The organism is Streptomyces sp. NPDC044984, assembly GCF_040646935.1.
Classification (GTDB): domain Bacteria; phylum Actinomycetota; class Actinomycetes; order Streptomycetales; family Streptomycetaceae; genus Streptomyces.
In genome coordinates this window covers 114,874-171,049 of the sequence record NZ_JBEZBE010000009.1, presented here as the reverse complement: position 1 = coordinate 171,049, position 56,176 = coordinate 114,874, and the positions used below count along the sequence as shown (strand labels likewise).

Here is a 56,176-nt window from a genome sequence, read left to right as displayed (position 1 = left end):
CCCGCGTCGACCGGCCCATCAGCGGCGCCGAGCGCGCCCTGCACCGGGCGCTGCCCGTCACCACCAAGCTGCGCCGCGGACTGCTCTGGGGCATCAGGGAGCTGCAGGTCCAGGCGTTCACCAAGCACCCCGGCGAGCTCGGCTTCGTCGAGCAGCTGGCCAAGCGCAACATGAGCCGTGCCATCAAGGACCCGGCCCTGCGCGCCAGGCTCACCCCCGACTACCGCATCGGCTGCAAGCGGATCCTGCTGTCGAGCACGTACTATCCGGCGCTCGCGCAGCCCAACGTCGACGTCGTCGCGAGCGGGCTGAGCGAGGTGCGCGGGTCGACCGTCGTCGGTGCCGACGGGAGCGAGGCCGAGGTCGACGCGATCGTGTTCGGGACCGGGTTCCACGTCACCGACATGCCCATCGCCGAGCGGGTCGTCGGGGCGGAGGGGAAGACCCTCGCCGAGAGCTGGGCCGGCGGGATGCAGTCCCTGCGCGGCGCGGCCGCCGCCGGGTTCCCCAACTGGATGACGATCATCGGGCCCAACACCGGCCTCGGGAACTCCTCCATGATCCTCATGATCGAGTCACAGCTGAACTACCTGGCCGACTACCTGCGCCAGCTGGACGTCCTCGGTGGCCGGGTCGCCCTCGACGCCCGTCCCAGCGCCGTACGGGCCTGGAACCACCGGGTGCAGGAGCGGATGAAGCGCACGGTGTGGAACACCGGCGGCTGCACCAGCTGGTACCTCGACGAGAGCGGGCGCAACACCACCATCTGGCCCGGTACGACGAGTGAGTTCCGGCGGGAGACCCGGCGGGTCGACCTCGCCGAGTACGCCGTGCTCCGCAGCGTCCCGGCCGCGGCGGCGGACACCCGGGAGAACACCGAGGTGACCGCGTGAGCCGCATCGCCCACGTCGTCTCCGGGCCGTACGCCCCGCCCGCCGCCGCCCGTGAGCTGACCGCCCGCTCCGCCGACGGCGCCCGGCTGCACGTCGAGGTGCACGGCCCCGAACGGGCGCCCGCGGTCGTCCTCGCCCACGGCTGGACCTGCTCCACCGCCTTCTGGGCGGCGCAGATCCGCCGACTGGCCGCCGACCACCGGGTCATCGCCTACGACCAGCGCGGCCACGGACGCACCCCCGCGAGCCCGGTGTGCAGCACCGACGCGCTCGCCGACGACCTCGAGGCCGTCCTCGCCGCCACCCTCGCGCCGGGGGAACGGGCCGTGGTCGCCGGGCACTCCATGGGCGGGATGACGGTGATGGCCGCAGCCGGCAGGCCCGCGTTCCGCGCGCACGTGGCCGCCGTCCTGCTGTGCAGCACGGGCAGTTCGCGGCTGGTCGCCGAGTCGACGGTGCTGCCGCTGCGGCCGGGGCGGGTGCGGGCCCGGCTGACCGGGCGCGTCCTCGGCTCCCGGGCCCCGCTCGGACCGGTCACGCCGCTCGCCCGCCGGATCCTCAAGTACGCGACGATGGGCCCCGCTTCCGCCCCGGACATGGTGGAGGCGTGCGCCCGCATCGTGCACGCCTGCCCGCGCGCGGCGCGCCACGCCTGGTCGCGCGTGCTCGACGGGCTCGATCTCGACCACTCCCTCGCGGAGTTGCGCGTACCGGTCGAGATCGTCGCCGGCGGCGCGGACCGGCTCACCCCGCCCGTGCACGCCCGGTCGATCGCCGCCGCGCTGCCCGACTGCCGCGGCGTCACCGAACTCCCCGGGATCGGCCACATGACACCGGTCGAGGCGCCCGATCTGGTCACCGGGAAGATCCGGGCCCTGGCCGCCGCCCACATACCCGCCGTACCCGCCGTACCCGCGGCACCCGCCGTACCCGCCGTCGAGGAGAGCGCATGAGCAGGGTCAGTCTCGAAGGAAAGGTCGCCGTCGTCACCGGAGCGGCGCGCGGGGTGGGGGAGTTGCTGGCGCGCAAGCTCTCCGCGCGCGGGGTGCGGGTGGCGCTGGTCGGGCTGGAGCCGGACGCGCTGAAGGACGTCTCCGCGCGGCTGCACGGCGACAGCGACCACTGGTGCGCGGACGTCACCGACCACGAGGCGATGGCCCGGGTCGCCGGGGAGGTCCGGGAGCGGTTCGGCCGGGTCGACATCGTGGTCGCCAACGCCGGTGTGGCGACGGGCGGTCCGTTCGCCGACTCCGATCCGGAGTCCTGGCGGCGGGTGATAGAGGTGAACCTGATCGGATCGGCGGTCACCGCGCGGGCGTTCCTGCCGCTGCTCGTCGAGAGCCGGGGCTACCTGCTCCAGATCGCCTCCCTCGCGGCGATCACCCCGGCGCCGATGATGACGGCGTACTGCGCCTCCAAGTCCGGTGTGGAGGCGTACGCGCACGCGCTGCGGGCGGAAGTCGGGTACCGGGGCGTGAAGGTGGGCGTCGGGTACCTGTCGTGGACCGACACCGACATGGTGCGCGGGGCCGATCAGGACGACGTGATGCGGGAGTTGCGGCAGCGGCTGCCGTGGCCGGCCGACAAGACCTATCCGCTGGGGCCCGCGGTGGACCGGCTGGTGGCCGGCATCGAGCGGCGGGCGAGCCATGTGTACGGGCAGTGGTGGCTGCGTGGGATGCAGGGCGTGCGCGGGTGTCTGCCCGCGGTGATCGGGACCGTGGGGCAACGGGAGATGCGGCGGTTCGGAGACCGGCTCGCGGGTGTCCGCACGGGGTTGGTCGGGGCGGGCGGCAACGCCGACGAACAGCACCGGAACACGGTCCGTGACTGATCGACATGCGGGGGGTGACGGGCCGTGTGAATCTGGTCGGGCAAGTTCCCCCACCCCACAACGGGAGTGAACCCACATGGGTATGAAGGACCAGTTCCAGGAGAAGTCCGAGCAGTTCCAGCAGCAGGCCAGGCAGCGTGCCCAGCAGGGCAAGGAGCAACTGCAGAACCGCGGCCGCCGTCGGGACGAGGACATGGACGAGCAGCGGCGTCGACGGGAGTCCGAGGAGCGCTTCGACCAGGACTACGACGTCTGACGTCGAGCACTGAGGACGTCTGAACGCGTCTGAACGCGTCGTGCGCCGCAGTGGAAGGGGTGCCCTATGGCGAAGGGGCACCCCTTCTCACGTCCGGGGCGGCAGCTTCGGCCGGGAGCGGTCGGGCACGTCGCGGTAAGTCGGAGGCGTCGCCGGGGGGTTGGACTCCAGCAGGTCCAGGGCGAGCCGTACCGCGTCGTCGAGCACCGCGTAGCGGCCCTCGGCCCAGTCCAGCGGGGTGCGCAGCGCCTCCAGGTCGGGTTCGACGCCCTTGTTCTCCACGGACCAGCCGTACGCGTCGAACCAGGCCGCGTTCATCGGCACCGTGATCACCGTGCCGTCGCCGAGCCGGTGCCGGCCGGTCATGCCGACCACCCCGCCCCAGGTGCGCTGGCCCACCACCGGGCCGAGACCGAGCAGTTTGAACGCGGCGGTGATCATGTCGCCGTCGGAGCTGGTCGCCTCGTCCGCGAGGGCCACGACCGGTCCGCGCGGGGCGTTGGAGGCGTACGAGACGGGCTGGGCGTCGCGGGTGAGGTCCCAGCCGATGATGGTGCGGGTCAGCTTCTCGACGACGAGTTCGCTGATGTGGCCGCCGGCGTTGCCGCGCACGTCCACGATCAGCGCGGGACGTGACATCTCCCTGCGCACGTCGCGGTTGAACTGGGCCCAGCCGGAGCCGCCCATGTCGGGGATGTGCAGATAGCCGCACCGGCCGTCGCTCAACTCCCGTACCACCGCGCGGCGTTTGGTGACCCAGTCCTGGTAGCGCAGCGGTGTCTCGTCGATGAGCGGGACGATGGCGACCCGTCGGGGCGGGCCGTCGCCCCCGGCGGGGGCGAACGTCAGCTCCACCGTCGTACCGCCCGCGCCGGCGAGCAGCGGATATGGGCCCGTGACCGGGTCCACCGGGCGGCCGTCGACGTGGGTGAGGACCGCGCCCTCGCGGATGCCGGCGCCGGCCAGCGGGGAGCGGGCGCGGGAGTCGGAGGAGTCGCCGGGCAGGATCCGCCTGATGGTCCAGCCCTCCTCGCGGGGTACGAGGTTGGCGCCGAGCAGGCCCTGGCGGCGCTGGTAGTGCGGGGGGCCCTCGTTGCGGCGGGCGGCGGTGACGTAGGCGTGGGAGGTGCCGAGTTCGCCGAGCACCTCGCGCAGCAGGTCCGCGAACTCGTCGGGGGTGGCGACCCGTTCGACCAGTGGGCGGTACTGCTCCAGGACCGCGTCCCAGTCGATGCCGCACATGCCCGGATCCCAGAAGTAGGCGCGGATCAGCCGCCCGGCCTCCGCGTACGCCTGGCGCCACTCGGCGGCCGGGTCGGCCACGTGCAGGATGCGGCGGGCGTCGATCCACACCGTGGAGTCGCTGTCGCCGGGCTCGGTGGCGGGCACCGCGCGCAGCTCGCCCTCGTCGACCACGACCAGCCGGGTGCCGTCGCCGCTGACCGCGAAGAAGTCCAGGTCCGCGACGAGTTCGGACTTCTTCGCCTTGCCGATGCCGAAGTGCTCCAGGGTCGGGCGGCCGCTGACGTCGTTCGGGTTGGCGAAGGTCTCGCCGAGCGCGCCGGAGATCGGCCAGCGCAGCCACACCAGGCCGCAGCCCGCGACCGGGTACAGCCCCGAGTACTTGGAGGCGGCCACCGGGAAGGGGGTGACCCTGTTCTCCAGGCCCTCCGCCTCGACGGTCACCGTGCCGCCCTCGCCGCCCTCCTCGGCGTCCTCGCGCTCGACCGGGTCCAGCCCTCCGGCGGCGGGGCGGCCCTCGGGGTTCAGCGCGAACGGGGAGGGGGTCGCCGAGGACAGCGGCACCAGGTACGGGCGGCAGCCCAGCGGGAAGGACAGGTCGCCGGTGTGCACGTCGTACACCGGGTCGAAGCCGCGCCAGGACAGGAAGGCGAGGTAGCGGCCGTCGCGGGTGAAGACCGGGTTCTCGTCCTCGAAGCGGCCGTTGGTGACGTCGAGGACCAGCCGGTCCTTGATCCGGGCGAGCTTGATCTGCCGCAGCGACCGCCCGATCACCGGATGGGACCAGGCCAGCCAAGCCCCGTCGGGGGAGAAGGCCAGGTCGCGCACCGGCCCGTTGCCGGAGTGGATCAGCTCGGTGACCTCCCCCCGGCCCTCTTCGCCGGTGTCGACCAGCAGCAGCCGTCCGTCGTGCGCGGCGACGGCCAGCCGCTGCCCGTCGGGGTCGGCCGCCGTCTCCAGCACCCGGCCCAGCTTCCCGGCGGCCAGCCGCCGGGGGGCGCGCTGGCCGGTCGCCCGGGGCAGGGAGGCGATCTCGATCGCGTCCTCGCCCTCGGCGTCCGTCACGTACGCCACCTGGTCGCCCGCGCCGAGCATCTCCGGCAGCCGGACCCGTACGCCCGGGGTGTCGGTGAGGGTGCGCGCGGGACCGTCGCGGTGGGTGAGCCAGTACAGGCTGCCGCGTACGACGACGGCGCTCGCGCGGCCGGTCTCGTCGACCGAGATGCCGTCGAGGTGGCGGGCGGCGGGCACCTGGTAGGGGCGCCGCCCGGGGCGCGGCCCGCTCAGCGTCACGTCGAGCCGGCGCGGGGCGGCGCCGGGGGACAGGTCCTCCACGAGCCACAGGTCGCCGGCGCACTGGTAGACGACCCGGGTGCCGTCGCTGGCGGCGTGCCGGGCGTAGAAGGAGTCGTGGTCGGTGTGGCGGCGCAGGTCGGAGCCGTCGTACGCGCACGAGTAGAGGTTGCCGACGCCCTCGTGGTCGGAGAGGAAGGCGATCCGGCCGGCGACGAACATGGGGGAGTGCAGATGCCCGTCGAGGCCGTCGAGGAGCCGGTGCCCGTGCAGCCAGAGCCTGCCCGTGGCGCCGCCCCGGTAGCGCTTCCAGGAGGCCGGTTCGTGCGGCGGGGTGCCGGTGAGCAGCAGCGACCTGCGTTCCCCGGCGATGTCGGCGACCTGGATGTCGGAGACCGGGCCCCAGGGCAGTTTGCGGCCCGGACTGCCGTCGCAGGCGAGCTTGTAGGCCCAGGTGAAGTACGAGAAGGGCTCGCCGTGCGAGGCGACGGCGAGGATCTCGGCGTGGCCGCCCTCGTCGGGGGGCGCCCAGCCGCAGACCCGGGTGTCGGAGCTGCCCCAGTAGGTGAGGCGCCGGCCCGGTCCGCCGTCCACCGGGACGAGGTGCACCTCGGGGTCGAGGCTGCGCCAGCTCGTGTACGCGATGTGGCGGCCGTCGGGGGAGAAGCGGGGGTGGCCGAGCTTGGTGCGGTCGACGGTGAGCCGCCAGGCGCGGCCGGGGCCGTCGAGCGGGGCGAGCCAGAGGTCGTCCTCGGCCACGAAGCACAGCAGGTCGTCCTTGAGGTGGGGCAGACGCAGATAGCTCACCCTTCCCATGCTTTGCCGGGGTCCGGACCCCGGCAACTTATGAGTAACCGACAACCGTGACGCAGACCACGAACGAAACCGTTTCGTTTCGTTAGCGGGGTGGGGTACCTTCGTCCTGTACGAAACCGTGTCGTTCTCTTTGACGCGGAGGACACCGGAGCGGAAAGGTGGACGGTATGAGCGAAGTAGCGACGACGCGTCGAAGCCGGATCACCCCCGAGCGCGAGGCCGAGCTGTACGGGGCCGTGCTCGACCTGCTCCGCGAGGTCGGCTACGACGCCCTCACCATGGACGCCGTGGCCGCCCGCACCCGGTCCAGCAAGGCCACCCTCTACCGCCAGTGGGGCGGCAAGGCCGAGCTGGTGGTGAGAGCGATGCGCAGCCAGAAGCCCGGCGGCATCGCCGACATCGACACCGGGACCCTGCGCGGCGACCTGCACACCATCGTCGGCCGTGAGGACGACTGCGCCATGGAACGGAACGCCGCCCTGATGCGCGCGCTCGCCATGGCCGTCCACATGAACGACGATCTCCGCCAGGCGTTCAAGGAACTCCTGGTCGAACCGGAGATGGAGGAGTTCCGGCGGATGATCCGGCGCGCGGTCGACCGGGGCGAGATCAGCCCCGGCAACCCGGCGCTGGACTACATGGTGCACATGCTCGTCGGCGCGTTCGCCACGCGGACGCTGATCGACGACCTGCCGCCCACGCGGGAGTTCCTCACCTCGTACATCGACGCCGTGGTGCTCCCCGCCCTCGGCGTGCCCCTTCACTGACCGTCCCCTCAGTCAGCCACCACCTGACGTCACCGCTCACGTCGTCGGGCTGATCACCCCTGCCCCGAAGCAACCACGACCTGACCGGGAGTACGCCCTCGTGGCCACTTTCCTCTATCGACTCGGCCGGTTCGCCTTCAGGCGACGGCACCTCGTAGCCCTGTTCTGGGTGGCGCTGCTGGCGCTCGCGGGCGCCGGAGCGGCCGGCGCCCCCGCGGCCGGCAACTCGTCCTTCTCCATCCCCGGCACCGAGGCCCAGAAGGCCTTCGACCTGCTGGAGGAACGCTTCCCCGGCTCCAGCGCCGACGGGGCGACCGCACGCGTCGTCTTCAAGGCGCCGGCCGGCGAGAAGATGACCGACGCCGACCACAAGAAGACCGTCCAGGCCACCGTCGACACCCTCGGCGACGGCTCCGAGGTCGCCGGCGTCACCGACCCGTACCAGGGAGGCGGCGTCAGCCAGGACGGCACCGTCGCCTACGCCTCGGTGACCTACAAGGTCTCCGGCATGGAGCTGGAGGACGCCTCCCGCGACGCCCTGGAGGGCGCCGCCGAGGACGCCCGCGACGCCGGGCTGACCGTGGAGATCGGCGGTGACGCCCTCCAGGCCGTCCCGCACACCGGAACCGCCGAGATCATCGGCATCGGCGTCGCCGCGGTCGTCCTCGTCATCACCTTCGGCTCGCTGCTCGCGGCCGGACTGCCGCTGCTCACCGCCGTCATCGGCGTGGGCATCGGGGTCTCCAGCATCACCGCGCTGGCCGGCACGCTGGACCTCGGCTCCACCACCTCCATCCTGGCCAGCATGATCGGCCTCGCGGTGGGCATCGACTACGCGCTGTTCGTCGTCTCCCGCTACCGGGCCGAACTGGCCGAGGGCCGCGAACGCGAGGAGGCGGCCGGCCGGGCCGTCGGCACGGCGGGCTCCGCGGTGGTCTTCGCCGGCCTGACCGTCGTGATCGCCCTGGTGGGCCTGTCGGTCGTCAACATCCCGATGCTGACCAAGATGGGCGTCGCCGCCGCCGGCACGGTCGCCCTCGCGGTCCTGATCGCCCTCACCCTGATCCCCGCCCTGCTCGGCTACGCGGGCCGCCGGATCCGTCCGGCCGGCGAGAAGGGCAGGCTGTTCGGCGGCGGCCGCGCCGCGAAGAAGCCGCAGCGCCCCAACATGGGCACCCGCTGGGCGAGCTTCGTCGTCCGCCGCCCGGTGGCCGTCCTGCTGCTCGGCGTCGTCGGTCTGGGCGCCGCGGCCGTCCCGGCGGCCTCGCTGGAACTGGGCCTGCCCGACGACGGCTCGCAGCCGACGTCCACGACCCAGCGCCGCGCCTACGACCTGCTCTCCGAGGGCTTCGGCCCCGGCTTCAACGGGCCGCTGGTGGTCGTGGTCGACGCGAAGGGCGCCGGTGACCCGCAGGCGGTGTTCAAGGGGGTCGGCGACGACATCAAGGACCTCGACAACGTCGTGAACGTCAGCCCGGCGCAGCCCAACAAGGCCGGCGACACGGCGACGATCACCGTCGTCCCCGACGCCAAGCCCTCCTCGGTGACCACCGAGGACCTGGTGCACGACATCCGTGGTGCCGCCGGCACCGACTTCGTCTCGGACGGTGAGGCCGACGTCCTGGTCACCGGCGCCACGGCGATGAACATCGACGTCTCGCAGAAGCTCAACGACGCCCTGGTGCCCTACCTGATCCTGGTGGTCGGGCTGGCGTTCCTGCTGCTGATCGTGGTGTTCCGCTCGATCCTGGTCCCGCTGAAGGCGGCCCTCGGCTTCCTGCTGTCCGTCATGGCGGCCCTCGGCGCGGTCGTCGCGGTCTTCCAGTGGGGTTGGCTGTCCGGCCTGATGGGCGTCGAGGAGACCGGCCCGATCATGTCGATGATGCCGATCTTCATGGTCGGCGTGGTCTTCGGACTGGCCATGGACTACGAGGTGTTCCTCGTGACCCGGATGCGGGAGGCCTACGTCCACGGCGAGAAGCCCGCCCAGGCCGTGGTGACCGGCTTCAAGTACAGCGCACGGGTGGTGACCGCAGCGGCGGTCATCATGATGGCGGTCTTCTCCGGCTTCATCGGCTCCAGCGACTCGATGGTCAAGATGATCGGCTTCGGCCTCGCGGTCGCCGTCCTCTTCGACGCGTTCGTCGTCCGCATGGCGATCGTCCCGGCGGTACTGGCCCTGCTCGGCGAGAAGGCCTGGTGGCTGCCGAAGTGGCTGGACCGCGTCCTGCCCAACGTGGACGTCGAGGGCGAGGGCCTGCGCACGGAGGACGACCGGAAGGACGAGGACCGGGAACTCGTCCGGGCCTGACGGCCTGGACGAACGCAGAACCAGCCGGTGAGGGCTCCGTGGGGACGGGGCGCCCTCACCGGCTTCCCTCTGCTCCCGGAATGCGGTCGCGTGTCCTCTGCACCGACCGCTAGCGTGCTCCGCATGACGACAGCCGCCACTGACGCCGAGGGCTCCGGGGCCCACCCACGATTCGCCGAGGCCCTGCGGGACCTGGGGCTCGGGGACGTGATTTCGCAGGTCCGCCGCTTCCCCGAAGCGACCCGCACCGCCGTCGAGGCCGCCGCCGCGATCGGCTGCGAGCTCAGTCAGATCTGCAAGTCCCTGATCTTCACCGCCGACGGCGTGCCGGTGCTGGTGCTCATGGACGGGGCGTCCCGTGTCGACCTCGACCGGGTCCGGGAGGAACTCGGCGCCGCCAAGGTCACTCGCGCCAAGGCCGACGTCGTACGCGAGACCACCGGGTACGCCATCGGCGGCGTGCCGCCCTTCGGCCACCGCACGAGGACCAGGGTCCTCGCCGACCGCTCCCTCCTCGATCACACCCTCGTGTGGGCGGCGGCCGGCACTCCGTACACCGTCTTCCCGATGGAACCCAAGACGCTGATCGCCCACGCCGGCGGCAACCTGGTGGACGTGCGCGAGCGCACCCCGTGACCCCCCTGGTGACCGCGGCCGTCCTGCTCGCCGCGGTCACCCACGCCGGTTGGAACGCCATCGCGCACCGGATCACCGACAAGCTCGTCGGGGTCACGCTGATCTCCGGCGGCGGGCTGCTGATCGGGCTGGCGCTGGTGCCGTTCGTGCCGTTCCCGGCGGCCGGGGCGTGGCCGTACCTGCTCTGCTCGGCCGCGATCCACATGGCGTACTACGCGCTGCTGATGACGTCCTTCCGGCTGGGCGACTTCGGCCAGGCGTACCCCATCGCCCGCGGGAGCGCGCCCCTGGTGGTCACGGTCCTCGCCGCCGTGTTCGCCCACGAGGTGCCCGACGGCTGGGCCGCCGCCGGGATCGCCCTGTCCTGCGCGGGCCTGACCGGCGTCGCCCTGTGGGGACTGCGCGGGCGCCGGCCCGACTGGGCGGCGGTCGGGGCGGCCCTGGCGACCGGCCTGACCATCGCCGTGTACACCGTCGTCGACGGACTCGGCGTGCGGGCCTCCGGTTCGCCGTTCGGCTACATCGCCTGGCTGATGGCGATCCAGGGTGCGGCGATACCGGCGTACGCCCTCTGGCGCTGGCGGCGGGAGACGGGCGCCCGGCTCCGGCCGCACGCGGGTCTCGGCCTGCTCGGCGCCGCGCTGTCCGTCGCCGCGTACGCACTCGTCCTGTGGGCCCAGACCCGCGCGGCCCTCGCTCCCGTCGCGGCACTGCGGGAATCGTCGATCATCGTGGGCGCGGCCATCGGGGCGCTGTTCTTCAAGGAGCGGTTCGGTGCCCCGCGGATCGCCGCGGCCGGGCTGCTGGTCGTCGGGATCGGGCTGATGCTGCGCGCGGGGTAGAAGTGGATTCCCGGTGCACGGAAGGGTGCGCGGGCGCGGTGTGAGGCGCACTCTGGAATGAGAGATTCCGGAGGTGATCCTCATGATGCACACCGCAGTGGGATGGCACGTGGACCTGGAATTCGAGGAGGACGACCGGCAGACGCGCGCCGCCGCGCTGGTCCGGCTGCCCGACGGGACCGAGGTACGGGCCAGCGGCCACGCGAACCGGCACCACACCGACGCGAATCAGCCACGCGTCGGGGAGGAGATCGCCGGCGCACGCGCGCTGAACGAACTCGCCATGCAGATGCTGACCAAGGCGCACGGCGAGATCGACGACGCGTCGGGCCGCATCTCGCACCCGATCCACGTCTAGGCGGAAAGGGCCTGCCGTACCGCCCGTATCAGCGCCTGGGCCCTGGGGTCCGCCGTCACCGTCCTGCGGAAGCCGTTGGTGACATAACCGAAGGCGATGCCCGACTCCGGGTCGGCGAAGCCGAGGGAGCCGCCGCGGCCGGGGTGACCGAAGGAGCCCGGGGCCAGGAAGGGGGAGGCGCCGCCGTGCAGCATGTAGCCGAGCCCGAAACGGGTGCTGACGACCAGCACCCGGTCGGGGCCCGCCGACTCCTCGGCGCGGGCGAGTTCGACGGTGGCCGGTGCGAGGAGGCGTACGCCGTCGACCGGGCCGATCAGTGAGGCGTAGAAGCGTGCCAGTCCGTCCGCCGTCGCGATCCCGTTCGCGGCGGGCAGGGCCGCCGCGTGGAACACCGGGTCGTTCTGGTCCGGGAAGGGCGTGATCGCCGCGAAGGCGCGGCGGGTGAGGGAGGACGGGTCGGCGTAGGCGTCGGTGACCGAGCGCTTGGGGCGGGCGCGGAGCGTCCCGGACGGCGTGGGCGCCTCGATCCCGCCGACCGTGCCGACGCGGTGGGCCTGCGCGTCCGGCAGCCCCACCCACAGGTCCAGGCCCAGCGGCCCGGCGATCTCCGACGCGATCCACTCGCCGGAACCCCGGCCGGTCACCCGGCGCACCAGCTCGTCGACCAGCCAGCCGTAGGTCAGCGCGTGGTAGCCGTGGTCGGTGCCCGGCTCCCAGACGGGGGCCTGCGCGGCGACCGCCTTGGCGGCCCGCACGGGGTCGGCCGCCTCGGCCAAGGTGAGCGGACGGTCGAGGACCGGGAGCCCGGCGCGGTGGTTCAGCACGTGCCGGACCAGCAGCCGCTCCTTGCCGTGCGCCTTGAACTCCGGCCAGTACTGGCCGACCGGCGCGTCCAGGTCCAGCTCGCCGCGCTGGTGCAGCAGCAGGAGCACGGCGGCGGCGACGCCCTTGGTCGCCGAGCGCACGACCTGCGCGGTGTTCCGCCGCCAGGGTTCGGTGCCGTCGACGTCCTTCACCCCGGCCCACAGGTCGACGACCTTGCGCCCGTCCCGGTACACGGCGACGGCCGCGCCCCGGTCCCCGAGCGCCTCGAAGTTCCGCGCGAACGCCTCCCCGACCGGCTCGAAGCCCTCGGCCACTGTGCCGTGCACGTCGACGTCCACGTCCCTGTCGGTCCTTCCGCTCGCCTGTGACACTCGTCTGCAACACTCACCTGTGACAGTGCGTGCAACAGCGCCGCTCCGCCTGCGATTCCTGGGCGGCGGCGACTGAACGCGATCGTTACGAACGGCCCGGCGCGGCCGGTACCGAGCGCGGGTCGAAACCGTACGGCAGCTCCAGACGGTGCGCGCGCATCAGGGCGTCGTCGGCGAGCAGCTCCGCCGTGGCACCGTCCGCCGCGATCACGCCGTCGCTGAGGACCAGCGAGCGCGGGCACAGTTCGAGGGCGTAGGGCAGGTCGTGCGTGACCATCAGGACGGTGACGTCCAGGGAGCGCAGGATGTCGGCGAGTTCGCGGCGGGAGGCGGGGTCCAGGTTGGAGGACGGCTCGTCCAGGACCAGGATCTCCGGCTCCATGGCGAGGACGGTCGCCACGGCCACCCGGCGCCGCTGGCCGAAGGAGAGGTGGTGCGGCGGGCGGTCCTTGAACTCCGCCATGCCGACCCGGTCCAGCGCCCGGTCCACCCGCTCCTCCAGCTCGGGCCCCCTGAGCCCGGCCGCCGCCGGACCGAACGCCACGTCCTCGCGCACCGTCGGCATGAAGAGCTGGTCGTCCGGATCCTGGAAGACGATGCCGACCCGGCGCCGGATCTCCGCCATGTGCTTCCTGCCCACGGGCAGCCCGGCCACCCTCACCGTGCCGGTGCCGCCGGTCAGGATGCCGTTGAGGTGGAGGACGAGGGTGGTCTTGCCGGCGCCGTTCGGGCCGAGCAGCGCGACCCGCTCGCCGCGCGCGATGGAGAAGTCGACGCCGAACAGGGCCTGGTGGCCGTCGGGGTAGGCGAAGGCGAGGCCGGAGACCTCAAGGGAAGCAGTGCTCACAGGGTCCATCCCAGCAGACAGACGACGAGGGCGGCCGAGGGGAGGGCGAGGGCGTACGACCACTGCGCCCGGTTCGCGGTCACCTCGTCGATCACCGGCATGGAACCGGCGTACCCGCGGCTCACCATGGCCAGGTGCACCCGCTCGCCGCGTTCGTAGGAGCGGATGAACAACGCGCCCGCCGACTTGGCGAGGACGCCCCAGTGCTTCACCCCGCGTGCCTCGAAGCCGCGGGACTCGCGGGCGATCCGCATGCGCCGCATCTCGTCGGTGATGACGTCGCCGTAGCGGACCATGAAGGAGGCGATCTGCACCAGCAGCGGCGGGAGCCTCAGCCGCTGGAGGCCGAGCAGGAGTGCGCGCAGCTCGGTGGTGGAGGCGAGGAGGACCGAGGCGGCCACGCCCAGGGTGCCCTTGGCCAGCACGTTCCAGGCGCCCCACAGTCCGTTCACGCTCAGCGACAGCCCGAGGACGTCGGTCCGTTCGCCCTCCGCGACGAACGGCAGCAGGACGGCGAAGGCGACGAACGGGACCTCGATCAGCAGCCGCTTGAGCAGGAAGCCGGCCGGGACGCGGGCGGCGTACGCGACGAGGGCGAGCAGCCCGGCGTACACCGCGAACGCCCACATCGCCTCGCGCGGGGTGGAGACCACGACCAGGACGAAGGCGAAGACCGCGGCGAGCTTGGTGTGCGGCGGCAGGGCGTGCACGGGGGAGTGGCCGTGCCGGTAGAGCTTGTGCGCGTGGCCCGCTCCCATGTCAGACGCTCGTGCCGGTGGGGGACGCGGCGTCGGCGGCCGGCTCGTCCGTACGGCGCCTGCGGACCGCCCAGAACACGCCGGTGCCCGCGACGACCGTCACGCCCACGCCGATCACGCCGGCCAGACCGCCGGAGAGACGGGCGTCGTCGACGTCCTCGACGCCGTAGTCGGCCAGCGGGGAGCCGGCGACCGCGTGCTCCTCGGCCTTCTCGGCGATGCCGTGGTCGCCGGCGACCTTCTCCAGGCCGTCGGGGTCCGCGGAGGCGTAGAAGCTGACGAACCCGGCGAGGACCAGCGAGGTGACCAGACCGGTGATCCAGACCTTGCGCGGGGAGCGGGCGGCGACGGGCTCCGGCTCCGCCGCCGGGGTGTCCGGGGCGTCGACCAGCTCGCCGTTCACCCGCAGCTTGAGCTTCCGCCGCAGCCCGCGCGCCCCGTGCACCAGGTCCGGGCGGACGGCGATGACCGCGCCGACGGTGAGGGCGGTGATCACGGCCTCGCCGATGCCGATGAGGACGTGCACGCCCACCATGGCGGTGACGACCTTGCCGAGGGAGACGTCGGCGGTGCCGCCGGCGGCGTAGAGCAGCGTGAAGACGATCGCGGAGGCCGGGACGGAGACCAGGGCGGCGACGAAGGACGCGGCGGTCGCCGAGCGGCGGGTGCGCGGCAGCACCTTCACCAGACCGCGGAAGAGCGCGTAGGCGACGATCGTCGTGGTGATCGCCATGGTGGTGATGTTCACGCCGAGCGCGGTCAACCCGCCGTCGGCGAAGAGGACGGCTTGCATCAGCAGGACGACGGAGACACAGAGGACCCCGGTGAAGGGGCCGACGAGGATCGCGGCGAGGGCGCCGCCGAGCAGATGGCCGCTGGTCCCCGCCGCGACGGGGAAGTTCAGCATCTGCACGGCGAAGATGAACGCCGCCACCAGCCCGGCCAGGGGCGCGGTCCGCTCGTCGAGCTCGCGTCGCGCGCCGCGCAGGCTCACGGCGATCGCGCCGGCGGCGACGATTCCGGCCGCGGCGGACACGGGGGCGTTGATGAATCCGTCAGGTGCGTGCACGGACTCGATGATGTGGCCTGTTGCAAACACTGCGCAAGAGCGAGCGGCTTGTTCTACCTCACGCACACCTCATCTGTGATATACGCCGCTCGGACGCGCGAATTCCGGAAACGGTGCACGATGGAACGGAGCACGGGTATACGGCTTACACGCCTTTCATGCACATTGACGCAGCGTAAGGGGCCCACCGATGTCCGTAGTCGAGCAGTACGCGCGAGCCCACATCGTCACCGACCTCCTGGACGAGGACCGCGGAGCGGTACCCGTGGTCCTGCGCTACGACCCCGGACAGGACCCCCGCTGCGTCCGCATGGCGCTGCCGGGCACCGTGCCCCGCGAGTGGACCGTCGACCGGGAACTGCTGGAGCGGGGTCTGCGCGCCCCCGCGGGCCGGGACGAGATACGGGTGTGGCCGTGCGGGAGGGTCCAGGCCGTGGTCGAGTTCCACACCGCGCAGGGCGTGTCGGTGGTGCAGTTCGAGACCAAGACCCTGGCCCGGTTCCTGCGGCGGACCTACGCGGCCGCCGCCGAACCCGTCCCGCACTGACCCCCGGCCCCCGGGCCGTTCGGCCGGCGCCCTCTCAGCCGGCGCTCTTCAGGAGCGCCGCCACGATCGGCCCGGCCGTCGAACCGCCGTGGCCGGCCTTCTGGACCACGCCCGCCGCCGCCAGGTCCCCGCGGTACGCGGTGAACCAGCCGTTGGGCTTCTTCTGTCCGTCGACCTCCGCCGACCCGGTCTTGGCGCCGGTCTGCCCGCTCACCCCGGCCATCGCCTCCGCCGCCGTGCCGTAGGCCGCGGTGTACGACATCAGCTCCCGCAGCTGCGCCAGCGTGCCGGCCGACAGGGTGCGCGAGGCCGTTGCGAGCTTCCGCCCGTCGACGTCGGGGGAGACCAGGTACGGCTGGCGGAAGACGCCCGACTGGACCGTCGCCGACACCGACGCCATGTTCAGCGGGTTCATCCGCACCCCGCCCTGGCCGATCAGGGAGGCCCCCATCGGGGCCGCCGACTGCACCGGCACCGAGCCGTCGAAGGTCGGCACGCCGATCTGCCAGTCGTTCCTCCCCAGCCCGAACACCTGCTGGGCCTGCTCGGTCAGGTCGTCGTCCTCCAGCTCGGGCGCCTGGCTGATGAAGGCCGTGTTGCAGGAGCGGGCGAAGCTCGCCTTGAACGTGCCGTCCTTGATCTCGAACTTGTCGTCGTTCTGGAACTTCCAGCCGCCGTAGGTGAAGTACTTCGGGCACGGGTGCTGCTCGTCCATCGAGGCGAGGCCCTTCTCGATCAGCATCGAGGCGGTGATCACCTTCATGGTGGAGCCCGGCGCGAGCGAACCCTGGAACGCGGTGTTGAAACCGTGCGAGGAGTTCGCCACCGCCAGGATCTCGCCGGTCGACGGGCGCAGCACCACCACCGACGCCCGCTCCTTCTTCGCGACCTGCGCCTCGGCGGCGGCCTGCAGGGAGGGGTCCAGCGTGGTCTTCACCGTGCCGGGCGTGCCCTCGCTCAGCTCCAGCAGCGTCTTGTCGGACAGCTCCGCCTTCTTCGACGCCTTGCCGCGGACGATCCGCAGCTCGACGCCGGCCTCGCCGCCCGCCTTCTCGCCGTACTTCTCGCGCAGCCCGTCCAGCACCGTCCCCAGGGACGGGTAGGCGGCGGTGGTCAGCTCGTCGCCGTCCCGGTCCAGCGCCTTGACCGGCGGGGTGCCCGCCTCGCCGGTGACCAGCTTGTCGCCGTCCTTGAGGTCGGGATGGACGACGGCCGGCTGCCAGGCCACCCGCGGCTCACCGTCCCCGGCCCCGCGCACGACGGTCAGCGCGCTGTCGTACGCCAGCGGCTTGCCGGTCTCCTCGTACGACACCGTGCCCTTGACGGCGAAGGGGACCTTGTCGCCGGCGGGGGTGCCGGCGGTGAGGGCGACGTCCTCGATCCGGGCGTCCTCGGCGTAGGCGGTGAGCAGGGCGGCCGCGGCCTTCGGGTCGTCGGTGGCGGCGGCCGCCTCGCTCACCTTCCCGGCCTGCCAGGCGGTGAGGAAGCGCTCGGCCGCCGCGGTGACCTCGTCGGTGGACAGCGGGCCGGTCCTCACCTCCCGCGCGGAGGACGTCCGCGTGCCGTCCTCGGCGGCGGCGCCGCCGCCGAGCAGCGCGTAGGCGCCGAACCCGGCACCGCCGACGACCGCGGCGATCACTCCGCCGAGCACGACGGGCCTCGTCCTCCGCCCCTCGGCGGCGTTCCTTCTGTTCTTCCCCACTGCTTCCCGTTCCTCCGCTGTCCGCCGGACTCCCCGTGGCCCTCGTGGCGCTCACGTGTGCCAACGACGGCCACCACCCTAGAGTCCCGCCCCGTGCGCGGCGCGATCAGCCGCCGGCTCGTAGCACGGCTGCGACAATCGGCCCGGCCGCGTCGCCGCCGTGGCCGCCCTGCTGGGCCATGGCCGCCGCCGCGACGTCGTCGCGGAAGCCGGTGAACCAGCTGTCGGCGGTGGCGTTGCCGTCGACCTCGGCGGAACCGGTCTTCGCGCCGATGTCACCGCGGAGCCCGGACATGGCCTCCTGGGCGGTGCCCTGGGTGGCGGTGAGCCGCATCATCTGCTTGAGCTGGTCGGCGGTGCCCGCCGGGAGCCCCTTGGCCCGCGCCAGCTGCCGGCCGTCGAGGTCGGGGGAGACCAGGTACGGCTGGCGGAAGGTGCCGGTGATGGCGGTGGCCGTCACGGAGGCCATGTTCAGCGGGTTCATCTGCACCTGGCCCTGGCCGATGGCGTTCGCCGCGCGGTCCGGTCCGGCGACGGCCGGGACGCTGCCGTCGAAGGAGGCGATGCCGGTCTTCCAGTCGTCCCGGCCGAGCCCGAACCGCTCCTGTGCCTCCTGGGTGAGCGAGGCGTCACCGAGCGGCTTCTCGTCGACGAGCTTGATGAAGGCCGTGTTGCAGGAGCGCAGGAAGCTGTTGGCGAGGCTGGCGCCCTCGTTCGGCTCCATGCCGGTGAGGTTCTTGAAGGTCTGGCTCTGCCAGGTCGCGGTGGGCGGGCAGGGCGCCGGGCCGTTCATCGAGGTCACGCCGTTGTCGATGAGCATGGCGGCGGTGATGATCTTCATGGTGGAGCCGGGGGCGACCCGGCCCTGGAAGGCCGCGTTGAACCCGTCGTCGCGGTGGTTGGCCACCGCCAGCACCTCACCGGTGCTCGGCTTCACCGCCACCACCGACGACTCGGCGTACTGCCGCACCGCCTTCTCGGCCGCGGCCTGCACCCCGGCGCTGAGGGTGGTGCGCAGCTTGCCCGGCTCGCCCTCGGCGAGGGTCAGCAACGGGGTGTCGGCGGCCGACTCGCCCATGGCGTTCTCGGCGTGCCTGATCACCAGCTCGACGCCCGGGGTGCCGCCCGCCTTCTCGCCGTACTTCTGGCGCAGGGTGTCCAGGATCGGCCCGAGGGAGGGGTACTTCTCCTTCGTCAGCACCGTCCCGTCGCGGTCCACCGCGTCGATGGGCGGCTGCGCGGCCTCCCCGGTGACGAGGGTGTCGCCCTCCTTCAGGTCCGGGTGGACGACGGAGGGCTTCCAGTCGACCAGCGCCCGCCCGGTGGTCTGCCCGCGCACGACGGTCAGCTCGCTCTCGTAGCTCAGCGCCTCGGACTTCCCGTCGAAGGTGACGGTCGCCTTCACCGTGAAGGGCACGGTGGTGCCGGTGGCCTTGCCGGGTGTGATGCCGACCTTGCCTATGTGCGCTTCGTCGCCGTACGCCGTCAGCAGCGCGCCGGCCTCCTGCGCGTTGTTCGTGTACGACGCCGCCTGCGACGCGTCCCCCTTCTCCCAGGCCGCGAAGAAACTCCTGGTGGTCTCCTCGACCTCCCCCTCGTCCGGCGGCCCGGTCTCCTTCGTCCCCGCGGCGCTCGAGCCGCTGCCGCCGCCGCTCACGGCCGACACGATGTTGTAGACGCCGTACCCGGCCCCGCCCACCATCACCGCGAACACACCGCCGATGACGGCGGTCTTGACCCCCTTGCCCATCGGGCGTTCCCCCTCCGCCGGACCTCCCACGCCTTGTGAACGTGTTCAAAAAGCCCGGTGAGTGAGCACTCTATGCGCAGACAGTGACGACCGGGGCGGCTGTTTCCGTTTGTTGTCCGAACAGAGATCCGCCCGGCCGCCGGAACGGCTCACACCCAGGTGTCCAGCCACATCCGCGCCCGCCAGTCGTCGATCGGGATCGTCTGGCCGGTGTAGATGGGCCAGAAGTAGATGAAGTTCCAGGCGATCAGCAGGGTCAGTACGCCCGCCGCCGTCGCGCCCGCGACACGGCGGGTGTCGGTGGAGCGGGGCGGACCGACGAGGGCGCCCAGGAGCATCGCCACGGCCAGGCAGAGGAAGGGGAGGAAGACGACGGCGTAGAAGAAGAAGATCGTGCGCTCCTGGTACAGGAACCAGGGGGCGTAACCGGCCGCGATGCCGCAGGCGATCGCGCCGGCCCGCCAGTCGCGGCGGAACAGCCAGCGCCACAGGACGTAGAGGATCGCGAAGCAGGCCGTCCACCACAGCATCGGGGTGCCGAGGGCCAGCACCTCCTGGGCGCACTTCTCGCCCGCGTCCACCGGGCAGCCGTCCGTGCCGGGGGCCGGGGACTCGTAGAAGTAGGAGACCGGACGGCCGGTGACGATCCAGCTCCACGGGTTGGACTCGTAGGTGTGCGGCGAGGACAGGCCGACGTGGAAGTCGTAGACCTGGTTCTCGTAGTGCCACAGGCTGCGCCACCAGTCCGGCAGCAGCCACGACCAGCTGCTGTCCTTGCCGTCCTTGGCCGCCCAGTCGCGGTAGTAGCCGCCGGTGCCGTCGGCCGGGGAGAGGATCCAGCCGATCCAGGAGGCGAAGTAGGTGACCACCGCCACCGGCACGGTCGACAGGAACGCCCACCCCAGGTCGCGCCGCAGGACCGCGAGGCGGGGCCGGTGCGCGCCGGCGACCCTGCGCGCGCCGACGTCCCACAGCACCGCCATCACGCAGAACGCGGCCATGATGTAGAGGCCGTTCCACTTCGTGCCGATCGCCAGCCCCAGCATCAGGCCCGCCGCCAGGCGCCAGGGGCGGAAGCCGATCCGGGTGTTCTCGGCGACGTACGCGTCCGGGCGGACCCGGCCGTCGGCGTCCACGGGCAGCGCGGCGGCGAGCTTCTCGCGCGCCCGGTCCCGGTCGACCACCAGGCAGCCGAACGCCGCCAGCACGAAGAACATCAGCACGCCGTCGAGCAGCGAGGTCCGGCTCATCACGAAGTGCAGCCCGTCCACCGCCATCAGCGCGCCCGCGAGACAGCCGAGGAACGTGGAGCGGAACAGGCGCCGGCCGATCCGGCACAGCATCAGCACGGAGACCGTGCCGAGCAGCGCCGTCATGAACCGCCAGCCGAACGGGTCGAAGCCGAACATCAGCTCGCCCAGCCCGATCACGTACTTGCCGACCGGCGGATGCACGACGTACGCCGCGTCCGTCGGGACGGGGACGGGACCGCCCGAGAGGATCAGGTCGTTGACGTTCTTGTCCCAGTTGACCTCGAACCCGCGGTGGACCAGCGCCCACGCGTCCTTGGCGTAGTACGTCTCGTCGAATATCACCGCCTTCGGGCTGCCCAGGTTCCAGAACCGGAGCACGCCCGCCAGCAGCGTGACCAGGAGCGGGCCGCCCCACCCCGACCAGCGGGTGACGTGCCCCGCGAGGACCGGCGGCACCCCGAGCGTGTCCCACAGCCGCTTCGACGGCTCCGTGTACGGCGGCACCAGACGGTCGCGGACGTCGCCCCCGCGGACATCGGCCTTACGGACGTCACCTCTGGCCGGGCCCGGCGCCGGGTAGCCGAAACGGCGCAGCCGCTGCCGCCACGACGGCCGCTCCTCGTGCGGTGCCTGGTCCTGCAGGGTGTCCGTGGAGGACGCGGTACTGGTCACCGCGCCATCGTAGGGAACAGGGCTGTGTGAGTCCCGCGCATGGCCGGTATGCCCTGGCTCCGTCCGGTCCTGGGAGGATGGGGGAGTGACCGGAATCCTCGTACTCGCAGGCACCCCCATCGGCGACATCTCCGACGCCCCGCCCCGGCTCGCGGAGGAACTGGCGGGCGCCGACGTCGTCGCCGCCGAGGACACGCGGCGGCTGCGGCGCCTCACCCAGGCGCTCGGCGTCACCCCCAAGGGACGGGTCGTGTCGTACTTCGAGGGCAACGAGTCCGCCCGCACGCCCGAGCTGGTCGAGGAGCTGGCGGGCGGCGCGCGCGTGCTGCTGGTGACGGACGCCGGGATGCCGTCCGTGTCCGACCCCGGCTACCGGCTGGTCGCCGCGGCCGTCGAGCGGGACGTCAAGGTCACCGCGGTGCCGGGCCCGTCCGCGGTGCTCACCGCGCTCGCCCTGTCCGGGCTGCCCGTGGACCGGTTCTGCTTCGAGGGGTTCCTGCCCCGGAAGGCCGGCGAGCGGCTGGGACGGCTGCGGGAGGTCGCCGACGAGCGGCGCACCCTCGTCTACTTCGAGGCCCCGCACCGCCTCGACGACACCCTCGCCGCGATGGCCGAGGTGTTCGGCGGGGAGCGGCGGGCCGCCGTGTGCCGGGAGCTGACCAAGACGTACGAGGAGGTCAGGCGCGGTCCGCTGGCGGAGCTGGCCGCGTGGGCGGCGGAGGGCGTGCGCGGGGAGATCACGGTGGTGGTCGAGGGGGCGCCGGAGAAGGGGGCCGAGGAGATCGACGACGCCGAGCTGGTGCGGAGGGTGCGGGTGCGGGAGGACGCCGGGGAGCGGCGCAAGGAGGCGATCGCGGCGGTGGCCGTGGAGGCGGGGCTTCCCAAGCGGCAGGTGTTCGACGCGGTGGTGGCCGCGAAGAACGCGGGGGCGTGAACGGCCTCGGGGGCGTGAACGGCTCCGGGGGCGCGAAACGGTCTCTGAGCAGGTCGCTCCTCCGGTGAGCGGGCGCCCCACGGGCGGGTAAAGCGGTTCGGCGGAAGGCAAAGCTCCGGCACCGTCCGTGAGGCGGTCGGGCAAGGGGACACCAAATCGTCGCCAATACTCGGTCGGCCCTCCTGCGCTCGCGGCAGTGGAGTAGTCCACTTAGATTCGGGGGCGGATCCGCTCCCTCCAGCGGACCGACAGGAGCCGGGATGACCGAGATAACCGGGCAGGCCGCGCTGCGCGCGGGCGCCACCGCCGTCGTCGACGAGTCGTATTCCTTCGCCTGCATGCGCTGCGGATACGGCTGGGAACAGTCGTACGAGATAGAGCACCACACCGACGCCGACGGCCACGAGTTCGTGATGTACGTGGCGGACGGCCAGATCGTTCCCTCCCCACTGAACCGGCCGACGTGCCGGAACTGCGACGGTCACCTGGTGCGCATCCTGGGGGCGGGCCGGGTCGCCTGCGCGCACGACGCCGAGCTGACGTCCGCGCCGCTTCCGTAGGATCGGGGGCATGCCTTCGAACGCCCCCGACAAGAACGCCGCCCCGCCGCTCCCGGAGCCCCTGCGGGTGCCGGTCGCGGACTCGCACACCCACCTCGACATGCAGTCCGGCACGGTGGAGGAAGGACTCGCCAAGGCCGCGTCGGTGGGGGTGACGACCGTGGTGCAGGTCGGCTGCGACCTCAAGGGGTCCCGGTGGGCGGCCGAGACGGCGGCGGCGTACGACGCCGTCCACGCGACGGTCGCGCTGCACCCCAACGAGGCGCCGCGCATCGTCCACGGGGACCCTGGGGGCACCTCCCAGCCCTCTGGGGCTGGGGGAGGCTGGTCCCGGCAGGGCGCCCGCGAGCCCGGCGGGGACGCCGGCCTGGACGAGGCGCTCGCCGAGATCGACCGGCTGGCCGCGCTGCCCCAGGTCAAGGGCGTCGGCGAGACCGGCCTCGACTACTTCCGCACCGGACCGGAGGGCAAGGAGGCGCAGGAGAGGTCCTTCCGCGCCCACATCGAGATCGCCAAGCGGCACGGCAAGGCCCTCGTCATCCACGACCGCGACGCCCACGCCGACGTCCTGCGCGTGCTGAAGGAGGAGGGCGCCCCCGAGCGCACCGTCTTCCACTGCTACTCCGGGGACGCCGAGATGGCGGAGATCTGCGCGAGTGCCGGGTACTACATGTCGTTCGCCGGCAACGTCACCTTCAAGAACGCGCAGAACCTGCGGGACGCGCTCGCCGTGGCCCCGCTGGAGCTGGTCCTGGTGGAGACCGACGCGCCGTTCCTGACCCCGGCGCCGTACCGCGGCCGGCCCAACGCCCCCTACCTGGTGCCCGTGACCGTGCGCGCCATGGCGGCCGTGCGGGGCGTCGACGAGGACACCCTCGCCACCGCCCTCGGGGCGAACACGGCCCGCGCCTTCGGCTATCCACAGGCGTGACCTGCGCGGTCCGCGTGCCCCGTACCCTTGTCCCGTGACCAGCCCCACCCCCGACGCCCTCCTGGGCCCCGCCGACGTCCGTGAACTGGCGGCCGCCCTCGGCGTACGGCCCACCAAGCAGCGCGGCCAGAACTTCGTCATCGACGCCAACACGGTCCGCCGTATCGTGCGCACCGCCGAGGTCCGCCCCGACGACGTGGTCCTCGAGGTCGGCCCGGGGCTCGGCTCGCTCACCCTGGCGCTCCTCGAGGCCGCCGACCGGGTCACCGCCGTCGAGATCGACGACGTCCTGGCCGCCGCGCTGCCCGCCACCGTCGCCGCCCGCATGCCCGGGCGGGCCGAGCGGTTCGCGCTGGTCCACTCCGACGCGATGCACGTCACCGAGCTGCCCGGACCCGCCCCGACCGCGCTGGTCGCGAACCTGCCCTACAACGTGGCCGTCCCGGTGCTGCTGCACATGCTCGAGACGTTCCCGAGCATCGAGCGCACCCTCGTCATGGTCCAGTCGGAGGTCGCCGACCGGCTCGCCGCCGCGCCCGGCTCGAAGGTGTACGGCGTGCCGTCGGTCAAGGCCAACTGGTACGCGGAGGTCAAGCGGGCCGGTGCCATCGGGCGGAACGTCTTCTGGCCCGCGCCCAACGTCGACAGCGGGCTGGTCTCGCTGGTCCGCCGCGCGGAGCCGCTGAAGACCGGCGCCTCCCGGCGCGAGGTGTTCGCCGTCGTCGACGCGGCCTTCGCCCAGCGCCGCAAGACGCTGCGGGCCGCGCTCGCCGGGTGGGCGGGCTCGGCGGCCGCGGCGGAGGCCGCCCTGGTCGCGGCGGGGGTGTCGCCGCAGGCGCGGGGTGAGTCGTTGACCGTCGAGGAGTTCGCGCGCATCGCCGAGAACAAGGAGCTGGTTCAGCAGTGAGCGTCACCGTCCGCGTCCCCGCCAAGGTCAACGTCCAGCTCGCGGTCGGCGCGGCCCGCCCCGACGGCTTCCACGACCTGGCCAACGTCTTCCTCGCGGTGGGCCTGTACGACGAGGTCACCGTCACGGCGGCCGACGAACTGCGGGTGACCTGCGCCGGCCCCGACGCCGGCCAGGTCCCGCTCGACCGTACGAACCTCGCCGCCCGCGCCGCCCTGGCGCTCGCCGAGCGGTACGGCCGGGACGCGGACGTCCACCTCCACATCGCCAAGGACATCCCCGTCGCCGGGGGCATGGCGGGCGGCAGCGCGGACGGCGCGGGTGCCCTGCTGGCGTGCGACGCGCTGTGGGGGACGGGCGCCTCGCGCGAGGAACTCCTCGACATCTGCGCCGAGCTGGGCAGCGACGTGCCGTTCAGCCTGGTGGGAGGCGCGGCGCTCGGTACCGGGCGGGGCGAGAGGCTGACGGAGCTGGAGGTGGGGGGCACCTTCCACTGGGTGTTCGCGATGGCCTCGCGGGGGCTGTCCACACCGGCGGTGTTCCGGGAGTTCGACCGGCTGGGGGAGGGGCGGGAGATCCCCGAGCCCGTGGCCTCGCAGGAACTGCTCGACGCCCTGGCCAAGGGTGACGTCGACGCGCTCGCCGCCGCCGTCTCCGACTCCAACGGCCTTCAGCCGGCCGCGCTGTCGCTGTTCCCGGAGCTGGCGGACACGCTGGCGGCGGGGCGAGCGGCGGGGGCACTGGCCTCACTGGTGTCGGGATCGGGGCCGACCACGGCGTTCCTCGCCCGGGACGCGGAGGCGGCGGAGGGGATCGCGGATGCGCTGCGGGCCTCCGGCACCTGTCGCACGGTGCGTACGGCGGCAGGTCCCGTGCCGGGTGCGACGGTCGTCTGAGAGAGCCGGTCAGAGCTCGTCGACGGCCGTGAGATCGATGTCGATGCTGTAGGGCTTGTCGACCTTGATCCGGTCGCGGTGCATGCCCATGTGCACGTACGAGCGAGTGAGCGGATCCAGTTCATACACGTGGATGAGCGGCTTGCGGTCGGTCCCGTCACGCTCGACCCGCCAGAAATGGGGGATGCCGGCATTGCCGTACTTGTACGGCTTGGTCGTACGGTCGCGGGACTCCGAGTCCGGGGACACGACCTCGATGGCCAGCGCCACGTCCTGAGCCTGGTAGCTCGTCTGGTCCGGGCCGCGGACCGCATCGGCGTGGACCACACTCACATCGGGCTCCGGCCCGTTGCGCCGATCCAGAACGATGGTCATCTCTCGTTTGACCCTGTACTTCTTCGGCACGCCGCGCCGCAGTCCGCTGACCAACAGGTCGATCACATCTGCGTGAAAATTGCGCTGTGGACTCACGGTGATCAGGCTCCCGTCGATCAGCTCGGTGTGCGGCGGGAGATCAGGCAGCGTGAACAGGTCGTCCACGGTGTAGCCGTCCAGCGGCGGCACCGGCCACTGGACGCGGTGCTCTACGGACTCGGCGGTCATGGTTCCTCCCATGGACGGGATCCTGCTGCCTGCCCTCCACGGTAGCCGCCCGTTTCCGATCACGTCATCACGAAGAGTGACTGTCTCCTCGCGTTCCGGCCTTGTTCCGCCAGGGCCTACGCTTGAAAGCTGATCGATCCACCGGGCAGGAGAGAAATGGCCGTCAATCTGGTCAATGTCGAGAACGTCAGCAAGGTGTACGGGACGCGTGCGCTGCTCGACGGGATCTCCCTCGGTGTCTCCGAGGGGGACCGGATCGGGGTCGTGGGGCGCAACGGGGACGGCAAGACCACCCTCATCCGGATGCTGGCCAAGCTGGAGGAGGCCGACACCGGGCGGGTGACGCACTCCGGCGGGCTGCGGCTCGGGGTGCTGACGCAGCACGACTCCCTCGACCCCGAGGCGACCGTGCGGCACGAGGTCATCGGGGACATGGCCGACCACGAGTGGGCCGGGAACGCCAAGGTCAGGGACGTACTGACCGGGCTGTTCGGCGGGCTGGACCTGCCCGGGTTCCCCAAGGGCCTGGACACGGTCATCGGGCCGCTGTCCGGCGGTGAGCGGCGGCGGATCGCGCTCGCCAAGCTGCTCATCGAGGAGCAGGACCTGATCGTCCTCGACGAGCCGACCAACCACCTCGACGTCGAGGGCATCGCCTGGCTCGCCGAGCACCTGCGGAACCGCCGGTCCGCGCTCGTCTGCGTCACCCACGACCGCTGGTTCCTCGACCAGGTCTGCACCCGCATGTGGGACGTGCAGCGCGGTGACGTGTACGAGTACGAGGGCGGCTACTCCGACTACGTCTTCGCCCGCGCGGAGCGCGAACGGATCGCCGCCACCGAGGAGGTCAAGCGGCAGAACCTGGTCCGCAAGGAGCTGGCCTGGCTGCGGCGCGGCGCTCCCGCGCGGACGTCCAAGCCGAGGTTCCGGGTCGAGGCCGCGAACGAGCTGATCAAGGACGTCCCCCCGCCGCGTGACAGCAGCGAGCTGATGAAGTTCGCGTCGTCCCGGCTCGGCAAGACGGTGTTCGACCTGGAGGACATCACCGTCCAGGCCGGGCCCAAGGTGCTGCTCAAGCACGTGACCTGGCAGCTCGGGCCCGGGGACCGCATCGGTCTGGTGGGGGTCAACGGGGCGGGCAAGACGTCCCTGCTGCGGGCGCTGGCGGAAGCCGCCCGCAGCGAGGGGGAGGTGCAGCCCGCGGGGGGCAGCGTCCGCGTGGGCAAGACGGTCAAGCTCGCCTACCTCTCCCAGGAGGTCGCCGAGCTCGACCCCACCTGGCGGGTGCTGCAGGCCGTGCAGCAGGTGCGCGAGCGCGTCGACCTCGGCAAGGGGCGCGAGATGACCGCCGGGCAGCTGTGCGAGACGTTCGGGTTCAACAAGGAGAAGCAGTGGACGCCGGTGGGGGACCTGTCGGGTGGTGAGCGGCGGCGGTTGCAGCTGCTGCGGCTGCTGATGGACGAGCCCAACGTCCTCTTCCTCGACGAGCCCACCAACGACCTCGACATCGAGACCCTCACCCAGCTCGAGGACGTCCTCGACGGCTGGCCCGGCTCGATGATCGTCATCTCCCACGACCGGTTCTTCGTCGAGCGCACCACCGACCGGGTGTTCGCCCTCCTCGGCGACGGCGCCCTGCGGATGCTGCCGCGCGGGATCGACGAGTACCTGGAGCGCCGCAAGCGGATGGAGGAGGCCGCCGCCGCCTCGGTGGCCGCCGTCCCGGCCGCGGCGACCCAGGGTTCCGCCCCGGAGAGGAGCGCCGCCGACCAGCGCGCCGCCAAGAAGGAGCTCCAGAAGATCGAGCGCCAGCTCGACAAGATCTCCGAGAAGGAGACCAGGCTGCACGCCGCCATCGCCGAGCAGGCCACCGACTTCGCGAAGGTCGCCGAACTCGACGCCGAGCTGCGGGAACTGGCCGGACAGCGGGACGAATTGGAGCTGCGCTGGCTGGAACTGGCGGACGACGCCTGAGCCGCCGGCCCTGTCCGTGTACGGGGCGCGGGTGGCGTGAAGGGGGCGTGAAGGCGCGTAACGGGGGCATCACGGGCCGGTCCTCCCTTGGGAACAGGGGCGGATACGACCCGGTGGCGTGTCGGTGCCGGGTGATACAAAGGGGCCAGTCTGAGAAACGTCTGAATACGACTCTGGGTTCACTGCGTACCTCAGGGCGTGGCTAAAAATCAGTGAGTGAGGGGGGACGCGCTGATGACGCAGCCGCCGAACCAGCCGCCGCAGGGTGGCTTCGGAGCACCGCAGGATCCGCCGCCAGGGGGTGGCTTCGGGGCTCCGCAGCCGCCTCCGCAGGGTCCGCCGCAGCCCGGGTACGGGTATCCGCAGCAGCCTCCGCAGCAGCCGGGGCCGTACAACTCCGGGCCGTACGCCTCCGGGCCCTACGGCCCGCCGCAGCAGCCGGGTCCCTACGGGCAGCCCGGGTACGGATACCCGTCGCAGCCGCAGTTCCCCGGGACGCCCGGCACGCCGCCGCCCGGCGGGTCCGGCTCCCGCAACCCCTTCAAGGGCAAGCCCGCCATGATCATCGGTGCCGCGGTCGCCGCGCTGCTGGTGGCCGGCGGCACCGTGTGGGCCGTCTCCGGTGACGACGGCAAGAAGGACAAGAAGCCCGTCGCCAAGCAGACCGACGACCCCGAGCCGGGCGGCTCGTCCGGCGCCCCGGTGAACCCGGGCGACGGCAGCGGCGACGGCGGCGAGGACCCGGAGAACCTCAACGAGGGCCGTCAGGCCGGTGAGTCCAGGGTGCTCTGGTACAAGGAGGCACCCGACGCGCCCGGTTCCGGCGCCGACGCCCCCGGCATGTGGATCACCGGGAAGACGGCCGTGAAGGCCGCCTACAAGGAGCTCTCCGCCTACAACGTCGGTGACGGCGATCCCGCTTGGGACACCATCACCTTCCCGCAGGAGATCTGCGCGGTCACCCAGGAGAAGACGGCCGACGACAAGGTCGTCATCGCCTACAAGAGCGGCAAGAGCGACAGCGCCGAGTGCAACCAGCTGCAGCTCGTCGACCTCAACACCGGCGAGAAGGGCTGGAAGCAGGAGGTCGCGGACGGCGCGCTGTTCGACTCCGTGCTCTCCATCGAGATGACCCTTACCGGCGACACACTGATGGTGGGCCGCTCGCAGTCCGGCACGGCGTACGACGTGACCAGCGGCAAGAAGCTGTTCGACGCGAAGAAGTACGGCGACGCCCCCTGCTTCCCCGCCGCCTTCGCGGGTGGTGAGCGGCTGCTCCAGGTCGCGTCCTGCGGCGTCGGCGGCACCGACGAGCACGACGAGCTCCAGGAGCTCGACCCGAAGACCGGCAAGGTGAGGTGGACCCAGAAGTTCGACAAGGGGTGGCGCATCGAGCGCGCCTACTCCGTCGACCCGGTGGTCGTCTACAGCACCAACGAGGACAAGAAGGCGTGGAACATATCCGCCTTCACCGGCGGCAGCGGCAAGTTCCGCTCCGAGGTCACCGTCGACGAGGACTTCGCCCCCGGCTGCGGCTGGGCCATCCTCGCGCGCGACCTCCAGGGCTGCGAGGGCGCCGTCGTCGACGGGGACACCCTCTACCTGCCCACCGAGGCGACCACCGGGGCCAACGAGATCGTCGCCCTCAGCCTCGACAACGGCAAGGAGCGCTGGCGGGTCAAGTCCCCGGCCGACGAGTCCATGCAGCCCATCAAGGTCGAGGGCGGCAAGCTCATCGCCTACGTCGGGCCGTCGTACGACGCGGGCGGGCAGGTCGTGGCGATCCCCGTCAGCGGCAGCGACCACAAGCCGGCCGAGCTGATGCGGAACCCGCAGGGTGTCGCGGACATCGAGAACAGCTTCTTCAGCAAGTCGATCGACTGGGTCGACGGACGCTTCTACCTCTCGACCACACGGCTGACCGGCAATGACGAGTCGAAGGGGAAGTTGATGCTCGCCTACGGCAAGTGAGGTCGCGGCTCGTCTTCTTCCCGCAGTCCGTCACCCGTCGTCCGCCGTCCCTCGTCCCCTTCCCCGAGGTACTCACGTCATGACCCAGCCGCCTCCGCCGCCGCCCAACCAGCCTCCGCAGCAGCCGGGGTTCGGGCCGCCGCAGCAGCCGCCCACCCCTGGTGGGCCCGAACTCAACAAGGCCCCGGAGCCCGGATACGGGTATCCGCAGACCCCGCCGGCCCCGGCCGCCCCGCAGCCTCCGGTCACGCCGCCGCCGGCTCCGCAGGGGCCCGGGTACGGGTATCCGCAGCAGCCGCCGACCGCCGCCGGGTACGGGTATCCGGGGCAGCAGCAGCCGGGGGCGTACGGGCAACCCGGGTACGGACAGCCCGGGTACGGGCAGCCCGGCTACGGCCAGCCCGGGTACGGGCAGCCCGGCTACGGCCAGCCCGGGTACGGGTATCCGCAGCCGCCGACCATGCCGATGCAGCCGCAGCCGGGGGGTGGCGGGAAGAAGTTCAACACGCAGGCCGCCATCATCGTCTCGGCGGTCGCGGCCATCGCCCTGATCGTCGGCGCCGGTGTCTGGTACGCGTCCTCGTCCGGCAAGGACGACGACAAGAACACCACCGCGAACTCCGGCGGCACCGGCGGCAAGGACGAGAAGAACGGCGGCACCGGGGGCACCGGGGGCACCTCCTCCGGCGCCGAGGAGAAGGCACCGGCCGACACCGGTTCCAAGGTGCTGTTCCAGGTGCCCGCGCCCAAGGTCCCCAAGGGCACCACGAGCATCCCCACCTCCGGTTCCTGGCTGACCGACACGGTGTACGCCAAGAGCGGGATCGCCGAGGTCGTCGGCTACGACCGCGCCAAGGGCACCGAGAAGTGGACGGTCGACCTGCCCGGGCCGGTGTGCGAGGGCAGCGGCCGTGTCACCGAGGACAACAAGACGGCGATCATCTTCAAGCCCGCCATGCCGACCAAGACGGATCCGCAGTCCTGCACGCAGGTCGCGGTGATCGATCTGGAGACCGGCAAGCAGGTGTGGGCCAAGAGCGCCAAGTCCGGCACCATGCCGATCAGCTTCAACAACGTCACCATCAGCGGCGGTACCGTCGCGGCGGGCAGCATCAGCGGCGGCGCCGCCTGGGAGGTCGCCTCCGGCAAGCAGCTGTGGGCGCCCAAGACGTCCGACTCCTGCTACGACTCCGGGTACGGCGGCGGTGAGAAGCTCGTCGCGGTGCGCAAGTGCGGCACGTACGAGCAGCGGCAGCTGCACATCCAGACCATCGACCCGAAGACCGGGAAGGTGATCACCGAGTACAAGATGGACGAGGGCATCGAGTACGCCGCCGTCGTCTCCACCGACCCGCTGGTCGTGGCCGCCGATGTCGGTGACTCCGCGGGTGACGGCAGCGGCATCTCGGACTTCTTCTCCATCGACAACAAGACCGGCAAGCTGCGTACGCGCATCTCCGCGCCGGGCGAGGAGTACGCGGCCCGCTGCGACGCCATCTACAAGCTCGAGAAGTGCAGCGGGCTGGCGGTCGGCGAGGACAGGCTGTACATCGCGACCGAGGAGCACGAGGGCGGCGGGGAGTCGTACAGCCAGACCAACGAGGTCGTCGCCTTCGACCTGGCGACCGGCAAGCAGACCGGGCAGCGTGCCGACGCGGGTGACGGCTACACGATCACCCCGCTGCGGATGGACGGCGGCAACATCCTGGCGTACAAGCGTCCGCCGTACGACAAGGGCGGGCAGATCGTCAGCATCGACGGGGGGACCTTCAAGCAGACGACGCTGATGGAGAACCCGGCGACGGAGGCCGTGCGGGACGTGGAGACGCGGATGTCGCCGGAATACGCGGAGATCCTGTTCTCGCAGGGCGGTCTGTACATGTCCGGTGCGTACGCGAGTGACTTCTCGTCGGCTTCGGGCGAGAAGGAATACCTGGTGATCGCTTTCGGTACGAGCTGATCGTTCGTTTTCTTGTTTCTCGCGGCCCCGTCCCTGGTCAGGGACGGGGCCGCGGGCGTATCGCGCATCCTGCGCCCATCGCCGTCTAATGCGAGAATTTCGGTGATCCGGGGCGATTCTCGCCGGTAGGGGGAGCGCGGCGTCGAACAAGCGTGTAGCTTCCGGGGGCATCTCGGGGTGCGTTGTTATGGGGGGTTGGTTGTTCGATGGGAGTGCGGCTGATGGTGGTCGACGACCACCGATTGCTCGCCGAGGCGTTGGCCTCGGCGTTGAAGCTGCGGGGGCACCGGGTGCTGGCGGCTGCGGCGCCGGCTGCCGGGGCGGCGGATCTGGTGATCAGCAGGGCGCCCGAGGTGTGCCTGCTGGGGACGGCGGCGCCGGCGGAGGCGGGGGCGTTCGATCCGGTGGTGAAGATCAAGCGGGAGCGGCCGCAGGTGGCGGTGGTCGTGCTGGGGCCGGTGCCGTCGCCGCGGGGCATCGCGGCGGCGTTCGCGGCGGGGGCGTCGGGGTACGTGCGGCACGACGAGCGCATCGAGGGGGTCGAGCGGGCGATCACGAAGGCGCGGGCGGGGGAGGCCGCCGTGGCCCCGCAGTTGTTGCAGGGGGCGTTCGGGGAGCTGCTGAATCCCGCGGCGCAGCCGGACGACGAGGGCGCGCGGTTGTTGCAGATGCTGACGCCTCGGGAGGTGGAGGTGCTGGTGCGGGTCGCCGACGGGGAGGACACCCGGCTGATCGCGGCGGGCATGGGCATCGCGCCGTCCACGGCCCGGACGCATGTCCAGCGGGTCCTGATGAAACTGGGCGTGGGCTCCCGCCTGGAGGCGGCGGCCCTGGCCGCCCGGACGGGGCTGCTGGACCGGGCGGGGCCGGTGGGGGGCGGCTCCTAGTCCTGCGGCGCGGTGTCGGGTCCGGTGGGATGCCTGCGGCCCATCGTTCGGTCCGGTGGGTGCGGGCGCAGCGCCCACGGTCGGTGGATGGGTCGGGGCCGCGTCGGGGGGTGTCCGTCCTCGGACCGGCGCGATGGGGTCACTTGGATGAGGTGCGGGGCGCGGACGCGCCGCCCACTGCGGGCGGCCACCCCCGCCCCGCCCCTTCCCGCCGTACGCGGCGTAACCGCAGCACCCCCGCGATCCGCGGGCAATCGCATGCCGCGTCCCCCGCCGCTCCCGCGGGCAGTCGTGCCTCCCCCAGTGCCTGAAGGGCCTGGGAGGTACCCCCAGGGCGATGGGGGTTCCCCCGCTCGAGCGAAGCCGAGAGTGGGGGAGGGGGGACGCGACGGCACCCCGCAGCGCTGGGCTGCGCGAACACCCCTTGGCCCACACCGACGCCGGTCGCCCGGCACGGCGCCGGGCCGCGCGACCCGTACAGCCCCGCTCACTCCTCCCGTTCCCCCGGAACGACATCCGGCGGCGGCGGAGCCGTCGGCCTGAGCTTCAGCCAGAGGAGGAACAACAGGCCCAGGACCAGCATCCCCAGCCCCGTCCAGAGGTTGATGTTGACCCCCTCGGCCTTGTCGATGTCCGCATCGGACGCGGTGAATCCCGCGATCGTGACGATCACGCCGTACACGACGAACAGCCCGCCGATGATCCGCCGGATGTCGAACAGCCGCGCGGCCGTCGCGGACTTGGTCTCCAGCTCGGTGATCTCCCGCTGGAGATCACGCTCGGAGTAGTGCTCGGACATGGTCTCTCCATCCTCCCGCGATCAGAACGAGAACGGGATGTAGCAGGCGGCAGCCAGGATCACCGCACCCCAGCCCAGCAGCGCGGGCTTGCGGTACCACGCGTCGTCGCCCTCGGCGGGCGGCTCCGCCATGCCGGGCGAGCGCGTGCCGTAGACCAGGCCCTGGAGCTCGTCGGCGGGCTTGGGCGCGGTGAAGAGCGACACGGCGACCATGACCACCGCGCCCGCGACGAAGCCGGCGATCGCGGAGACGAAGTTGGCGCCCTGGTCGGAGGGGATGTCGATGATGCCCTGCTTGTAGATGACGAAGTAGTTGATCATCGCGGCGGTGGTGCCGGCGATCAGGCCCCAGAAGCCGGACTTCATGGACGCCCGCTTCCAGAACATGCCGATGATGAAGACCACGAACATCGGCACGTTGAAGAAGGAGAAGAGCGTCTGGAGGTAGCTCATGATGTTGGAGAAGGAGCTGGCCAGGAACGCCGTGCCGATGGAGGCGAGGACGCCGATCGCGGTGATCAGGCGGCCGAAGCGGACGTAGTACGCGTCCTCGCGGTGCTTCACCACGTACTTCGCCCAGATGTCGGTGGTGAAGACGGTGTTGAAGGAGGAGACGTTGGCCGCCATGCCGGCCATGAACGCGGCCAGCAGGCCGGTGACGGCGATGCCCAGTACGCCGTTGGGCAGGAGCTGCTCCATCAGGTACGGGATGGCGTCGTTGTACTGGAGGTCCGAGTCGGGCGTGCCGATGGCGGGCACGAGGACCGCCGCGACCAGGCCCGGGATCATCACCAGGAACACGATGAAGATCTTCGGGAACGCGGCGATGAGCGGGGTGCGCTGGGCCGCCGAGAGGTTCTTGGCGGACAGGGCGCGCTGCACCTCGGCGAAGTTCGTCGTCCAGTAGCCGAAGGAGAGGACGAAGCCGAGGCCGAGGACGATGGTCAGCCAGTTGGCGCCGAGCGGGTTGTCGCTGCCGATGCCGGTGCCGCCCCAGGAGGTCATGAAGTCGTCGCCGCGCGACGCGGTGAGGGAGTCGGACAGGCCGTCCCAGCCGCCGACGCTCTTCAGGCCGAGCACGGTGATGGGGATGAGCGCGGCGAGGATGACGAAGAACTGCAGGACCTCGTTGTAGATCGCCGAGGACAGGCCGCCGAGGGTGATGTAGGCCAGGACGAAGAAGCCGGCGACGACGATCGCCACCCACTGCGGCCAGCCGAGGAGGGCCTCGACCACGATCGCGAGGGCGTACAGGTTGACGCCGGCGATCAGGATGGCGGCGGCCGCGAAGAGGCCCGAGCTGAGCAGGTGGGCCGCCTTGTCGAAGCGCAGCAGCAGGAACTCGGGGACCGAGCGGACCTTGCTGCCGTAGTAGAACGGCATCATCACCAGGCCCAGGAAGACCATCGCGGGGATGGCGCCGATCCAGTACCAGTGGGTCGTGTAGACGCCGTACTGGGCGCTGTTGGCGGCCATGCCGAGGATCTCGGTGGCGCCGAGGTTGGCCGCGATGAAGGCCAGACCGGTGACCCAGGCGGGCAGGGAGCGGCCGGAGAGGAAGAAGTCGAGGCTGGTTCTGACCGAGCGGCGGGCGGCGAAGCCGATGCCCAGCACGACGACGAAGTAGATCCCGAGGATCGTGTAGTCCAGCCAGTTGGTGGGGAGTCGAAGCTCTGCGGCTAGGTATGTGGGGGTTTGCATACACACTCGCTTCGTTCGCGAACTGATCCGGTGCGGAACCCGTGCCTCCGTGTTCAGTGATTGAACACTTCCCGTGACGTTCTTTGTTTGATTGTGATAAGCGGGGCTCGCTGATGGGTTGTGATGTGTTATGTTCGATTGTGTTGAATGGTTGGCGGGTGCAGAGGAGTACGGCAGTGAAGAAGACCTCGACCCGGCTGGCCGACGGTCGCGAGCTCATCTACTACGACCTGGGCGACGACACCGTCCGCGACGCCGTCGACCGCCGCCCGCTGGACGCCACCGTCACCACCTCCGAGATCCGCCGCGACGTACTCCTTGGCGACTCCGTCGCCATCGCCTCGCACCGTCAGGGGCGTACGTACCACCCGCCGGCCGACGAGTGCCCGCTGTGCCCCTCCGAGGGCGACCGGCTGAGCGAGATCCCGGACTCGTCGTACGACGTGGTCGTCTTCGAGAACCGTTTCCCCTCGTTGGCCGGGGACTCGGGCCGGTGCGAGGTCGTCTGCTTCACCTCCGACCACCACTCGTCCTTCGCCGGGCTGAGCGAGCGGCAGGCGCGACTGGTGCTCGACGCCTGGACCGACCGGACCTCCGAGCTGTCGCATCTGCCCTCCGTCGAACAGGTCTTCTGCTTCGAGAACCGGGGGGCCGAGATCGGCGTCACCCTCCAGCACCCGCACGGGCAGATCTACGCCTACCCCTTCACCACCCCCCGCACCGCCCTGATGCTGCGCCAAGTGGCGGTACACAAGGAGGCGACGGGCGGTGAGAACCTGTTCGACGCCGTGCTGGAGCGGGAACGGGCCGACGAGCGGATCGTCCTTGAGGGTGAACACTGGGTGGCCTTCGTGCCGTACGCGGCGCACTGGCCCTACGAGGTCCACCTCTACCCCAAGCGCCGGGTGCCCGACCTGCTCGGACTGGACGAGGCGGCGCGCACGGAGTTCCCCCAGGTGTATCTGGAACTCTTGAAGCGCTTCGACCGGATCTTCGGGGAGGGCGAGCCTCCGACGCCGTACATCGCGGCCTGGCACCAGGCCCCGTTCGGGCAGCTGGAGGACTTCGAGGGCGTCACGCGTGACGACTTCGCGCTGCACCTCGAGCTTTTCACCATTCGCCGCACATCCGGCAAGCTGAAGTTCCTCGCGGGCTCCGAGTCCGGCATGAACGTCTTCATCAACGACGTGCCGCCGGAGCGCGCGGCCGAGCGACTGCGAGAGGTAGCGAGTTCATGAGCGGGAAGTACCTGGTGACGGGCGGGGCCGGTTACGTCGGCAGTGTCGTCGCCCAGCATCTGCTGGAGGCCGGCCACGAGGTCGTCGTGCTCGACAACCTCTCCACCGGGTTCCGGGAAGGTGTTCCCGCGGGTGCGTCGTTCATCGAGGGCGACATCCGCGACTCCGCCAAATGGCTGGACTCCTCCTACGACGGCGTCCTGCACTTCGCCGCGTTCTCCCAGGTCGGCGAGTCGGTGGTGAAGCCGGAGAAGTACTGGGACAACAACGTCGGCGGCACCATGGCGCTGCTCGGCGCGATGCGCGAGGCGGGCGTGCGCCGGCTCGTGTTCTCCTCCACGGCGGCGACGTACGGCGAGCCGGAGCAGGTCCCGATCGTCGAGTCCGCGCCCACCCGGCCCACGAACCCGTACGGCGCCTCGAAGCTCGCCGTCGACCACATGATCACCGGTGAGGCGGCGGCGCACGGACTGGGCGCGGTCTCCCTGCGCTACTTCAACGTGGCCGGCGCCTACGGGCAGCACGGCGAGCGGCACGACCCCGAGTCGCACCTCATCCCGCTCGTGCTGCAGGTGGCCCAGGGACGGCGCGACGCGATCTCCGTCTACGGCGACGACTACCCGACGCCGGACGGCACCTGCGTGCGCGACTACATCCACGTCGCCGACCTGGCCGAGGCCCATCTGCTCGCGCTGCGGGCCGCCGCGCCCGGCGAGCACCTGATCTGCAACCTCGGCAACGGCAACGGATTCTCCGTCCGCGAGGTCGTCGAGACGGTCCGTCAGGTCACCGGCCACCCGATCCCCGAGGTCGTGGCCCCCCGCCGGGGCGGCGACCCGGCGGTCCTGGTCGCGTCGGCCGACACCGCCCGCGAGAAACTGGGCTGGAACCCGTCGCGCGCCGACCTCGCGGGGATCGTCGCGGACGCGTGGGAGTTCGCGCAGCAGCGCGCCAAGCAGCAGGCCGAGCAGGCCGAGTAGAACGTCACGAAGGGTCAGGGGTCAGGGCATGAGCGAGTCCAGCGAGGCCGTCGCGGGGTCCGTCGCCGAGCGGTTCGAGGAGCTGTACGGGGCCGCGCCGGACGGGGTGTGGGCGGCACCGGGCCGGGTCAACCTCATCGGCGAGCACACCGACTACAACGACGGCTTCGTCATGCCGTTCGCCCTGCCGCACACCGCGGTCGCGGCGGTGTCCCGGCGCGACGACGGCGTCCTGCGGCTGCACTCCGCCGACGTGGACGGGCCCGTCGTGGAACTGACGGTGGACGCCCTGGCCCCCGAGTCCGACAAGCGGTGGACCGCCTACCCGGCGGGCGTGGTGTGGGCGCTGCGCGAGGCCGGGCACACCGTCACCGGCGCCGACATCCACCTCGCCTCGACCGTCCCGGCGGGCGCGGGCCTGTCGTCCTCGGCCGCCCTGGAGGTCGTGGTCGCGCTCGCCCTGAACGACCTGTTCGGCCTCGGTCTGCGCGGCTGGCAGCTGGCCCGGCTGTGCCAGCGCGCGGAGAACGTCTACGTCGGCGCCCCGGTCGGCATCATGGACCAGACGGCCTCGGCCTGCTGCGAGAGCGGCCACGCCCTGTTCCTCGACACCCGTGACCTCTCCCAGCGCCAGATCCCCTTCGACCTGGCCGCCGAGGGCATGCGCCTGCTCGTCGTCGACACCCAGGTCAAGCACAGCCACAGCGAGGGCGAGTACGGCAAGCGCCGCGCGGGCTGCGAGAAGGGCGCGGCCCTGCTGGGCGTCGACGCCCTGCGGGACCTCCCGTACGAGGAACTGGACGCGGCGCTGGAACGGCTCGGCGACGAGGAGGAGGTCCGCCGGCTGGTCCGCCACGTGGTGACGGAGGACCAGCGGGTCGAACGGGTCGTCTCCCTGCTGGAGTCGGGCGACACCCGGGCCATCGGGCCCGTCCTGGTCGAGGGCCACGCCTCCCTGCGCGACGACTTCCGCGTCTCCTGCCCCGAACTCGACCTGGTGGTGGAGACCGCCGTCACCTCCGGCGCCCTCGGCGCCCGCATGACCGGCGGCGGCTTCGGCGGCTCGGCCATCGTCCTGGCGGAGGAGACGGACGTGCCCGCCGTCACCAAGGCGGTGGAGGAGGCCTTCGCGGCGGCCGGGTTCAAGGCCCCGCGTGTCTTCGAGGCGGTCCCCGCGGCGGGGGCGCGGCGGGTGCGCTGACGGTCCCCGGGAACCGCCGGGGCGTGAAACGGGTGGGTCCGTGACTCGGCGGGTCCTGTGCCCGGCGGTGCGCCGAGGCGGGGCGGCGGCGCCGGGCAGGGCGCGGTGTCACCATCCGCTGAGCGTGTAGGCGGCGCCAGGGCGATACGGATCGGGGATCAGGCCGGGTTCGGGTGCAGGGGCGTCCGCGCGGTCCCGCGGGCCGTTCGGACCTCGGCGACGGCCGCGGTGACGGCGGTGCCGAAGGCCGGCTCCTGCCGGGCCACGATCCGACCGCGGAACCCCTCGACGAGGCGGACGACACCGGAGAGGCCGGCGGGGTCGGCATGGTTGATCTCACGGGCCGGCGCGAAGGACATGGGACTCGATCCCGAGCGGTAGGAGCGGCAGCGGACGGGCGCCGTCGGGTCGGGTCAGCTGAGCCGCTTCGTCAGGGTGTACTCCGTGATCCCCGGCGGATAGTCGGGAATCACGCACACCACCTCGTAGCCGTGCTTCCGGTAGAAGGCCGGGGCCTGGAAGTCCCAGGTCTCCACGCGGGAGGCCGTGCAGCCGCGTTCGGCGGCGAGGCGTTCCGCCTCCGTCAGCAGGCGGGAGCCGAGACCCGCCCCCCGGTGGCGGGCGTCGACCCAGAGATAGGTCACGTGCAGCCACGTCGTCCAGGTGTGGCCGACCAGGCCGCCGGCCAGTCCGCCGTTCGCATCCAGCACCCACACGTGCAAAGGCGCTTCGCGTTCGGCCGGGGTTCCGCGCAGTGCCCGCAGGATCGGTGAGGCCGCGGTGTTCGTGTCCCTCAGCCGCCTGCGGAGCAGATCACGTCGGGCCTTGTCGACTTCTGTCTCAAGACGAAACATGCGGCTCACCATAAACGCGCAAGGCCGCCAGTTCTGCAAATAACCTTCCGCTCCCGGCGCCCGCCCGTACCCTGATGAACAGCGCCGGTGGGGGCCGGCGCCGTTCAGGGGGCGAGACGGTCGGGTACGGCGTCCGAGGCGGGGGTGGCGGTTGTCGCGCGGCGGCGGCCGTGCGGCTGCGGCGGCCCGTCCCACGTCCGGTGAGTGAGTGAAGTGACAGGGCCTCGGCGTCGTACCCGCGCCGGTGTCGTCCTCCGACGATGGGGTAGTCCCCTGCTCTGGGAAGAGCGTGGGGGAGGGGGGTTTCGTGGTTCGTATCCGAGTCCTGGTCGTCGACGACCATCGCATCTTCGCCGAGTCGCTGGCCGCGGCCCTGGCCGCGGAGCCCGACGTCGACGTGTCCGCGGCGGGCAGCGGCCCGGCCGCGTTGCGCTGTCTGGAGCGGGGGGCCGCCGAGGGGCGGCGGTTCGACGTGCTGCTCGTCGACGCCGACCTGGGCGGCAAGGTGCCGGGCGGCCGGCCGGCCGTGCCCGTGCAGGCCGGTGACGAGGACGGGCTCGTCGACGGGATAGCGCTGGTCACCGGGGTGCGTGCGGCGCAGCCGCAGGTACGGATCGTCGTCCTCGCCGAGAAGGACGACCCGGCCCGGGCCGCACTCGCCCTGCAGGCGGGAGCCTCCGGGTGGGTGGCCAAGGACTGCTCGCTGAGCCGGCTGCTCACCGTCATCCGGGGGGTGCTGCGCGACGAGACGCATCTGCCGCCCGCGCTGCTGACGGGGGTGCTGCGGGAGCTGACCGCCGCCCGGCGGCACCGCACGGAGAGCGAGCGGCTCGTGGAGTCCCTGACCCCGCGTGAGCGGGAGGTGCTGCGGTGCATGGTCGCGGGGCTGGGGCGCAAGGCGGTCGCCGAGCGCCTGTACCTGTCCCCGCACACCGTACGGACCCATATGCAGAACGTCCTCGGGAAGCTGGGCGTGCACTCCACCCTCGCCGCGGTGGCCCTCGCCCGGCGGGCGGGTGTCGGGCCCGTCGACCTAACCGGGGATGTTGTCGAACGGGGCGGTCAACTGGCGTAGCAGGCCGGCCAGTTCGCTGCGCTGGGCGCGGGTGAGTTCGGAGAGGATCGCCCGCTCCTGCGCCAGCAGCCCGGCCAGTGCCTGGTCGGCGCGGTCGCGGCCCTCGTCCGTGAGCCGGACCAGGACACCGCGCCGGTCACTGGGGTCGGGCAGCCGCTCCACCAGGCCCTTCTTGGCGAGGCGGTCGATGCGGTTGGTCATCGTGCCCGAGGTGACGAGCGTCTGCGTGAGGAGCTGCCCCGGCGAGAGCTGGTACGGGGTGCCCGCGCGGCGCAGTGCGGTCAGCACGTCGAACTCCCAGGACTCCAGGCCGTGCTCGGTGAAGGCGAGCCGGCGTGCCCGGTCCAGGTGCCGGGCCAGTCTGCTCACCCGGCTGAGCACCTCGAGCGGTTCCACGTCGAGGTCCGGGCGCTCCCGGCGCCACGCTGCGACCAGCCGATCGACCTCGTCCTCCATGACGATCAGTGTAGTGGTTGTGTCGACGTGAAGTCTCTTGATGTCGAGTCTCTTGACGTCGAGATGGGTGGGGGTGAGAGTGGGTACCCGTCCACCGGCATCCGGGAGGCTTCATGTCCGCAGCGACCCCCACCTGGGACCCCGCCCAGTACCTGCGCCACGCCGGTCACCGCACCCGGCCCTTCACCGACCTGCTCGCCCGCGTCCCGGACCTCCCGGGGGACCCGCCGCGCATCGCCGACCTCGGCTGCGGCGCCGGCAACGTCACGGCCCTGCTCGCCGACCGCTGGCCCACCGCCCGCATCACCGGCTACGACAACTCGCCCGAGATGCTCGGCAAGGCCCGCGCCGACCACGAGGGCGGCGGGCTGGACTTCGTCCACGCCGACGTCCGCACCTGGGTGCCGGAGGGGTCGTACGACCTCATCGTCAGCAACGCCACGCTGCAATGGGTCCCGGGGCACGTGGAGCGGTTCCGCGACTGGGTCGAAGGACTCGCCCCCGGCGGCACCTTCGCCTTCCAGGTCCCCGGCAACTTCGACGCCCCCAGCCACGCACTCATGCGGGAACTGGCCGCCTCCCCGCCCTGGCGCGACCGCCTGGACGGCGTCCTGCGCCACGACGACGCCGTGCTCCGGCCGGAGGCCTACCTGGAGCACCTGACCGCCCTCGGCTGCACGACCGACGCCTGGGAGACGACGTACGTGCACCTGCTGGAGGGGGAGGATCCCGTCCTCGACTGGGTCGAGGGCACGGGCCTGCGTCCCGTCCTGACGGCTCTGGCGGACGAGCCCGAGGCCCGCGACGCGTTCGTCGGCGCCTACCGGTCCGCCCTGCGAACGGCCTACCCGACCGGTCCGCACGGCACCCCGCTCCCCTTCCGCCGCGTCTTCGCGGTCGCCGTCAAGGAGGCGTGAAGGCATGCTCACCGCCGTCGACCACGTGCAGCTCGCCGCCCCGCCCGGCTCCGAGGAACGGCTGCGCGCCTACTACGCCGGTGTCCTCGGCATGACCGAGACGCCGAAGCCGCCGGCCCTGGCGGCGCGCGGCGGCTGCTGGTTCGAGGCCGGAGACGTAGGGCTCCACCTGGGCGTCGAGCACGACTTCCGGCCCGCGAGGAAAGCCCACCCCGGCCTGAGGGTGACCGGCATCGAGGCGTACGCCGCCCGACTGGCCGCCCACGGAGCCCCCGTCACCTGGGACGACGACCTCCCGGGCCACAAGCGCTTCTACTCCGACGACCCGGTGGGCAACCGGCTGGAGTTCCTGGAGCCGTCGGCCGGAGCGCCCGTGCCACGTCGATGACCACCGGCGGCGGCCAAGGCGTTCTCCAGATCCTCGATCACCCGGGGAGCGACGAGGAGGGCCACCACCCGGCCTTCATCCGTGAGGGCGATGGGCTCTCGGCTGCCGGCCACCCGGCGGATCAGCTCCTCCAGTCGGAGGGCGGCCTCGTCGACCGTCATCTCGATCATGCGCGCACCGTCCCACGCGGTCGGACGGCCGCGCAGCCTCTTCAGCCCGAATTCAGCTCTTCCGGTGGCCTATCAGCCGCGGCTTCGGCTCCAGGCCGTCCAGGCCGTGCCAGGCCAGGTTGACCAGATGGGCCGCCACCTCCGCCTTCTTCGGCTTGCGCACGTCCAGCCACCACTGGCCCGTCAGCGCCACCATCCCGACCAGGGCCTGCGCGTACAGCGGCGCCAGCTTCGGGTCGAAGCCGCGGCTCTTGAACTCGCGGCCCAGGATGTCCTCCACCTGGGTGGCGATGTCCGAGATCAGCGAGGCGAAGGAACCCGTCGACTGGGGGATGGGGGAGTCACGGACCAGGATGCGGAAACCGTCCGTGTACTCCTCGATGTAGTCCAGGAGCGCGAACGCGGCCTGCTCGCACAGCTCACGCGGATGGCCGGCCGTCAGCGAGCCCGTCACCATGTCCAGCAGACGCCGCATCTCGCGGTCCACCACCACCGCGTACAGGCCCTCCTTGCCGCCGAAGTGCTCGTACACCACCGGCTTGGAGACCCCGGCCTTCGCCGCGATCTCCTCCACCGACGTGGCCTCGAAGCCCTTCGCCGCGAACAGGGTGCGGCCGATCTCCAGCAGCTGCTGGCGGCGCTCCGCACCGGTCATCCGGGTACGGCGGGTGCGCCGCGGTTTCTCGTCGCTCGGGGTGCTGCTGGAGTCGGTCGCCACGGCGACCATCATGCCGCCTCGACGGACTCCGTCCCCTGCCGGGCGCCGCCTTCCGAGGTGTTACGGCGCGAATCGATACGCGAGCGTGACGGCCACCGCACGTCGTAGGCCCAGCCCAGCTGCTCGAACCAGCGGATCAGCCGGGCGGAGGAGTCCAGCTGCCCGCGCTCCACACCGTGCCGCGCCGAGGTCGGGTCGGCGTGGTGCAGGTTGTGCCAGGACTCACCGCAGGACAGGACCGCCAGCCACCACACGTTGCCCGAACGGTCCCGCGACTTGAAGGGACGCTTGCCGACCGCGTGGCAGATCGAGTTGATCGACCAGGTCACGTGGTGCAGCAGCGCCACCCGCACGAGCGACCCCCAGAAGAACCCGGTGAACGCGCCCCACCACGACATCGTGACCAGGCCGCCGATCAGCGCGGGCAGCGCCAGCGACAGCGCCGTCCACAGGATGAACTGCCGGGAGATCGCCCGCAGCGTCCGGTCCTTGATCAGGTCCGGCGCGTACTTGTCCTGCGGCGTCTGCTCCTCGTCGAACATCCAGCCGATGTGCGCCCACCACAGGCCCTTCATCAGCGCCGGGACCGTCTCCCCGTACTTCCACGGCGAATGCGGGTCGCCCTCGTCGTCGGAGAACTTGTGGTGCTTGCGGTGGTCGGCCACCCACCGCACCAGCGGCCCCTCCACCGCCATCGACCCGGCGATCGCCAGCGCGATCTTCAGCGGCCGCTTCGCCTTGAACGAACCGTGCGTGAAGTGGCGGTGGAAACCGATGGTGATGCCGTGGCAGCCGAGGAAGTAGAAGAAGACCAGCAGACCGAGGTCCAGCCAGCTCACCCCCCACCCCCACGCCAGCGGCACCGCGGCCACCAGCGCCAGGAAGGGGACGGTGATGAAGAGCAGCAGCGTGATCTGCTCGATGGAGCGCTTGCGCTCACCGCCCAGCGTGGCGGAGGGCGCCGCGTCGTCGGACCCGGGTTGTTTCGGAGCTTCGTGCAGCACGTCGGAGCCTGAGGTCATGCGTGTCCCCTGTGGGGTATGTGGACTGAGGGTGGGTGCCGAGCCGCCGGAAACGCACTGTATACCTACGCTTCCGTAACCTACGGCAACGTAAGTATGGCAGTGCGTAGCCCGGCGGCAAGAGCCCGTGAGCCTGCGCGTCCGGGTCGACACCTATCCTTGAAGTCGGTCGGACAGCGCGGTCCGCTCTGATTTCTTCCCGGACGTCCGGCCCGCAAGCGGCGCACGCCGCGCGAGACGCCGTCCGGGTTCCCTCCCAGACGAGCTTCAACACTGCAAGGAGCCGCACCTGTGAGCAGTGCCGACGACCAGACCACCACGACGAGCAGCGAGCTGCGCGCCGACATCCGCCGACTGGGCGACCTCCTGGGCGAGACCCTGGTCCGGCAGGAGGGCCCGGAGCTGCTCGACCTCGTCGAGAAGGTGCGCCGACTCACCCGTGAGGACGGCGAGGCCGCCGCCGAGCTGCTGCGGGGCACCGAACTGCAGACCGCGGCCAAGCTGGTCCGCGCCTTCTCCACCTACTTCCACCTCGCCAACGTCACCGAGCAGGTACACCGCGGCCGCGAACTGCGCGCCCGCCGCGCCGCCGAGGGCGGACTGCTCTCCCGCACCGCCGACCGCCTCAAGGACGCCGACCCCGAGCACCTGCGCGAGACGGTCCGCAACCTCAACATCCGGCCCGTCTTCACCGCGCACCCCACCGAGGCCGCCCGCCGCTCCGTCCTCAACAAGCTCCGCCGGATCGCCGCCCTCCTCGACACCCCGGTCATCGCCTCCGACCGGCGCCGCCTGGACACCCGGCTCGCCGAGAACATCGACCTCGTCTGGCAGACCGACGAACTGCGCGTGGTCCGCCCCGAACCCGCCGACGAGGCCCGCAACGCCATCTACTACCTCGACGAGCTGCACGCCGGCGCCGTCGGCGACGTCCTGGAGGACCTCACCGCCGAGCTGGAGCGCGTCGGCGTCCACCTCCCCGACGACACCCGCCCCCTCACCTTCGGCACCTGGATCGGCGGCGACCGCGACGGCAACCCCAACGTCACCCCCCAGGTCACCTGGGACGTCCTCATCCTCCAGCACGAACACGGCATCAACGACGCCCTGGAGATGATCGACGAACTGCGCGGCTTCCTCTCCAACTCCATCCGCTACACGGGCGCGACGGAGGAGCTGCTGGCCTCCCTCCAGGCCGACCTCGACGCCCTCCCCGAGATCAGCCCCCGCTACAAGCGGCTCAACGCCGAGGAGCCCTACCGGCTCAAGGCCACCTGCATCCGGCAGAAGCTGGAGAACACCAAGCTCCGCCTCGCCAAGGGCACCCCCCACGAGCCCGGCCGCGACTACCTCGGCACCGGCGAACTCCTCGCCGACCTGCGCATCATCCAGGCCTCCCTGCGCGAACACCGCGGCGGCCTCTTCGCCGACGGCCGCCTCGCCCGGGTGATCCGCACCCTGGCCGCCTTCGGCCTCCAGCTCGCCACCATGGACGTACGCGAACACGCCGACGCCCACCACCACGCCCTCGGCCAGCTGTTCGACCGGCTCGGCGAGGAGTCGTGGAGGTACGCGGACATGCCCCGCGAGTACCGCTCCAAGCTCCTCGCCAAGGAACTGCGCAGCAGGCGCCCGCTCGCCCCCACCCCGGCGCCCGTCGACGCCGCCGGCGAGAAGACCCTCGGCGTCTTCCAGACCGTCAAGCGGGCCCTGGAGGTCTTCGGACCCGAGGTCGTCGAGTCCTACATCATCTCCATGTGCCAGGGCGCCGACGACGTCTTCGCCGCCGCCGTCCTCGCCCGCGAGGCCGGACTGATCGACCTGCACGCCGGCTGGGCGAAGATCGGCATCGTGCCCCTGCTGGAGACCACCGACGAGCTCAAGGCCGCCGACACCATCCTCGAGGACATGCTCGCCGACCCCTCCTACCGGCGCCTCGTCGCCCTGCGGGGCGACGTCCAGGAGGTCATGCTCGGCTACTCCGACTCCTCCAAGTTCGGCGGCATCACCACCAGCCAGTGGGAGATCCACCGCGCGCAGCGGCGCCTGCGCGACGTCGCCCACCGCTACGGCGTACGGCTCAGGCTGTTCCACGGCCGCGGCGGCACCGTCGGCCGCGGCGGCGGCCCCACCCACGACGCCATCCTCGCCCAGCCCTGGGGCACCCTCGAGGGCGAGATCAAGGTGACCGAGCAGGGCGAGGTCATCTCCGACAAGTACCTCATCCCGGCCCTCGCCCGGGAGAACCTGGAACTGTCCGTCGCGGCCACCCTCCAGGCGTCCGCCCTGCACACCGCACCCCGCCAGTCCGACGAGGCCCTCGCCCGCTGGGACGCCGCCATGGACGTCGTCTCCGACGCCGCCCACACGGCCTACCGGAGACTCGTCGAGGACCCCGACCTGCCGACGTACTTCCTGGCCTCCACGCCCGTCGACCAGCTCGCCGACCTGCACCTGGGCTCGCGGCCCTCCCGCCGCCCCGGCTCGGGCGTCTCGCTCGACGGACTGCGCGCCATCCCGTGGGTGTTCGGCTGGACCCAGTCCCGGCAGATCGTCCCCGGCTGGTTCGGTGTCGGCTCCGGCCTCAAGGCCCTGCGCGAGGCCGGCCTCGACACCGTGCTCGACGAGATGCACCAGCAGTGGCACTTCTTCCGCAACTTCATCTCCAACGTCGAGATGACCCTCGCCAAGACGGACCTGCGCATCGCCCAGCACTACGTCGACACCCTCGTCCCCGACGAGCTCAAGCACGTCTTCGACACCATCAAGGCCGAACACGAACTCACCGTCGCCGAGGTCCTGCGCGTCACCGGCGAACAGGAACTCCTCGACGCCGACCCGGTCCTCAAGCAGACCTTCACCATCCGCGACGCCTACCTGGACCCGATCTCCTACCTCCAGGTGGCCCTCCTCAAGCGCCAGCGCGACGCCGCCGGCGCCGGCGAACAGCCCGACCCGCTGCTCTCCCGCGCCCTGCTGCTCACCGTCAACGGTGTCGCGGCCGGCCTGCGCAACACCGGCTGACCTGCCGGAAAGAAGGGGTGCCCCCGGCCGTACGAGGCCGGGGGCACCCCTTCGTCCTGCACGGCTTCGTCCTACACGGCCAGGAAAGCCGCGGTGAGCAGGGCCACCCCGGACAGCGCCATCACCCACGCCGCCCGCGTCCGCAGCAGACCGCCGGCCACGACGACCGACGCGAGCAGCAGCGCGCCGCCCAACGGAACCCACGCGTAGAGGATCCCGGCGGGACCCGAGCGGACGGCGTCCGTGCCGCCCGGCTTCAGCACCACCGGGTACGTCCGCCCCTCCGCCACGGCCACCGAGTCCTCCAGCACGACCTCCGCGCGCGGCTGCGACCCCGGCGACAGCGGCGCGTACGGCCCCGTGCACGTCGTCGCGCCGCACCGCGTCACCTCCACCGTGCCGCGCTCACGCCCCTTCGTCAGCATCGCGTGCTGCGCCGTACCCCACGACGCCCACACACCCGCGATCAGGATCAGCACGACGACCGTGCCCATCACCGCGAACCGGCCGAACCGCAGGGCGGTGGAGCCGGGGGAGGAGCGGACCGCAGAAGGCATGGCCGAGATCCTTGGCCATAACCTTGCGGTCGGTCAACTCCGGTGGGCTCCGACGAGCCCCGGCAGAGGGACGAGCCAACCGGTGCGCCCCTCAGCACGTCACGAGTTGTACGTCCCCTGCGCCCGCTCCAGCCCCTCGATCACCAGACACTCCACCGCGTCCGCCGCCCGGTCCACGAAGTAGTCCAGCTCCTTGCGCTCCGCCGACGAGAAGTCCTTCAGCACGAAGTCCGCCACCTGCATCCGACCCGGCGGCCGCCCGATCCCGAACCGCACCCGGTGGTACTCCCGCCCGAACGCCTTCGTCAGCGACTTCAGCCCGTTGTGACCGTTGTCCCCGCCACCCAGCTTCAGCCGCAGCGTCCCGTAATCGATGTCCAGCTCGTCATGGACCGCGACCACCCGCTCCGCCGGCACCTTGTAGAACTCCCGCAGCGCGTTCACCGGCCCGCCCGACAGATTCATGTACGACATCGGCTTCGCCAGGACCACCCGCCGGCCGGCGGGCCCCGGCGGACCGATCCGCCCCTCCACCACCTGCGCCTGAGCCTTGCCGGCCCGCTTGAACCGGCCCCCCGTCCGCTCCGCCAGCAGATCCGCCACCATGAACCCCACGTTGTGGCGGTTCATCGCGTACTCCGGCCCCGGATTGCCCAGCCCCACGATCAGCCAGGGACCCGCCGCACCGGCCGCCGCATCCGTCGTCACGTCCATGTCTCCTTCATACGCGTCGGCCGCTGCCCCGTACGGGAACAGCGGCCGACGAAACGACGACTCGGAACGAGGATCAGGCCTCGGCGGCCTCTGCGCCCTCGCCCTCGGCACCCTCGGCGGGCGCCTCCTCCGCCTGCGCGGCCAGCACCTGGATGACCACCGCGTCCTCCTCGACGGCCAGCTTGGTGCCCTTCGGGAGGGTGACGTCCTTGGCGAGGACGGAGGCACCGGCCTCCAGACCCTCCACGGAGACGGTCACGCTCTCCGGGATGTGCGTGGCCTCGGCCTCGACCGGCAGCGCGGCCAGCACGTGCTCCAGCAGGTAACCACCCGGCGCCAGCTCACCCTCGGTCTGCACCGGGATCTCGACCTGGACGGTCTCGCCGCGCTGCACCAGCTGCAGGTCCACGTGCTCCAGGAAGCCCTTCAGCGGGTCGCGCTGCACGGCCTTCGGGATCGCCAGCTCGTTCGACGTGCCGTCGATGTCCAGCGCGATCAGCACGTTCGGCGTACGCAGCGCGAGCAGCAGCTCGTGGCCCGGAAGGGTCAGGTGCAGCGGGTCCGAACCGTGCCCGTACAGCACACCCGGAACCTTGTTGTCACGACGGATACGGCGCGCGGCACCCTTGCCGAACTCGGTGCGCGTCGCGGCGGAGATCTTCACCTCGGACATGGTCACTCCTCGAAGTCAGAAACGGACGTGGTCACCCGGCCACGAACGGCCTGCTACGAAGAGCGCGTCGATAACGGACCGCCGAAACCGCCTCGGAAAAGCGGAACGGCCTCCCTCGCCGAGCAACTCGGACAGTCTACTCGGACCAGGAGGCCGCACCCAAAACGATCATCGGGAGACCCGGTGCAGAACCCTTACTGCACACGCTGTGCGGGTCTACCGCACCCGCCTACTGCTCGTCGAACAGGCTCGTCACCGAACCGTCCTGGAACACCTCACGCGCCGCACGCGCGATCGTCGGCGCGATCGACAGCACTTTGATCTTGTCCAGCGACTCGCTCAGCTCCCCCGGCGTCGGCAGCGTGTTCGTGAACACGAACTCACTCACCCGCGAGTTCTTCAACCGGTCCGCCGCCGGACCCGACAGCACACCGTGCGTCGCCGTCACGATCACGTCCTCCGCACCGTGCGCGAACAACGCGTCCGCCGCGGCACAGATCGTGCCACCCGTGTCGATCATGTCGTCGACCAGGACGCAGATGCGCCCCTTCACGTCACCCACGACCTCGTGCACCGTGACCTGGTTCGCCACGTCCTTGTCCCGCCGCTTGTGCACGATCGCCAGCGGCGCGCCCAGCCGGTCGCACCAACGGTCCGCCACCCGCACACGGCCCGCGTCCGGAGACACCACCGTCAGCTTCGAACGGTCCACCTTCGCACCCACGTAGTCCGCGAGCAGCGGCAGCGCGAAGAGATGGTCGACGGGCCCGTCGAAGAAGCCCTGGATCTGATCCGTGTGCAGATCCACGGCCAGCAGCCGGTCCGCACCCGCCGTCTTCATCAGATCAGCGATCAGACGCGCCGAGATCGGTTCACGACCCCGGTGCTTCTTGTCCTGCCGCGCGTAACCGTAGAACGGCACGATGACCGTGATGGACCTGGCCGACGCACGCTTCAGCGCGTCGATCATGATCAACTGCTCCATGATCCACTTGTTGATCGGAGCGGTGTGGCTCTGGATCAGGAAACAGTCGGCACCACGAGCCGACTCCTGATACCGCACATAGATCTCGCCATTGGCGAAGTCGAAGGCCTTCGTCGGCACGACCCCGACATCCAGCTGTTGGGCGACCTCCTCGGCAAGCTCGGGGTGGGCGCGGCCGGAGAAGAACATCATCTTCTTCTCGCCGGTCGTCTTGATCCCGGTCACAGCACAATCTCCTCAGAGGTGTCGCAGCTGGTGGCGGTGCGGAAGTGCACTTATCACGGTACGCCCTGTTCGAGAGGACCGAATCCGGTCAGTCCTCGCCGGCCGGCTCCCGGGAAGCCGCCTCCGCCGCCTTCGCGGCAGCACTCCCCGGACGCTTACGAGCCACCCAACCCTCGATGTTCCGCTGCTGGCCACGGGCCACGGCCAGCGAACCCGGCGGCACATCCTTCGTGATCACCGACCCGGCAGCCGTGTAAGCCCCGTCCCCGACCGTGACAGGCGCCACAAACATGTTGTCCGAACCGGTCCGACAGTGCGATCCGACCGTCGTGTGATGTTTGTCCTGCCCGTCGTAATTGACGAACACGCTCGCCGCACCGATGTTCGAGAACTCACCGATCGTCGCATCCCCCACATACGACAGATGCGGAACCTTCGTCCCCTCACCGATCGACGCGTTCTTCGTCTCCACGTACGTACCGACCTTGGCCTTGCGCGCCAGCCGCGACCCCGGCCGCAGATACGCGTACGGGCCCACACTCGCCTCGGGACCCACCTCGGCACCCACCGCCACCGCGTTGTCCACCCGCGCCCCCGCACCCACCCGCGTGTCCGTCAACCGCGAATTGGGCCCGACCTCACACCCCTCGGCCAGATGCGTCGCCCCGTGCAACTGCGTCCCCGGGTGAACGACCACGTCCTGCTCGAACGACACGCTGACATCGACCCACGTCGTCGCCGGGTCGACCACCGTGACCCCGGACAACATGGCCTCCGTCAGCAACCGGTCGTTGAGGATCCGCCGCGCCTCGGACAACTGCACCCGGTTGTTGATCCCCGCGATCTCCCGGTGGTCCCCCGCCACCGACGCACCCACCCGGTGCCCCGCCCCACGCAGGATCCCGAGCACGTCCGTCAGGTACTCCTCACCCTGACTGTTGTCCGTCCGCACCCTCTTCAGCGCGTCCGCCAGCAGCACCCCGTCGAACGCGAACACACCCGAGTTGATCTCCCGGATCGCCCGCTGCGCCTCGGACGCGTCCTTGTGCTCCACGATCGCCGTCACGGCACCGCTGTCGTCCCGCACGATCCGCCCGTAACCGGTCGCGTCCGGCACCTCGGCCGTCAGCACCGTCACCGCGTTGCCGTCGGCGGAGTGCGTGGCCGACAGCCGCCGCAGCGTCTCACCCGTCAGCAGCGGGGTGTCACCACACACGACGACCACGGTCCCGTCCACGGAACCGCCCAGCTCCTCCAGCCCCATCCGCACGGCGTGCCCGGTGCCGTTCTGCTCCGCCTGCACGGCGGTACGCACGTCAGGGGCGATCTCGGCGAGATGTGCGGTCACCTTCTCGCGGGCGTGCCCCACGACGACGACCAGGTTCTCCGGCTCCAGCTCACCGGCTGCGGCGAGCACATGACCCACCAGGGAACGGCCACAGATGTCGTGCAGGACCTTCGGTGTGGCCGACTTCATACGGGTGCCCTCACCCGCTGCGAGAACGACGACGGCTGCCGGGCGATTGGTGCTCACGGGATGCCCTTCGGCTGTGATGGGGAGGGGGGTGACAACCGCAGGATACCGGGGGTGTTTGTGGGGGACATGAGAGCGGGCCCTGACCGGGGTGACCGGTCAGGGCCCGAACACGCGTGATGTGTGCTGTGAGCTCCCGGGGAAGGAATCGAACCCTCATTCAAGAGACCAAAACTCTTTGTCCTACCATTAGACGACCCGGGATGGTTTACGCGCTATGTCCGATTCTCTAGATCGGTCGCGGGTGCAGCCCCTACTATGCCGTACCAAGCGCCCTCCATGCGACGGTACAGGTCTGCACTTTGGCGGACATAAATCGCAAGGCAGCCACGGTACGTCTCACCAGTGTTCTTGCGGACGGTTCGCGGATTGTGCTTTTTCAGTGTGGCCTTGCTGAAAGCGGAAACGTCGACGCCGACGATGTCGGCCCAGTAGTTCTCCGCTTCCTGTACGTCGGCACGTTCGTGGATGCAGACCCGGATTGTCAGGCGGTCTCGGGGTACCTCCAGCAGCTCCAGCCAGCGCAGGAAGAGTCTGATGACGTTGGGGTCGCTGTTGATGAACTGGAGCACCTCACTGCGGCGGTACGGCTTCGACTTGGCTCCCTCGGCCCAGTAGAGGGCCACCCCGGCGATGAACAACTCCCGCGCGGACAGCTCGCCGATGGCTGCAGCTTCTGCCTCCCTTGTGGCTGTCCGGTCGCGGTCTTGGGAGGCGCGCAACCGGGCAAGCCCAGCGTTCATGCGGGCTCGTTGCTCCTCGGGTGTGTGCTTGGGTTCCGGGTGGGGCAGGTCGCGCACCCAAAGTGATACCGAGCTTTTGGAGCAGCCCAACTCGGCCTGAATCTGGTTGTACGTCCAGCCCTGGAGGCGCAGCTCCCGTGCCTTCTCCCGGAGGTCGTCCTTGGCGTTGGGGCGTTTCGTCCAGGCCGGCGGAGGTTCCCCCTTCACCAGTTGGTTGAGGATGTCGTTGTTGTAGATCCTCAGCTCGTCGCGGATCTGGCGGAGGCTGTAGCCCGCCCGTCGCAGGGCCACCGCCTGTTCCCGCAGCCTCTCGAAGTCGGCGTATGTGCCGGGTGCATGTGTCACACGCATACCGTCCGGGCGGAATGGTCGGTTCCTCTCTCGAACGGTGTCCGATTCAGCAGTTCGAGGGATTTCGGGCCGTATGGCATGCGAACGGTCACCCCGTGTGGTGTGATCCGGACGTGGAAACTCGTCGGAAAAGCGGCGCCGTGCGCCCGTAGGCTGGACGCATGACCACGACGGGGGAAGAGCGTGTGACGGCCCGGGGAGGGCCGTGGTGGTGGGACAGGCGGCGTAGTGCCGTGCTGGATGTGGGGCTCGCGGTGGTGTCCGCGGTGGAGTGCGGGCTGGAGGGGATCCCGTTCGCGTGGGAGGCGGGGATTCCGGCCGGCGTGGGGGCCGTTTTCGGGGTGCTCGCCGGTTCGGTGCTGCTGGTGCGGCGGAAGTGGCCGATCGCGGTGGTGCTGGTGGCGATCGCGGTGACGCCGGCGGCGATGGGTTTCCTGATGGGCGTCGTGGGCCTGTACTCGCTGGCCGCGTCCGAGGTGCCGCGGCGGATCATCGCGTCGCTGGCGGGCATGCAGTCGGTGGGTGTGCTCATCGTGATGTTCGTGCGGATGCGGCAGAACCTGGCGCGGGGGGATGTGGAGGTCGGGGACTGGATCGTGCCGTTCGCGTCGATCACGACGGCGATCGGGGTGACGGCGCCGCCGTTGTTGCTGGGGCTGTACGTGGGGGCGCGGCGGCGGTTGATGGAGAGTCTGCGGGAGCGGGCGGACAGTCTGGAGCGGGAGCTCCAGTTGCTCGCGGAGCGGGCGGAGGAGCGGGCGGAGTGGGCGCGGGGTGAGGAGCGGACGCGGATCGCCCGTGAGATGCATGACGTGGTGGCGCACCGGGTGAGTCTGATGGTGGTGCACGCGGCGGCGTTGCAGGCGGTGGCGCGGAAGGATCCGGAGAAGGCCGTGAAGAACGCTGCTCTGGTGGGGGACATGGGGCGGCAGGCGTTGACGGAGTTGCGGGAGATGCTGGGGGTGCTGCGCTCGGGTGGGGACGGGGGGCAGCGGCGGGAGCGGGCGTCGGTGCCGTTGGCGGCGGTGGGGGTGGCTGCTGCGGTGGCTGCGTCGCGGGCGGTGGATGAGGCGGAGGGGCCGTGTCTGTCGGAGATCGAGGAGTTGGTGGGGCAGTCGGCGGCGGCGGGGATGGTGGTCGATCTGTCGGTGGTGGGGGAGGCGCGGTCGTGTGCGCGGGAGGTGGAGTCGACGGCTTATCGGGTGGTGCAGGAGGCGTTGACGAACGTGCACAAGCATGCGGCGGGTGCGAAGACGTATGTGCGTCTGGCGTACCGGGTGTCGGAGATCGCGATGCAGGTGGAGAACGAGCCGCCGCCGGAGGCGGCGTCGTCGGCGGGGTTGCCGTCGGGGGGGAACGGTCTGGTGGGGATGAAGGAGCGGGTGTCGGCGCTGGGTGGGGTGTTCGTGTCGGGGCCGACGGACGCGGGGGGTTTTCGGGTGTCGGCGGTGATTCCGGCGGCGTAGTCCGGTCGTCCTGTCGTGTTCAGCCGGCGGTGAGGCGGGTGGGCTGTATGCCGGAGACGAGGGTGGCGAGGGCGTGGTCGATGTCGGGGCCGAGGTACCAGTCGCCGGTGTGGTCGAGGGCGTAGACGCGGCCTTGGGCGTCGATGGCGAGGAGGGCCTGGGTGTCGGTTTCGGCGCCGAGGGGGCAGACCTCGGTGTCGAGGGCGCGGCCGAGGTCGCCGAGGGTGCGGGCGAGGTGGAGGCCGTGGAGGGGGTCGAGGTGCAGGGTCGCGGGGGCGATCTGGCGGCCGGGGCCGCCGGGGGTCACGTGGAGGCCGCCGAATTCGGCCCAGGCTTCGACGGCGGCGGGGAAGACGGTGTGGCGGTGTCCTGCGGGTGAGGTGTGGTCGCGGAGGGTGTCGGCCCAGATTTCCGCTTGTTTGATGTCCCAGCGTCCGGGTTGCCAGCCGGCGGCGCGCAGGGCTGCGTCGACGGGTACGGCGAAGCGGGTGGTGGAGGTGCGGTCGGTGTGCATCTGCTCTTCGTCTTCGTCTTCGTTCGTCGAGGTCGTGGGTGGTGCGGGGCCGGGGTCAGCCGTTGGTGGCGGGGTCGACCATGCGGACGCCGAAGTGGGCGGTGAGTGCGGTGCAGGCGCGGCAGGGGGTGGCGTAGGCGCCGTGGAGGGGGTCGCCGTCCTCGCGGATGCGGCGGGTGGTGAGTTTGGCGTTCTTGAGGGTTTTGCGGGCTTCGCCGTTGGTCATGGGTTTGCGTGCGGCGCGTTTGCTGCGGGCGGCGTCGGCGGTGGTGATGTGCCGGGAGATGAGGATGGTCTCGGCGCAGCGGCCGGTGAAGCGGTCGCGTTGGTCGCTGGTGAGGGTGTCGAGGAAGTCCTGGACGAGGGGGTGGAGGGCGGGGGGTGTGTCGCCGCGGGCGGCGGTGCAGGTGAGGGTGGTGCCGCGGACGGAGAGGGCCGCGGCGATGGTGGGCAGGATGCCGTCGCGGCGGTGGTGGAGGGTGGGGGCGTGGGCGGTGTCGGTGGCGCTCCAGCCGACGCGGGGGTCACCGGAGCGAGGGTCGCCGGTTGGGCCGCTGTGCGGCCCCGTCTGCGTCACGTTCATGATCATCATCCCCTCCCGAGCATCCCCCCGGAGGTCACAGAGTGCCAAACGGCGTGGCTGATGCGGAAGCTGGGGCGGGGTGACACGCCCGGGTTTGGGCGGGCTGTCACGGGAGGGTGACGGCTGGTCACGGAAGCGGAGGGGTGGATGACCGGCGCCGGTGACCGGTGTCGTCGTACCGCATAGGCTGTCGGCAACCGCGATCCATGCGGTGATCCGCGCGGTTGGGTGTGCGGGCGCCGTGGGGGTCGTGGTGGTGAGCAGTCGAGACAGACGTGACAGTCGAACACGTTCCGTAGTGGTCCGGAGGCGGGCGGTGCGGGACGTACAGAGTGCCGCAGGGGGCAACCGCCATGACGACAGGTCGGCTCGGGCTGGGTGTGCCTCCCGGCCGCCAGGCCGGGGGACAAGCCGCGCCGCCGAACGCGGCCTATGCCGGGCAGGTCGTGCACTTCCCGGATCCGGTGCGGGCGGCACGTCACCCGAGAGGGGTACGGGTGGACGAGCGCGGATACCCGGACTTCTCGCCCTACGCGCGTGCGGCCGCGGAGGTGGCGGAGCCGCCGGGGGGTTTCGGCGTCGACGAGTTGCGGTTGACGGACTACGTGTCGGCGAACGCGGCG

General features: G+C 71.4%; 51 protein-coding genes, 1 tRNA gene and 1 pseudogene (2 of these 53 running past the window's edge). 28 read left to right on the top strand and 25 right to left on the bottom strand.

From position 1 onward, the window contains the following. The 4 genes from AB0A94_RS12790 to AB0A94_RS12775 form a co-directional block, all read left to right on the top strand. Window positions 1-893 carry the 3' portion of an NAD(P)/FAD-dependent oxidoreductase gene (locus AB0A94_RS12790; RefSeq protein ID WP_361743028.1) on the top strand. It extends 643 nt beyond the left edge of the window, so the window shows 893 of its 1,536 coding nt (coding positions 644-1,536); its start codon lies off the left edge, out of view; its stop codon occupies window positions 891-893. Continuing rightward, a complete protein-coding gene (locus AB0A94_RS12785; RefSeq protein ID WP_361743025.1) occupies window positions 890-1,846 on the top strand; it encodes an alpha/beta hydrolase in 957 nt (318 codons plus the stop codon). Before AB0A94_RS12790 ends, AB0A94_RS12785 begins: the two co-directional genes overlap by 4 nt. Continuing rightward, entirely contained in the window at window positions 1,843-2,727 is an 885-nt protein-coding gene (locus tag AB0A94_RS12780) for an SDR family oxidoreductase (protein ID WP_361743022.1), read from the top strand. Before AB0A94_RS12785 ends, AB0A94_RS12780 begins: the two co-directional genes overlap by 4 nt. A 76-nt stretch (window positions 2,728-2,803) precedes the next feature. Beyond that, complete coding sequence (locus AB0A94_RS12775) at window positions 2,804-2,983, top strand: hypothetical protein (protein ID WP_361743020.1); 180 nt, start codon at window positions 2,804-2,806, stop codon at window positions 2,981-2,983. Window positions 2,984-3,070: 87 nt separating this feature from the next. Here AB0A94_RS12775 and AB0A94_RS12770 read toward each other — a convergent pair whose 3' ends face one another. Further along, entirely contained in the window at window positions 3,071-6,325 is a 3,255-nt protein-coding gene (locus AB0A94_RS12770; RefSeq protein ID WP_361743017.1) for a S41 family peptidase, read from the bottom strand. A gap of 176 nt (window positions 6,326-6,501) precedes the next feature. On the opposite strand from AB0A94_RS12770, the gene AB0A94_RS12765 reads away from it, so the two are divergent. From AB0A94_RS12765 to AB0A94_RS12745, 5 genes are all read left to right on the top strand, one after another. Then, window positions 6,502-7,101, top strand: a complete 600-nt coding sequence (locus tag AB0A94_RS12765) for a TetR/AcrR family transcriptional regulator (protein WP_361743014.1) — start codon at window positions 6,502-6,504, stop codon at window positions 7,099-7,101. A gap of 100 nt (window positions 7,102-7,201) precedes the next feature. Continuing rightward, window positions 7,202-9,412, top strand: a complete 2,211-nt coding sequence (locus AB0A94_RS12760) for an MMPL family transporter (protein WP_361743011.1) — start codon at window positions 7,202-7,204, stop codon at window positions 9,410-9,412. 123 nt (window positions 9,413-9,535) lie between these two features. After that, entirely contained in the window at window positions 9,536-10,048 is a 513-nt protein-coding gene (locus AB0A94_RS12755; RefSeq protein WP_361743008.1) for a YbaK/EbsC family protein, read from the top strand. Next, entirely contained in the window at window positions 10,045-10,890 is an 846-nt protein-coding gene (locus tag AB0A94_RS12750) for an EamA family transporter (RefSeq protein ID WP_361743005.1), read from the top strand. The genes AB0A94_RS12755 and AB0A94_RS12750 overlap by 4 nt, the downstream gene beginning before the upstream one ends. 82 nt (window positions 10,891-10,972) lie before the next feature. Continuing rightward, window positions 10,973-11,248, top strand: a complete 276-nt coding sequence (locus AB0A94_RS12745) for a DUF1876 domain-containing protein (RefSeq protein ID WP_361743002.1) — start codon at window positions 10,973-10,975, stop codon at window positions 11,246-11,248. Here AB0A94_RS12745 and AB0A94_RS12740 read toward each other — a convergent pair. From AB0A94_RS12740 to AB0A94_RS12725, 4 genes are all read right to left on the bottom strand, one after another. Then, on the bottom strand, window positions 11,245-12,411 hold the full coding sequence (locus AB0A94_RS12740) for a serine hydrolase domain-containing protein (protein WP_361742999.1): 1,167 nt from the start codon (window positions 12,409-12,411) through the stop codon (window positions 11,245-11,247). The two genes, AB0A94_RS12745 and AB0A94_RS12740, sit on opposite strands and share 4 nt — an antisense overlap. Window positions 12,412-12,529: 118 nt before the next feature. Beyond that, window positions 12,530-13,300 carry an ABC transporter ATP-binding protein gene (locus AB0A94_RS12735; RefSeq protein ID WP_361742996.1) on the bottom strand — a complete coding sequence of 257 codons (771 nt, stop codon included), beginning with the start codon at window positions 13,298-13,300 and terminating at the stop codon, window positions 12,530-12,532. Beyond that, on the bottom strand, window positions 13,288-14,049 hold the full coding sequence (gene cbiQ, locus AB0A94_RS12730; RefSeq protein WP_361742994.1) for a cobalt ECF transporter T component CbiQ: 762 nt from the start codon (window positions 14,047-14,049) through the stop codon (window positions 13,288-13,290). Before cbiQ ends, AB0A94_RS12735 begins: the two co-directional genes overlap by 13 nt. Window position 14,050: 1 nt before the next feature. After that, the gene (locus tag AB0A94_RS12725; RefSeq protein WP_361742991.1) at window positions 14,051-15,118 is read right to left on the bottom strand and encodes an energy-coupling factor ABC transporter permease; all 1,068 of its coding nucleotides are present in this window, start codon (window positions 15,116-15,118) and stop codon (window positions 14,051-14,053) included. 190 nt (window positions 15,119-15,308) lie between these two features. On the opposite strand from AB0A94_RS12725, the gene AB0A94_RS12720 reads away from it, so the two are divergent. Beyond that, the gene (locus tag AB0A94_RS12720) at window positions 15,309-15,665 is read left to right on the top strand and encodes an SsgA family sporulation/cell division regulator (RefSeq protein WP_361742988.1); all 357 of its coding nucleotides are present in this window, start codon (window positions 15,309-15,311) and stop codon (window positions 15,663-15,665) included. 34 nt (window positions 15,666-15,699) lie between these two features. Here the strand turns inward: AB0A94_RS12720 and AB0A94_RS12715 are convergent, their stop codons facing one another. From AB0A94_RS12715 to AB0A94_RS12705, 3 genes are all read right to left on the bottom strand, one after another. Next, window positions 15,700-17,367 (bottom strand): penicillin-binding transpeptidase domain-containing protein, encoded by a 1,668-nt coding sequence (locus AB0A94_RS12715; protein WP_361742985.1) that lies wholly within the window; start codon window positions 17,365-17,367, stop codon window positions 15,700-15,702. Window positions 17,368-17,473: 106 nt separating this feature from the next. After that, window positions 17,474-19,117, bottom strand: a complete 1,644-nt coding sequence (locus tag AB0A94_RS12710; RefSeq protein ID WP_361742982.1) for a penicillin-binding transpeptidase domain-containing protein — start codon at window positions 19,115-19,117, stop codon at window positions 17,474-17,476. A 149-nt stretch (window positions 19,118-19,266) separates the two neighbouring features. Then, window positions 19,267-21,042, bottom strand: coding sequence for a phospholipid carrier-dependent glycosyltransferase (locus AB0A94_RS12705; protein WP_361742980.1), 1,776 nt, complete (start codon window positions 21,040-21,042; stop codon window positions 19,267-19,269). Between the two features lie 85 nt (window positions 21,043-21,127). Between AB0A94_RS12705 and rsmI the strand changes: the two genes are divergently transcribed. The 5 genes and pseudogenes from rsmI to AB0A94_RS12680 all read left to right on the top strand — a co-directional run bounded on the left by rsmI (window position 21,128) and on the right by AB0A94_RS12680 (window position 25,270). Beyond that, window positions 21,128-21,976, top strand: coding sequence for a 16S rRNA (cytidine(1402)-2'-O)-methyltransferase (gene rsmI, locus AB0A94_RS12700; RefSeq protein ID WP_217129772.1), 849 nt, complete (start codon window positions 21,128-21,130; stop codon window positions 21,974-21,976). A 260-nt stretch (window positions 21,977-22,236) separates the two neighbouring features. Further along, window positions 22,237-22,494 (top strand): annotated as a pseudogene (locus tag AB0A94_RS12695) (hypothetical protein); the annotation flags it as partial. A gap of 52 nt (window positions 22,495-22,546) precedes the next feature. Then, entirely contained in the window at window positions 22,547-23,467 is a 921-nt protein-coding gene (locus AB0A94_RS12690) for a TatD family hydrolase (protein WP_361742977.1), read from the top strand. Between the two features lie 34 nt (window positions 23,468-23,501). Next, window positions 23,502-24,374: a 16S rRNA (adenine(1518)-N(6)/adenine(1519)-N(6))-dimethyltransferase RsmA gene (gene rsmA / locus AB0A94_RS12685; RefSeq protein WP_361742974.1), complete on the top strand. Its 873-nt coding sequence runs from the start codon at window positions 23,502-23,504 to the stop codon at window positions 24,372-24,374. Then, a complete protein-coding gene (locus AB0A94_RS12680) occupies window positions 24,371-25,270 on the top strand; it encodes a 4-(cytidine 5'-diphospho)-2-C-methyl-D-erythritol kinase (RefSeq protein WP_361742971.1) in 900 nt (299 codons plus the stop codon). Before rsmA ends, AB0A94_RS12680 begins: the two co-directional genes overlap by 4 nt. A gap of 9 nt (window positions 25,271-25,279) precedes the next feature. Here the strand turns inward: AB0A94_RS12680 and AB0A94_RS12675 are convergent, their stop codons facing one another. Continuing rightward, on the bottom strand, window positions 25,280-25,873 hold the full coding sequence (locus tag AB0A94_RS12675; protein ID WP_361742968.1) for a Uma2 family endonuclease: 594 nt from the start codon (window positions 25,871-25,873) through the stop codon (window positions 25,280-25,282). Between the two features lie 156 nt (window positions 25,874-26,029). On the opposite strand from AB0A94_RS12675, the gene AB0A94_RS12670 reads away from it, so the two are divergent. The 4 genes from AB0A94_RS12670 (at window position 26,030) to AB0A94_RS12655 (ending at window position 32,665) form a co-directional block, all read left to right on the top strand. Continuing rightward, the gene (locus AB0A94_RS12670; protein ID WP_361742965.1) at window positions 26,030-27,847 is read left to right on the top strand and encodes an ABC-F family ATP-binding cassette domain-containing protein; all 1,818 of its coding nucleotides are present in this window, start codon (window positions 26,030-26,032) and stop codon (window positions 27,845-27,847) included. Window positions 27,848-28,081: 234 nt separating this feature from the next. After that, window positions 28,082-29,818 (top strand): PQQ-binding-like beta-propeller repeat protein, encoded by a 1,737-nt coding sequence (locus tag AB0A94_RS12665; RefSeq protein WP_361742962.1) that lies wholly within the window; start codon window positions 28,082-28,084, stop codon window positions 29,816-29,818. Between the two features lie 79 nt (window positions 29,819-29,897). Beyond that, window positions 29,898-31,778, top strand: coding sequence for a PQQ-binding-like beta-propeller repeat protein (locus tag AB0A94_RS12660; protein ID WP_361742959.1), 1,881 nt, complete (start codon window positions 29,898-29,900; stop codon window positions 31,776-31,778). A gap of 206 nt (window positions 31,779-31,984) precedes the next feature. After that, window positions 31,985-32,665: a response regulator transcription factor gene (locus tag AB0A94_RS12655; protein ID WP_361742956.1), complete on the top strand. Its 681-nt coding sequence runs from the start codon at window positions 31,985-31,987 to the stop codon at window positions 32,663-32,665. A 487-nt stretch (window positions 32,666-33,152) separates the two neighbouring features. Here AB0A94_RS12655 and AB0A94_RS12650 read toward each other — a convergent pair whose 3' ends face one another. After that, window positions 33,153-33,464, bottom strand: coding sequence for a hypothetical protein (locus tag AB0A94_RS12650; RefSeq protein ID WP_361742953.1), 312 nt, complete (start codon window positions 33,462-33,464; stop codon window positions 33,153-33,155). Window positions 33,465-33,485: 21 nt separating this feature from the next. After that, a complete protein-coding gene (locus tag AB0A94_RS12645; RefSeq protein ID WP_361742950.1) occupies window positions 33,486-35,165 on the bottom strand; it encodes a sodium:solute symporter family protein in 1,680 nt (559 codons plus the stop codon). Between the two features lie 176 nt (window positions 35,166-35,341). Between AB0A94_RS12645 and galT the strand changes: the two genes are divergently transcribed. From galT to galK, 3 genes are read left to right on the top strand one after another with little or no spacing between them, the layout of a single operon-like run. Next, window positions 35,342-36,403 carry a galactose-1-phosphate uridylyltransferase gene (galT, locus tag AB0A94_RS12640; protein WP_361742947.1) on the top strand — a complete coding sequence of 354 codons (1,062 nt, stop codon included), beginning with the start codon at window positions 35,342-35,344 and terminating at the stop codon, window positions 36,401-36,403. After that, window positions 36,400-37,383 (top strand): UDP-glucose 4-epimerase GalE, encoded by a 984-nt coding sequence (gene galE / locus AB0A94_RS12635; protein ID WP_361742944.1) that lies wholly within the window; start codon window positions 36,400-36,402, stop codon window positions 37,381-37,383. The genes galT and galE overlap by 4 nt, the downstream gene beginning before the upstream one ends. Window positions 37,384-37,411: 28 nt before the next feature. Beyond that, window positions 37,412-38,584, top strand: a complete 1,173-nt coding sequence (gene galK, locus AB0A94_RS12630) for a galactokinase (protein ID WP_361742941.1) — start codon at window positions 37,412-37,414, stop codon at window positions 38,582-38,584. A gap of 158 nt (window positions 38,585-38,742) precedes the next feature. Here galK and AB0A94_RS12625 read toward each other — a convergent pair whose 3' ends face one another. Beyond that, window positions 38,743-38,943 (bottom strand): hypothetical protein, encoded by a 201-nt coding sequence (locus AB0A94_RS12625; RefSeq protein WP_361742938.1) that lies wholly within the window; start codon window positions 38,941-38,943, stop codon window positions 38,743-38,745. 54 nt (window positions 38,944-38,997) lie between these two features. Continuing rightward, the gene (locus AB0A94_RS12620; protein WP_361742935.1) at window positions 38,998-39,450 is read right to left on the bottom strand and encodes a GNAT family N-acetyltransferase; all 453 of its coding nucleotides are present in this window, start codon (window positions 39,448-39,450) and stop codon (window positions 38,998-39,000) included. Window positions 39,451-39,745: 295 nt separating this feature from the next. On the opposite strand from AB0A94_RS12620, the gene AB0A94_RS12615 reads away from it, so the two are divergent. Continuing rightward, entirely contained in the window at window positions 39,746-40,513 is a 768-nt protein-coding gene (locus AB0A94_RS12615) for a response regulator transcription factor (RefSeq protein ID WP_361742932.1), read from the top strand. Here the strand turns inward: AB0A94_RS12615 and tamR are convergent. Continuing rightward, on the bottom strand, window positions 40,472-40,969 hold the full coding sequence (gene tamR, locus AB0A94_RS12610) for a MarR family transcriptional regulator TamR (protein WP_361742929.1): 498 nt from the start codon (window positions 40,967-40,969) through the stop codon (window positions 40,472-40,474). The two genes, AB0A94_RS12615 and tamR, sit on opposite strands and share 42 nt — an antisense overlap. Before the next feature lie 113 nt (window positions 40,970-41,082). Between tamR and AB0A94_RS12605 the strand changes: the two genes are divergently transcribed. Together AB0A94_RS12605 and AB0A94_RS12600 are read left to right on the top strand one after the other, a co-directional pair. Further along, on the top strand, window positions 41,083-41,886 hold the full coding sequence (locus AB0A94_RS12605; RefSeq protein WP_361742926.1) for a trans-aconitate 2-methyltransferase: 804 nt from the start codon (window positions 41,083-41,085) through the stop codon (window positions 41,884-41,886). Window positions 41,887-41,890: 4 nt separating this feature from the next. After that, the gene (locus tag AB0A94_RS12600) at window positions 41,891-42,274 is read left to right on the top strand and encodes a VOC family protein (RefSeq protein WP_361742923.1); all 384 of its coding nucleotides are present in this window, start codon (window positions 41,891-41,893) and stop codon (window positions 42,272-42,274) included. 222 nt (window positions 42,275-42,496) lie between these two features. On the opposite strand, the gene AB0A94_RS12595 is transcribed toward AB0A94_RS12600, so the two are convergent. Both AB0A94_RS12595 and AB0A94_RS12590 read right to left on the bottom strand, forming a co-directional pair. Continuing rightward, window positions 42,497-43,174: a TetR/AcrR family transcriptional regulator gene (locus AB0A94_RS12595; RefSeq protein WP_361742920.1), complete on the bottom strand. Its 678-nt coding sequence runs from the start codon at window positions 43,172-43,174 to the stop codon at window positions 42,497-42,499. After that, window positions 43,171-44,184: a fatty acid desaturase gene (locus tag AB0A94_RS12590; protein ID WP_361742917.1), complete on the bottom strand. Its 1,014-nt coding sequence runs from the start codon at window positions 44,182-44,184 to the stop codon at window positions 43,171-43,173. The genes AB0A94_RS12595 and AB0A94_RS12590 overlap by 4 nt, the downstream gene beginning before the upstream one ends. A 291-nt stretch (window positions 44,185-44,475) precedes the next feature. On the opposite strand from AB0A94_RS12590, the gene ppc reads away from it, so the two are divergent. Continuing rightward, window positions 44,476-47,208 carry a phosphoenolpyruvate carboxylase gene (gene ppc / locus AB0A94_RS12585; RefSeq protein ID WP_361742914.1) on the top strand — a complete coding sequence of 911 codons (2,733 nt, stop codon included), beginning with the start codon at window positions 44,476-44,478 and terminating at the stop codon, window positions 47,206-47,208. A gap of 71 nt (window positions 47,209-47,279) precedes the next feature. Here ppc and AB0A94_RS12580 read toward each other — a convergent pair whose 3' ends face one another. From AB0A94_RS12580 to AB0A94_RS12550, 7 genes are all read right to left on the bottom strand, one after another. Continuing rightward, complete coding sequence (locus AB0A94_RS12580; RefSeq protein ID WP_361742912.1) at window positions 47,280-47,765, bottom strand: hypothetical protein; 486 nt, start codon at window positions 47,763-47,765, stop codon at window positions 47,280-47,282. 99 nt (window positions 47,766-47,864) lie between these two features. After that, the gene (pth, locus tag AB0A94_RS12575; protein ID WP_361742909.1) at window positions 47,865-48,479 is read right to left on the bottom strand and encodes an aminoacyl-tRNA hydrolase; all 615 of its coding nucleotides are present in this window, start codon (window positions 48,477-48,479) and stop codon (window positions 47,865-47,867) included. 73 nt (window positions 48,480-48,552) lie between these two features. Beyond that, a complete protein-coding gene (locus AB0A94_RS12570) occupies window positions 48,553-49,152 on the bottom strand; it encodes a 50S ribosomal protein L25/general stress protein Ctc (protein WP_361742906.1) in 600 nt (199 codons plus the stop codon). 229 nt (window positions 49,153-49,381) lie between these two features. Next, window positions 49,382-50,362, bottom strand: coding sequence for a ribose-phosphate diphosphokinase (locus AB0A94_RS12565; RefSeq protein WP_217129796.1), 981 nt, complete (start codon window positions 50,360-50,362; stop codon window positions 49,382-49,384). Window positions 50,363-50,450: 88 nt separating this feature from the next. Further along, window positions 50,451-51,896 carry a bifunctional UDP-N-acetylglucosamine diphosphorylase/glucosamine-1-phosphate N-acetyltransferase GlmU gene (gene glmU / locus AB0A94_RS12560; RefSeq protein WP_361742903.1) on the bottom strand — a complete coding sequence of 482 codons (1,446 nt, stop codon included), beginning with the start codon at window positions 51,894-51,896 and terminating at the stop codon, window positions 50,451-50,453. 133 nt (window positions 51,897-52,029) lie between these two features. Next, window positions 52,030-52,100 (bottom strand) — tRNA-Gln (locus AB0A94_RS12555). Between the two features lie 11 nt (window positions 52,101-52,111). Then, entirely contained in the window at window positions 52,112-52,990 is an 879-nt protein-coding gene (locus AB0A94_RS12550) for a hypothetical protein (protein ID WP_361742901.1), read from the bottom strand. Window positions 52,991-53,151: 161 nt separating this feature from the next. Between AB0A94_RS12550 and AB0A94_RS12545 the strand changes: the two genes are divergently transcribed. Continuing rightward, window positions 53,152-54,456, top strand: a complete 1,305-nt coding sequence (locus AB0A94_RS12545; RefSeq protein ID WP_361742898.1) for a histidine kinase — start codon at window positions 53,152-53,154, stop codon at window positions 54,454-54,456. Between the two features lie 19 nt (window positions 54,457-54,475). Here AB0A94_RS12545 and AB0A94_RS12540 read toward each other — a convergent pair whose 3' ends face one another. Next, complete coding sequence (locus tag AB0A94_RS12540; protein WP_361742895.1) at window positions 54,476-54,970, bottom strand: SUKH-3 domain-containing protein; 495 nt, start codon at window positions 54,968-54,970, stop codon at window positions 54,476-54,478. A gap of 55 nt (window positions 54,971-55,025) precedes the next feature. Beyond that, on the bottom strand, window positions 55,026-55,553 hold the full coding sequence (locus AB0A94_RS12535) for a YwqJ-related putative deaminase (RefSeq protein ID WP_361742892.1): 528 nt from the start codon (window positions 55,551-55,553) through the stop codon (window positions 55,026-55,028). 353 nt (window positions 55,554-55,906) lie between these two features. Here AB0A94_RS12535 and AB0A94_RS12530 point away from each other — a divergent pair, with 353 nt between their 5' ends. After that, window positions 55,907-56,176, top strand: the start of a protein-coding gene (locus AB0A94_RS12530; protein ID WP_361742889.1) for an SMI1/KNR4 family protein. 750 nt of this gene lie beyond the right edge of the window; the window shows 270 of its 1,020 coding nt (coding positions 1-270); its start codon is at window positions 55,907-55,909; its stop codon lies off the right edge, out of view.

Bases quoted from the DNA above. Each gene is read 5' to 3' on its own strand.
- tamR (WP_361742929.1), bottom strand. From the start codon at position 40,969: ATGGAGGACGAGGTCGATCGGCTGGTCGCAGCGTGGCGCCGGGAGCGC.
- pth (WP_361742909.1), bottom strand. From the start codon at position 48,479: ATGGACGTGACGACGGATGCGGCGGCCGGTGCGGCGGGTCCCTGGCTG.
- AB0A94_RS12620 (WP_361742935.1), bottom strand. From the start codon at position 39,450: ATGGTGAGCCGCATGTTTCGTCTTGAGACAGAAGTCGACAAGGCCCGA.
- AB0A94_RS12720 (WP_361742988.1), top strand. From the start codon at position 15,309: ATGTCCGTAGTCGAGCAGTACGCGCGAGCCCACATCGTCACCGACCTC.
- AB0A94_RS12540 (WP_361742895.1), bottom strand. From the start codon at position 54,970: ATGCACACCGACCGCACCTCCACCACCCGCTTCGCCGTACCCGTCGAC.
- AB0A94_RS12745 (WP_361743002.1), top strand. From the start codon at position 10,973: ATGATGCACACCGCAGTGGGATGGCACGTGGACCTGGAATTCGAGGAG.
- AB0A94_RS12595 (WP_361742920.1), bottom strand. From the start codon at position 43,174: ATGATGGTCGCCGTGGCGACCGACTCCAGCAGCACCCCGAGCGACGAG.
- AB0A94_RS12780 (WP_361743022.1), top strand. From the start codon at position 1,843: ATGAGCAGGGTCAGTCTCGAAGGAAAGGTCGCCGTCGTCACCGGAGCG.
- AB0A94_RS12675 (WP_361742968.1), bottom strand. From the start codon at position 25,873: ATGACCGCCGAGTCCGTAGAGCACCGCGTCCAGTGGCCGGTGCCGCCG.
- AB0A94_RS12590 (WP_361742917.1), bottom strand. From the start codon at position 44,184: ATGACCTCAGGCTCCGACGTGCTGCACGAAGCTCCGAAACAACCCGGG.
- AB0A94_RS12735 (WP_361742996.1), bottom strand. From the start codon at position 13,300: ATGGACCCTGTGAGCACTGCTTCCCTTGAGGTCTCCGGCCTCGCCTTC.
- AB0A94_RS12605 (WP_361742926.1), top strand. From the start codon at position 41,083: ATGTCCGCAGCGACCCCCACCTGGGACCCCGCCCAGTACCTGCGCCAC.
- AB0A94_RS12535 (WP_361742892.1), bottom strand. From the start codon at position 55,553: ATGAACGTGACGCAGACGGGGCCGCACAGCGGCCCAACCGGCGACCCT.
- galK (WP_361742941.1), top strand. From the start codon at position 37,412: ATGAGCGAGTCCAGCGAGGCCGTCGCGGGGTCCGTCGCCGAGCGGTTC.
- AB0A94_RS12765 (WP_361743014.1), top strand. From the start codon at position 6,502: ATGAGCGAAGTAGCGACGACGCGTCGAAGCCGGATCACCCCCGAGCGC.
- AB0A94_RS12550 (WP_361742901.1), bottom strand. From the start codon at position 52,990: ATGCGTGTGACACATGCACCCGGCACATACGCCGACTTCGAGAGGCTG.
- galE (WP_361742944.1), top strand. From the start codon at position 36,400: ATGAGCGGGAAGTACCTGGTGACGGGCGGGGCCGGTTACGTCGGCAGT.
- AB0A94_RS12690 (WP_361742977.1), top strand. From the start codon at position 22,547: ATGCCTTCGAACGCCCCCGACAAGAACGCCGCCCCGCCGCTCCCGGAG.
- cbiQ (WP_361742994.1), bottom strand. From the start codon at position 14,049: ATGGGAGCGGGCCACGCGCACAAGCTCTACCGGCACGGCCACTCCCCC.
- AB0A94_RS12655 (WP_361742956.1), top strand. From the start codon at position 31,985: ATGGGAGTGCGGCTGATGGTGGTCGACGACCACCGATTGCTCGCCGAG.
- AB0A94_RS12755 (WP_361743008.1), top strand. From the start codon at position 9,536: ATGACGACAGCCGCCACTGACGCCGAGGGCTCCGGGGCCCACCCACGA.
- AB0A94_RS12670 (WP_361742965.1), top strand. From the start codon at position 26,030: ATGGCCGTCAATCTGGTCAATGTCGAGAACGTCAGCAAGGTGTACGGG.
- AB0A94_RS12600 (WP_361742923.1), top strand. From the start codon at position 41,891: ATGCTCACCGCCGTCGACCACGTGCAGCTCGCCGCCCCGCCCGGCTCC.
- AB0A94_RS12710 (WP_361742982.1), bottom strand. From the start codon at position 19,117: ATGGGCAAGGGGGTCAAGACCGCCGTCATCGGCGGTGTGTTCGCGGTG.
- AB0A94_RS12570 (WP_361742906.1), bottom strand. From the start codon at position 49,152: ATGTCCGAGGTGAAGATCTCCGCCGCGACGCGCACCGAGTTCGGCAAG.
- AB0A94_RS12665 (WP_361742962.1), top strand. From the start codon at position 28,082: ATGACGCAGCCGCCGAACCAGCCGCCGCAGGGTGGCTTCGGAGCACCG.
- AB0A94_RS12625 (WP_361742938.1), bottom strand. From the start codon at position 38,943: ATGTCCTTCGCGCCGGCCCGTGAGATCAACCATGCCGACCCCGCCGGC.
- AB0A94_RS12545 (WP_361742898.1), top strand. From the start codon at position 53,152: ATGACCACGACGGGGGAAGAGCGTGTGACGGCCCGGGGAGGGCCGTGG.
- AB0A94_RS12580 (WP_361742912.1), bottom strand. From the start codon at position 47,765: ATGCCTTCTGCGGTCCGCTCCTCCCCCGGCTCCACCGCCCTGCGGTTC.
- AB0A94_RS12660 (WP_361742959.1), top strand. From the start codon at position 29,898: ATGACCCAGCCGCCTCCGCCGCCGCCCAACCAGCCTCCGCAGCAGCCG.
- AB0A94_RS12775 (WP_361743020.1), top strand. From the start codon at position 2,804: ATGGGTATGAAGGACCAGTTCCAGGAGAAGTCCGAGCAGTTCCAGCAG.
- AB0A94_RS12645 (WP_361742950.1), bottom strand. From the start codon at position 35,165: ATGCAAACCCCCACATACCTAGCCGCAGAGCTTCGACTCCCCACCAAC.
- AB0A94_RS12650 (WP_361742953.1), bottom strand. From the start codon at position 33,464: ATGTCCGAGCACTACTCCGAGCGTGATCTCCAGCGGGAGATCACCGAG.